The following is a 57,671-nucleotide window of genomic DNA, read 5'->3' as shown; positions in this document are numbered from 1 at the left end:
GTGGTAACACTGCCTGCATAATAACTTTAAGATCCGTCGTAGCGGCTTAATACAGGAAGTTGCGGCGGATCTTTGAATACAATCCTTCTTCACTTCTTGCTATCATGCCCTCGCTGCTCAGGTATTGTAATACTTCCAGCAAATGATGCCTTGAAACGCCTGGCAGCTTTGCCTGCAACCCCGATAGCAGCAAAGCCTGGTCGGCCAGCGCAGCCACCACCGCATCCGCTAACTTCCTGAAATCTGCGGGCGTAAAAGGAGCCTGGCTTTTCTGGATACAGACATCACAAACACCGCATGGCTTGCTCTCCTGCTCCCCGAAATAGTTCACCAGTTCCGTTGTCCGGCAGGTCGATTTATTCCTGGTGTAAGCGATCATTGCATCCAGCCGTTCAATGTACGCCTGCTTGCGGATCTCTACGCGGGCCATGTTGATCCGTAAATTCATGGCAGAAACACGCTCCTGCAAAAAGCAAAGCTGTGGCTTATCCCGACGGGGAGAATACCTGATGATGCCCGCCTGGTTCAACTGATTCAGCAGGGCAACTATTTCATCTTCTTCAATGTAAAGTATGCGGCTCATCTGCCGTTCGTATACCGGCACCTCGTTATCGTATATTCCTTCGTAAGTCCTTAACAGCGTTTTGGTAATTTCTTCCAGCGCGGGGTAGGCCGTTTCGAAGTTATACAGGGTTTCTTTATCTACTAAAAAAGTGGCTTTTGAAGGCAGCAATACGCTTTCGCTAAGCTGTACGATCCCTTCCTGCTCCATGAGTTTTACGGCGCTGTAAACAAGGGTGAGATTGAGATGGAAAGTCCGGGCAAAATCGTTGATGTCAAAATCAAAATATTCGCCTTCTGCACTGCCAACGGGGATCTGCAGGTAGTTAACGATTGCCTGGTATACCTGCCTGACTTCCTCCAATGTAGGAAATTGCAGTGCAATCCTCTCCTGCATTTCAGCCAGTTCAACTTCATTATACAACAGCACAGCATACGCCTTCTCTTCATCCCGCCCTGCTCTTCCGGCTTCCTGGTAGTAAGCCTCCAGGCTGTCGGGCGCATCAAAGTGGATCACTACCCGGACATCAGGTTTATCGATGCCCATACCAAAGGCGTTGGTACAAACCATGACACGAACTTCGTTATTGATCCATGCTTCCTGGCGGAGATTCCTTTCTTCCTGTGGCAGCCCTGCATGATAAAAGCTGGCAGGTATGCCCTGCATGCGGAGCAGGTCTGCTATTTCTTTTGTACGCCTGCGGTTGCGGCAATATACAATGCCGCATCCCGGTACTTTTTGCAGGATATGCTGGATCTTGTTGATCTTGGTGTTTTCCTCCAATACGCTGTAGGAAAGGTTAGACCTGGCAAAGCTTTTTGTGAAGATACGGGGTTCCTTCATCAGCAGCTTGTCGCAGATGTCGGCCTGCACTTTTGGCGTAGCAGATGCGGTAAGCGCCAGCACCGGCACACCGGGGAAGTAGCTCCGGATATCGGCAATTTGCAGGTATGCGGGCCTGAAGTCATAACCCCATTGAGAAATACAATGCGCCTCATCTACCGCCAGCAAATTAACTGGCAAGCCATCGCAATAGGTCTGAAATAGTTTGCTTTGCAAACGTTCGGGCGATACATACAGGAACTTGCAACGCCCTCTCCTGGCAGCTTCCATCACTCTTTCCACTTCCTGGAAAGGCATCCCTGCATAGATAGCGTAAGCGGTAATGTTTTTACGTTTGAGGTTTGCAACCTGGTCTTTCATCAGGGCGATGAGCGGCGTTATCACCAGGCAAAGCCCCCGGCGCATTAACGCAGGCACCTGGAAACAGATGGATTTTCCGCCGCCTGTAGGCAACAACGCCAATGTATCCCGGCCCTGCAGAACGGAATTGACGATATCTTCCTGCAAGGGCCTGAATTGTTGGTATCCCCAATACTGTTGTAATATGGCGACGGGCGAGTTCAAAGCTGTTCAATGGTTACGCGCGAAGATAAGATATTCGGTCTTACCTGTCTACCCTCTTGTATCTTAACCTTACAGAATTAACAGCCAGTACAACGTCGGAAAGTCCCATCACTCCTGCTCCAACGATAGGATTCAGCAATCCCAGCGCTGCAACGGGTATGGCGACCACATTGTAAATAAAGGCCCAGAAAAGGTTTTGTTTGATCGTGAGATAAGTATGTTTACCAAGGCCTAATGCCAGCGGCAAGGCTCCGAGGTTATTGTTCAGCAATAATACATTGGCGCTTTGCATGGCTACCTGCGTTGCATCGCTCAGCGATACGCCAATCGTTGCTTTTGCCAATGCCGGCGCATCATTGATCCCATCGCCTACCATTACGGTAGGAGCGGTTTGCATCAATGCGGCGATCTGTTGCAGTTTTTGCTCAGGCGATTGCTCGGCATATACTTCCGTAATACCCAGTTTTCCTGCCAGTTCCATGCATTTGCGTTTGGTATCGCCACTCAGGAGAACAGACTTGATACCGGCTTGTGAAAGTACGCTTATCACAGTTGCAGCTTCAGGTCTTATTTCGTCTGTAAGATCGATCCATCCGGCCAATACGCCGTTCTTCAGCAGGTAAAGATTATGGCTATCGTCGGAGGCCGCACCTGCCGCCATTTTAAAGGAGCCAAGCTGCCATTCGTTTCCATCCTTATCCTGCGCTTTCATGCCAAGCCCTTTATGCTCCCTTATCTGCTGCAGGGGAACAGTTTCCGTTGTTTTCCATTCTTTCACGATAGACCTGGCGATAGGATGGGAAGAAAATTTTTCGAGACTGTATACCAGTTGCTTGAAATAGGCTTCAGACATATCGTTGTATTCCCAGGCATGCAGCCTGAGTTTGCCGGTAGTAAGCGTGCCTGTTTTATCAAAAACCACCTGCTTTATTCCCTTGAACATTTCGAGCGTATGACCGCCTTTGATGAGGATGCCATTCCTGGCAGCCCTTCCCAGGCCTACCATTACAGCGGCGGGAGTAGCCAGGCCCATGGCGCAGGGGCAGGAAATAACCAGGACTGCAACGCTTCTCATCATGGCATCAGCAAACGGAATATTGCCGATAAAATACCAGCCGATAAAAGTGATCAGTGAAATACCCAGAACCAGTGGCACAAATACGGCGCTGATCTTATCAGCCAGTTTCTGCATGGGCGGCTTCTCTGTCTGCGCCTGTTTTACCAGGTCAATGATATAAGAAAGTACGGTATCTTTTCCTGTGGCGGTAACAAACATCTTGATATTACCTTCTTCCAGTACGGTGCCGCCGATCACCTTATCGTTCACTTGTTTGGCAACGGGGCTGCTTTCGCCGGAGATCATAGATTCATTCACATGGCCGGCGCCCCAGTAAACAGTACCATCCATGGGGATCTTGTCGCCGCTGTTCACCAGCACGCAATCGCCCGATTTCAGTATGCGGTTGTCAACTTCCGAGATATGTTCATGCCCGTGATCTGTATTGATCAGTTTAGCAGTAGTGACCTGCATTTTAGCCAGTTCTGTAATAGCGGAAGTAGTTTGCTTCACAGATTTTTCTTCCAGTAAATTCCCCAGGAATACCAGGGTAATAATAGCTGCTGTGGTTTCGAAGAACAGGTATTCCGGGTTTTTGAAAACCAGCGTACCTACAAGGCTATAGATGAATGCAGCAGTAGATCCAAGGGTCACCAGCACATCCATGTTGGTCATGCGGTTGAATAGCGCTTTTACGGCGCTTTTGCCGAAATGCAGCATTCCAACGATATATACCGGCAAGGTAAGCGCTAATTGTACCCAGGGATTATGCAGCCAGGCCCAGTGTACCCACATATGCAATAACAGTGGCAGGGTAAAAACGGCGCAAAAGATGAATTTAAATGTTAACGAACGGGTAAAAGGTTGCTTCACCGGTTTATCTTCAGGCAATACAACCCGGTAGCCCATTTGGGCAATTCCTTCCAAAACCTCGGCTGAATCTGCGCCTGCCGGCGCTACAAAACTGACTTCGTCTGTGGCAAAGCTCACATTAACCTGCTGCATGCCTTTTTTCTCCAGGTATTTGGATACGTTCAGAGCGCAGCTGGTACAATGCATGCCTTCTACTTTACAATTTATGGCTGTCATTTTACCATTTCCTCCGTGTTTACAAAGTTATTTGTTGAAGGATGAATCAGGTAAAATATTAATGCAACATCGAAGCATTTGCCAGCTGGTTCTAATTATATGCAAATCATTCTACAACACATTATCAATTTAAGCGTCGCAACACCTATTCTACTTATAACCAATTAATTATCCTTATTTTCATTTCTCCTTTTAAACTACCTCTGCATGAGAGAAATAATTAAATTCGCACATGCAATGGACATTTACGTTGGATCAATTAGCTGGAATAGCTAAAGATTTCTGGTCAAAATATCCGGATAAAAGGGTTTTCACTTTAACTGGTGTAATGGGTGCTGGTAAAACTACGTTAGTCAAATCTCTCTGCGCCGCCAAAGGAGTGGCCGACACAACCGCCAGCCCGACTTTTTCAATTATCAATGAATATGGCTATCGCGATGCGTCCGGGCAGCGGCATCAGATCTTTCACCTGGATCTGTACAGGTTAAAGGATGAAGATGACGCTATCAGCGCAGGCGTGGAGGATACGCTTTACCAGGATGCCATTTGTTTCGTGGAGTGGCCCGACCTGGTAGAACATATGCTGCCGGAAGACACGGTACATCTCCAGTTGACGGTAGAACCAGACCAAAAAAGGACATTACGTGAAATAACATCATCTTCTAAATGATGTATCTTTGAATTCTACGATATTAAAACAACAAACCGTTTTATGGAGCAGAGGCAAAAACCTGTAGTAAGTGCCGGCTTTACCTATTCAACACTGGAAGAAACGCTGGATATCCCGCAGAAGAATTCCCGTTTGTACATAGGTATACCCAAGGAAACCTCTTTTCAGGAAAACCGGATTGCCCTTACCCCCGATGCAGTAAGCATACTGGCCGCCCACGGACATCATATAGTTGTAGAGCATAAAGCAGGCGATGGTTCGCATTATTACGATACAGACTATTCTGAGGCAGGCGCTGAGATCCTGTATGATAAAAAGGAAGTTTTCAAAGCAGAGATCATTGTCAAATCGGCCCCGCTGAACGACGAAGAAATAGAGCTGCTCCATCCGCACCAGATCATTATCTCCCCTATTCACCTGGCTGCGCTGAAAGCCCACCAGGTACAAAAGATGATGGACAAACGCATTACCCTCCTTTCTTTCGAGAACCTGAAAGATGACGCAGGCACTTACCCCATCGTAAGAGCGATGAGCGAAATTGCCGGCGGCGCCTGTATGTTGATTGCCGGTCAGTACCTGAGCAACGACAATAAGGGCAAAGGAATTTTGCTGGGAGGCATCACCGGCATCCCACCTACCAAAGTAGTGATCATTGGTGCAGGCATCGTAGGTGAATTTGCAGCCAGAACTGCGCTGGCGCTGGGTTCTTCCGTTAAAGTATTCGACAATAACATCTATAAACTGAAAAGACTGCAGAATAACATCGGCGTACGTGTATTCACCAGTGTTATCCAGCCTAAAGTGCTGGCCGAACAACTGCGGAATGCCGATGTAGCTGTTGGCGCCTTATCATCCCAAAGCGGGCGTACGCCTGTTGTGGTAACCGAAGCGATGGTCAGCAACATGAAAGCCGGCTCCGTTATCGTAGATGTAAGCATCGACAGGGGCGGATGTTTTGAAACTTCTGAGATTACCACCCACGAAAACCCTGTCTTCAAAAAATATGATGTAGTTCACTACTGTGTTCCAAATATCCCGTCCGGCTTCGCCCGTACAGCATCAGAAGCTATCAGCAATGTGCTGATGCCTTTATTGGTAGAAGCAGCCGACGACGGCGGCTTCGAAAACCTGGTGTGGATCAAGCGTGGTGTACGCAACGGCATTTATCTTTACAAGGGAGCGCTAACCAATTACCACCTGAGCGAAAGATTCAAGCTGAAATATACAGACCTCGAATTGCTGCTCGCAGTAAAAGGGTGATTTCACGCAAAGACGCAGAGGGGAGCAAAGGGCGCAAAGGATTTTTTTAAGGAAAATAAGAAAGCAAAGAGAGCGAAGAATGATGTTATATAACACAATCTTCGCTCTCTTTGCTTTCTTATTTTCCTTAATAATCTTATTTTCCTTAAAAAATCCTTTGCGCCCTTTGCCTTCTTCCGCGTCTTTGCGTGCAACTAGACTTCGAGGTTGTAGCCGGTTAGGATGGCGATAATGATGATGAGGCCTACTATGATGCGGTAGTATCCCCACATTTTGAAGCCGAAGCGTTTAACGGTGCCTATAAAGAAACGGATGGCCAGCAAGGCTACCACGAAAGCTACAATGTTGCCTATCAGCAGTATTTTCAGGTTCTCAGGATGTGCAAGCAGCAGGTCTTTCCCTTTCAGGAGTTTGTAGCCGGTAGCTGCGGCCATGGTTGGAACTGCCAGGAAGAAAGAGAATTCGGCTGCAACATTGCGGGTGAGTTTCTGCTGCATTCCCCCGATGATAGAAGCAGCGCTGCGGCTGGTACCGGGGATCATGGCAAGGCATTGATAAAAACCTATCCTTAAAGCAGTGAAAATATCAATCTTCTCTTCTGTATCGATCTTCGGATGCTGGAACCAGTTATCAACAAACAGCAATATGATACCGCCAAGCAACAGCGTAATACCTACGGTAAGCGGGCTTTCCAGCAGCTGATCGATCTTATCGCTGAACAGGTATCCTAAGATCAACGCGGGGATGACGGCAACCACCAGCTTCAGGTAAAATACAAACCTGTTTTTGTCAAATACAAAGAATTTGCGCCAGTAAAGCACTACTACCGCTAAAATGGCTCCAAGCTGGATAACTACTTCAAAAAGTTTGGTAAACTCGTCTTTACCAATTCCTAACAGGGCGCTAACAATGATCATATGCCCGGTAGAGGAAATAGGCAGGAACTCCGTCAACCCCTCCACGATAGCAATGATAATAGCCTGAAAAACATTCATTGAATCCAATATGGTTAAAAGTGAAAAAAAAAGCGATGAGAGTTCATCGCTAGTAATATCGTGTCAGACAGCTTTATCAGGCCTTCGTTTTAGGACGGTGCATGATAGCGTATACCTCGATCAGCAGGCCCAATACAATAACGATCGGCGCTAAAGTGATACGACGGAAACTGTATACTTCTGATGGTTTAAAGCTGTTTGGATCTGAAGAATCGCCTCCAGTCATCAACAAAAACCCAATGATGATCACAACAATTCCAATAAGCATGAATTTGTAATTCTCTTTAGGGAAAATAGGCTTACCTTCTGGTGACACCTGGTTAGTTGACTTAGCCATAAGTTTTGATGTTATTATTTTCAGAATAATTTTTTAATAAAGATCATCCAGTTTTAAACGAAGATATTTCATCACAGCGCGATGGGTGCTTACCAGGGAAATGCAAATGCCTATGAGGATCATTCCCACGAACAGCAATCCTATCATCACATTGTCTCTCAACCCGGCCAGCTCCGGCAACACCTTATCCGCAGCCGACATTAAACCCAGCAAACAGGCGATCGCAATCACCGCACTGATAGCGCCGTTCACAATACTACGCATATCAAACGGTTTGGCAATGAACCAGCGGGTTGCCCCTACCATTTGCATGGTTTTGATGAGGAAACGGTTACTGAACATTGCAAGACGGATAGTATTGTCTATCAGGAAGATAACAGCCAGGCACAATAAAGCGCTTATCAGCAGGATCACTAATCCTATCTTATTCACATTCTCATTCAGTTTGCTAACCAGCGAACGCTGGTAGGAAACCTCTCTTACTATATTCTGTTGCAGCAGGTTGTTCTCAATGATCTTCAGGCTATCGTTATTCACATACCTGGCGTTTGCCCGGATATTGATGCTGCTGTAAAGCGGGTTATACTGCAATAAGGTCAGGAAGTCTTCCCTGAACTCTTTCTTAAATCTTTCAGCCGCCATATCCTTCGACACATACTCAATAGATTTAATATATGGTTTATGGGAGATGGAATCCCTTAACGTCAATGCCTGTTGTTCTTTGACATTGTCTCTCAGGATCACCTGTATTTCAATACTTTCTTTAAAATACATGCTCAGTTTATTGGCATGAATGACCACCAGACCCAATGTGCCCAGTAAAAACAGTACCAGTGCTACACCAACGATGGAGTACAGGTAGGATGGTTTAGACTTCTTTGCTGATGATTTCCCGGATTGCGCCATTAATCTTGCAGTTTATCGGCGAAAATAATAAAAAATAGTAGTTATGTGTTTAATTTTGCCCCTCTGATAGTTAATATCCCCCAACCAAGGGCATTGCAATAGCAAGATATAGACTTGTGAGTGATTGACATTGGAGTATTAATGAATTTAACATTATTTTGCCGAACAGGATTTTAATTTTCTAAATGATAACGCCTGGATGACCTGATGTATTGTTATCGACGGTCGATTCCAGGCAGCTACAACCGATATGGAGTACAATTTCAGGGCAATCGAAAAAAAGTGGCAGAAACAATGGGAAGATTCCCATATTTACCACGTAAGTAATGACAGTCCCAAGCCTAAATGCTATGTGCTGGATATGTTCCCTTACCCTTCGGGGGCGGGACTGCACGTGGGACACCCGTTAGGGTACATTGCAACAGACATTTATGCACGCTATAAAAGGCTAAAAGGATTTAATGTGCTCCATACCATGGGGTACGACGCCTTCGGTCTGCCAACCGAACAATATGCCCTCGAAACAGGGCAACACCCTGTGGTAACTACCGAGCAAAATATCAATGCATTCCGCCAGCAGCTCAATAATATCGGCTTCTGTTACGACTGGAGCAGGGAAGTGAATACCAGCGACCCATCTTATTACAAATGGACACAGTGGATATTCCTGCAACTTTTCGAGAGCTGGTACGACAGGAACCTGCAAAAAGCCCTGCCGATCAAAACCCTGGAAGGCGTCTTCGAACAGGAAGGCAACAAAAACCATGTATGCCCCGGCGACCGCTCCATCCAGTTTACGGCAGAAGAATGGAAACAATACGATGAAGTGACCCGCCGCGACATCCTGATGCAATACCGCCTGGCTTACCTGGCTTATGCAGAAGTAAACTGGTGCGAGGCCCTGGGTACCGTATTAGCAAACGACGAAGTGATCAACGGGGTGAGCGAAAGAGGCGGATACCCTGTAGTGAAAAAGAAAATGCGGCAGTGGTTCCTGAGGATCACCGAATATGCCAACCGCCTGCTGGAAGGACTGGAAACCGTGAACTTCAGCGATGCAATGAAAGAAATGCAACGCAACTGGATCGGTAAAAGCCAGGGAGCCGAGATCAAATTCAACCTGAAAAATAACGACGGGCAGATAGAAGTTTACACTACCCGCCCGGATACCATCTTCGGGGTAGACTTCATGGTACTGGCTCCTGAACACGAACTGGTTTCCAGCATTACCACTCCTGAACAGAAAGAAGCGGTAGAAAAATACCTGGATTACGTTCAAAGCCGCTCCGAAAGAGAGCGTATGGCGGAAGTAAAACAGATCACCGGTTGCTTTACAGGCGCATACGCCATCAACCCGTTCAATGGCCGCGAAATTCCTGTATGGATAGCGGAGTATGTACTGGCCGGATATGGCACCGGCGCTATCATGGCAGTTCCATGCGGCGACCAGCGCGACTTCGGCTTTGCCAGGCATTTCAATATTCCTATCACCAATATCATTGGCGATGCATTCAATGGTACGGAAGCCAATCCGACCAAAGACGCCAAACTGCAGAACAGCGGGTTCCTGGATGGCATGGAAATGAGGCCCGCCATGGATGTAGTGATCAACAAGCTGGAAGAAATGGGTATTGGCCGCCGCCAGATCAATTACAAAATGAGAGATGCGGGCTTCAGCCGGCAGCGGTACTGGGGAGAACCTTTCCCTATCGTATACAGGAACGGCGTACCGTATGCAATGGACGAAAAAGACCTGCCTGTTGAACTGCCGTATGTAGAAAACTACAAACCCGGACCGGACGGAGAAGGACCATTGGCAAACATTACCGATTGGGTGAATATTGCCCCGGATGTAAAACGCGAAACGAACACCATGCCAGGGTATGCCGGCAGCAGCTGGTATTTCCTGAGGTATATGGACCCTCATAACAAGAACACGTTTGCAGACCGCAAGGCTACCGACTACTGGAACCAGGTAGATGTATACGTGGGAGGTACCGAACATGCAGTGGGTCACCTGCTGTATTCAAGGCTGTGGACAAAAGTATTGTATGACCTCGGCTACCTGGGCTTTGACGAGCCTTTCAAATCGCTGATCAACCAGGGAATGATCGGGGGAAGCTCCCGCCTTGTTTATCGCATTCACGGCACTAACCAGTACGTTTCCCATGGCCTGAAAGACCAGTACCAGACAGACGCGCTGCACGTAGACGTGAACATCGTAGACGGCGTGGAACTGGATATTGAAGCACTGAAGAAATGGAAACCTGAATTTGCCGACGCTACCTTTATCCTGGAAGACGGCAAATACATCTGCGGTGTGCAGCTGGAGAAAATGAGCAAGCGTTTATTCAACACCGTTAATCCTAACGACCTGGTGAATAAATATGGCGCAGATACCTTCCGCATGTACGAAATGTTCCTGGGGCCTGTGGAACAATCCAAACCCTGGGATACCAAGGGGATCGAAGGAGTTCACCGCTTCCTGAAAAAGCTGTGGCGCCTCTTTGCTGATGAACAGAAAGGTATTATTGTAAATGAACAGGCTCCTACCCCGGAAGAGCTGAAGATCCTGCATAAGACCATTCAGAAGATCGATCACGATACCAATAACTTCTCGTTCAATACAGCGGTTAGTTCCTTCATGATCTGCGTTAACGAACTGGCTTCCCTGAATTGCCATAAACGCGCGATCCTGGAACCGTTGCTGGTATTGCTGACTCCATATGCTCCGCATCTTTGCGAAGAACTGTGGCAATACCTGGGGCATAACGAAAGCATCCTGAATGCCATCTACCCGGTATATGAAGAAAAGTATACCGCAGAAACAGCATTCACATACCCTATAGCTATCAACGGTAAAACCCGTACAGAAATGAGCTTCGACCTGAACCTGGCAACAGAGGAAATCGAAAAAGCTGTACTGGCCAACCCGGTTGTAGAGAAATGGATGGAAGGAAAAAGCCTCAAACGGATGATCATCATCAAAGGAAAAATGATCAACGTAGTAATATAATTCAAACAGAAAACGGCGAAGATGATCTTCGCCGTTTTACTTTCTATTTTTCTGAAAAGATCTTTAACTCATACCCAGCATTATCCCGCAGGTCGATAACCCTATCAACAGTATAATACCCGCAGATAATAAAAGCGCCTTCCCGGCATCGCGATGGTCGAGAATAAAACAGATCAGCGCCGCAACAAGATAAACCACTAACAGGAAGCCGGCGAAGATCAGGGCTTCCAGCATACCCTCCAATCCCGCCAATAATCCCCCGATTAAAATAACAACTATGGGGATAGCCACAAAGATCAAAAGCAGTCTGGTAAAGGAACTCATAATACGCTATTTAAATAATGTGAGAAAACTCGCGTTCTTTCTGTAATTCTTTCAGGTATTCTTCCTTATCATCCCTGTAAAAAAGGTTCATTGTTTCGAAAGGGATAATACGTCCATCTTTATGTACAATGTGTACACAGGACTTTTTTATCGCCCTTACATCAAAGTCGTATGCATCGAGGAAACGCATGATAACGATCCTGAACAGGTTCTTATAGCTTAACCCTGGCGCCTGTACCTGCGGCAGGCAACAGAGCAGCGACTGCATATCGTTCACCGCCGCATCCGTAGAGATACCCGTGCTGAAGATCTTCAACACGTGCTGATGCAACCGTTCGTCCTGTTCATACACGATGGTGTTTTTCCCGTTATTCAGTAAAACCGCCGGGTCCACATACCGGGTCAGCGGGAACACCTGTCCGTCTATCTTCAGGGCGTAAGCCATAGCTAAGGCATCGGGGTTGCAGGGAACGGGAATGATATCGTTAGCCGTCCAGACAGGCGATTGGGCCAGTATCTGCTGCCGTACTTCCGTTAATGGCATACGGTCTGTCGACGGGTCGAATTCGTCTGTTCTACCTGCTGCCTGCACCGGCTGGAAAGTCACGCCCCGTACGCAGGGTTGTTTCAGCGCGTAATCAATGATCTGGCCTATTTCATCGTCATTCATTCCTTTCTGCAAGGTAACTACCAGGGTAGTGCTGAGTCCCGCCTCGTTCAGGTTTTCAATTGCCTGTTGCCGGGTATCTGTAAGATCCTTTCCCCTCATTTTTTCCAGCACCGATGGTCTGAAAGAATCGAACTGTAGGTATACCTCGAAATCGGGCATATAAGTAGCCAGCCTGGCTGTAAACTCTTTGTCCTTCGCGATCCTGATCCCGTTCGTGTTGATCATCAGGTGACGGATAGGTTTGGTTTTGGCGATATCCAGTATTTCGAAGAATTGCGGATGTATAGTAGGTTCGCCGCCGCTTATCTGCACCACGTCCGGCTGTCCTTCATTTGCCACGATGATGTCCAGCATGGCCTCTATCTCTTCCAGGGTCCTGTGACGGCCGTAATGGGGCGACGACATGGCATAACAGGTCGGGCAGGTAAGATTACAGCGGTCTGTTACTTCTATTACGCTCAAACAGGAATGCTGTTCATGATCGTGGCAGAGGCCACAGTCGTAGGGGCATCCATAATGCGTTTTAGTATTTGTTTTAAGCGGCGCCTCAGAAGGCTTGTTATAGTTGCGGGTATTCTTGTAATAGTCAATATCCGTAGCTATCAACACCTTTTCCATTCCGTGTTGCTGGCAGTGTTTGACCATAAACACCTTCCCTTCTTCAAATATGATCTTTGCATCTACCCTGCGCAGGCAGGTGCTGCAGATGCTCAGGGTGAAATCGTAATACGTGTAATTCTTTTCAGGCATATTGCTTCTTTATCAGTCGTGACGGAAAAATAATAGATGGGGCATAATATATCAGTCCTGCCAGGCAGGCCAGCTGTATGGAACCCAGGCCGGCAAAATACCTGTACCCTGGTTTTATGAAATCTAACAGGAGCCTGAAAGCCAGGTAACCTATCATAAACATTTTAAAACGTGCCCCGTTCTCTAAGCTGTAACTCTTCTGCAAAAAAGCTATAGTCGCCCATAAAGCAACCAGGAAAAGGATCTCGTACAAGGCCACAGGGTGCCTCGAAACGCCGTCTCCCAGGTTCAGGCCCCAGGGCAGGGTTGTGGCAATACCGTAGGTTTCTTCATATACCCCCATCGAAAAACAGCCTATTCGCCCAATGATCATGGCAAGGATAAGGGGGGAAACGAAAAGATCGCCGCTGGAGGTTTTCTCTCCTATGACTTTCTTCGTGAGCTCTACTCCGATCAATCCTCCCAGCAAGCCGCCAACAATGGTTTTGTTGAGATACAGGTAAAGAAGCGGATTGCCGGCATGAAAAAAGGCAGGCGGGTTTTCCAGCGCCCCCAGCAGGCGGCTGCCGGCTAAAGCCCCGAAAATAGCGCCTATAATGATCCAGATGCGGTTATTACTATTGATGTAATCGCCCTGCTTCCGCCTCAGGTAAAGGAAATACCGGAAGCCGATAAACATTCCCAGGGTTTCTGTTGCTGCATGCAGCGGCAGATGTAGCGATAAAAAGTTGATATATACAGGAAACTGCAAGGGGTCCGATTATTTTATACACAAATTAATATTTATATTTAGATGAACGATAAGCACCATTAAAAATGTTACAGGAGGTACTAAAGAAACATCAGTCAAAATTCCGGCCGGTGGTACCGCTCCTCAGCGAGCATGAAAGCCTGTTGGTAATGGACTTTACAGCTAACAACACCACGCTTACCAAAGCCATCCTGCAGGATATAAATAAATTCAGCAGGTATATCCAGTCAACCCTGGAATCGGCTGGCTGCAGGCTGGGAATAGGCGGCTATGCTGAGCACCGGACCATCTACGCGGTAAGCCCGCATTTCGATGCAGGCGATGAACCCCGGCGGCTGCACCTGGGCACCGACATCTGGGGCGAAGCCGGCACTGAGATCTTTACGCCATTGAACGGCCATGTACACAGCTTCCGGTTCAATGATCACTTCGGCGATTATGGCGCCACCATCATCCTGCAACATCACCTGGACGGGCATTCTTTCTATACCCTGTATGGACACCTAAGCATCTCCAACCTGCAAGGGCTATACGAACACATGCCTGTAAAGGCGGGCGAACTGCTGGCTAATTTTGGTACGCCGGCAGAAAACGGCGGATGGCCGCCTCATTTACACTTCCAGATCATAGAAGACATGCAGGGTATGAGAGGCGATTACCCCGGCGTTTGCAAATACAGCGAAAAAGAAAAATACCTGCGAAACTGTCCTGACCCTGAACTGATCTTGCAACTTAACCAGTATACGCATTAAAGCCATTGCTATAGCTTCGCGATTAAATATTTTTTTGGGAAGAAGGGATTGTGGAGAGAGAAACAGGTGCGGGATAGATAAAATGCAGATGCACCGCTGGCAAGGAACGATGCACCTGCAAAAAGTTATTAATCGTGACGATGCTCAACTGACATACTGTTTTCCAGCGCGCCTTTTACCTTATCGTGCAGGTTACCATTCACATCAATGCTGATAAACAATTTACCGTTGGCAAAAGACCCGGTGAAATCTCCTATCTGGAGTTTCGTCAATACCAGGTCCATAGATACTTTCAGGCTTCCTTTCCAGTCAACCCCGGTGTCTGTGATCACTACATCCTTACCGTGAGCAGCCAGTTCAATTTTGCCTGCTAACTGGATCTCCATCGGGATCTTTTTGCCGTCCCAGGTCAGGAATCCTTTGAATCTTACAGCCGGAGATTTTTTATCTCCTTCTGCTTTTGCATATACTTTGACTTGCTGATAAGTTCCTTTCGGAATAATGATTGAGCCAAGTACAGCCGGAGCTTGCTTCAGGTCTATGATCCTGTCTGTTTTCAGTTTAAATTCTACTTCGTCTTTTCCGCGTCTGGCTTCAAAACGAAGTTCTTTCAGTCTTGCAGTGGCAGTATCCCAGGTTACATCAAAGCCTGCAGATGCTTTAGCCAAAGAAGCATCGCCGGTAATGGCGCTGAGCCTTCCGGTTGCATCAGGGGTAAGCGTGTACGAAGGATTGACGATTGAGATTTCGTAGTTAACACTGGCTCCGTCAGTGTTATCGATTGGTTGATCAGGTTTCGCCATTTCCTGCGAGCAGGATACAAGGAAACTGGCGGCAATGCCAATGGCAAAGCATCGTTTCAAGATTCCGGTTTTCATATATTGATATGGTTTTAAATGACTATGGGGAAAAGTCTTCAGGGATAAATTTAATAAACATATTTCGAATATGCAGCAACGTTATATTAATTAAATAAAAAATGATCCGGTTGAGCACACTTCAACCGGATCATTGTATGTAAAAGAAAATGTTTATTGGTTCGATTTCTCTATTCGTGTAGGCGTATCCGTTCCCTTGATGATAGATGATGCGCTTACAGCGATCGCGTTGATAATACTGGTGATATTTTCTGTATCCAGGGTTTCTGTTTCATCATCAACTGTATGATAGAACTGGTCTTTATCTATCTGCGTTGTTGAAATACTGTGAGCCGGTACGCCTTTCTTTGCCAGCGTTGCATTGTCTGAACGATAGAACAGGTCCTGCTCCGGGTAAGGATCAGGATAGAATTTAAATTCAGATCCCTGCAGGTTGCGTTGCAGGATAGGTCCAAAGTCGGAGCGTTCAAACCCGGTGATGAATGCGCTGTTCTTCCCAAACTTCGATTCCTTCCCGATCATCTCTATATTGAACATCGCTACTACTTTATCAGGGTCCAGTTGTTCGGAGAAATAACGCGAACCATAACCGCCGCTTTCTTCGGCAGTGAAAGCAACAAAGATCACTGATCTTTCAGGTTGTTGCTGGCTGAAATATTTTGAAAGCATGATAACGGCAGTGGTGCCCGATGCGTCGTCGTCCGCGCCATTGGCGATTGAATCGCCCGCCACTGCAGGAAGAATACCGAGATGATCATAATGTGCACTGAATACCACATACTCATCAGGTTTGCTTTTGCCTTTAATCATGCCGGCAACGTTAGCATATTCTTTTGTTTTGGCGCTCCTGTTGATATGGATCTCCCAGGGCGTACCATCAGCAACCGGTGATTGCTCTACCACCAACACGGTTTGCTTCCCTTTCTTTGCATTTTCGGCAGCCGTGTTCAATGCATCTTCCGACTCATATACCCCTTCGGAATAATAAGCGACCAGGCCGCTGAGATAGCCAGCCATGGAAGGGTCGAGCCATATCAACCTGTTTTTGTCTGACGTTCTGCGCAATGCTTTCAACAACTCCGTTTTATCTTTGATATGCAAAATGATATAATCATCTTCATTATACACCCAGTCGTATCGCAGGCTGTTGCCTATGGGTACTACTACCCAGTTTTTCTTCTTCCCGTTCACTTTGAAAGAAATATTATCAACCCCTATGTAGTATTTATTGAACTTTTGGAGGAAAGAGCTTTCCCCGGGAAGTGGTGATAAGCCGGCCTGTTTGAACTCATCGCTGATAAAGGAAGCGGCTTTTTCGATACCGGGGGTGCCGGGATACCGGCCTTCCATATCGTCGGCGGCCAATGTACTCACTAGTCGCCTTACTTCCTTTTCTTTGATCTCCTGCGCCGGTGTAACAAGTGACAGGCTTAATGCAGCCCCTAATAGCCATACTGCTTTTTTCATACTTTACTAATCGTTATTCAGGTTGTTGACTTTGGTTGCGGTACAGGATTTTGTTTCAGACATTTAGCTGGTAAGATGCTGGCATCACCCTGGCCAGGGGCAGCTATAATCTTTTGCCCCAGGCGAATCTAAAACTTTTGCAGGATAACCCGAAACTTTCAACTTGCCTGTAAGCCCTCCACCCGGGTAATGTATTTTACAACCTAATCTGCTGTCTTGATTATTTGCGTATTTTTGAGCGAATTCAGTTATGTCCAATCAGCCTTTAAGACCAGAAGAAAATAAACTCAGCAATGCTGAGAAAGAGTTCGAGAACAGTATACGTCCTCGGGAGATCCTTGAATTTTCCGGGCAGGAGCAGATCATCGAAAACCTGAAGATATTTATTAAGGCTGCCAAAATGCGTGGCGAAGCGCTTGATCATATCCTGTTTCATGGTCCTCCGGGCTTGGGTAAAACCACGTTGTCGAGGATCATTGCCAACGAATTGGGAGTGAATATCAAGGAAACTTCGGGGCCGGTGATCGAGAAGCCGGGCGACCTGGCTGGTTTGCTGACCAATCTTGAAGAAAAGGACGTATTGTTTATCGATGAGATACACCGGTTAAGCACTGTGGTGGAAGAATACCTGTATTCGGCCATGGAAGACTACCGTATCGATATTATGATAGAAAGCGGTCCCAGTGCCAGGTCTATACAACTAAACCTCCTGCCGTTCACCCTGGTGGGCGCTACTACGAGGTCGGGGTTACTGACTGCCCCCCTGTTATCGCGTTTCGGCATTAAATCGCGGCTGGAATATTACAATGCAGCTACCTTGCAGAAGATCATCTGGAGAGCGGCCGGGTTATTGGGTACCAAGATCACTTCGGATGCCGCGCATGAAATTGCCCGCAGATCGAGAGGTACGCCCCGTATTGCCAACGGGTTGTTGCGCAGGGTGAGGGATTTTGCACAAGTTGTGGGTAATGGGGTGATAGATATGGAAATAGCCCAGCTAAGCCTGAAAGCGTTGAATGTAGATGAATATGGGTTGGATGAGATGGATAACCGTATCCTGAACACCATCATCGAAAACTTTAAGGGAGGCCCTGTAGGGATCACCACAATCGCCACCGCTGTAGGCGAGGAAGCCGGCACCCTGGAAGAAGTGTATGAGCCATTCCTCATCCAGGAAGGGTTTATCAAACGTACTCCCCGGGGCAGGGAAGTAACGGAAAAAGCGTACATACACCTCGGCAAAACGCCTTTCAGGGGTGGAAGCAACCTCCTCTTCTAGTTTCACGCAAAGGCGCTAAGGAGGCAAAGGAACATAAGAAGTTTTTTAAGATAAAATAAGAAAGCAAAGGAAGCGAAGATCGTGTTATATAACATAATCTTCGCTCCCTTTGCTTTCTTAATTATTCTTACAAAATCCTTTGCCTCTTAAAAAACTTCTTATGTTCCTTTGCCTCCTTAGCGCCTTTGCGTGAAATCAATCTTTCACGACGAGGCGGAAGCCGTTACCGTGGATGTTCACGATTTCGATGTTTGGATCGTCTTTAAGGTATTTGCGGAGTTTGGCGATATAAACGTCCATACTGCGGCCATTGAAGTAGGTATCGCTGCCCCAGATCTTTTTAAGGGCCAGTTCGCGTGGCAGCAGGTCGTTCTTATGTTCGCAGAGCATATGGAGCAGTTCATTTTCCTTAGGAGACAGCGTATGTGTTTCCCCGTTATGGGCCAGGGTACGCAGGCGGGAGTTGAAGGTATAAGAGCCTATTACGAACTCGTGTACTTCTTCTTCCTTGTTGTTCAGTTCCTGGTTCCGTTTCAGGATAGCTTTGATCTTCAGGAGTAATAATTCGCTGTCGAAAGGTTTGGAGATATAGTCGTCCGCCCCCAGTTTGTATCCCTGGATAATGTCTTCTTTCATAGTTTTGGCAGAGAGGAAGAAAAGCGGGATATCGGGGTCCACGTCTCTGATTTCTTCGGCCAGTTTAAACCCGTCCATATTGGGCATCATGATGTCCAGCAGGCAGATATCGAATTTCTCGCGTCGGAAGGCGGCCAAAGCCAAAATACCGTCCCTGCATAATTCCACATCGTAATCATTCAGTTCCAGGTAATTTTTAAGTACCATGCCCAGGTTGGTATCATCCTCGGCCAGTAATATTTTGGGTTTACGTTCTTCCATGGTCATAATGAATTGATTATAATCAAATATAAAGTTTTTATACGGTATGTAAGGTCGGGAAATTTCAGCGGAGCCAGGCCCAATGAATTGTTAAAACTGCTGAGATCACTTTTTGTTCAGCAACGACGAGAAGGGGTAGCGGAGATTGCTGTAATTCACCATATCCACAACGATATTTCCAACTGAAATGGGGCTTTCTACCCGGAGGGGCACCTTATTGTTATCGTCGCTCACCCAAACCGTCATCTTTTCTCCTCCTTCAAAAATGGTTCCTTTAATCAGGAGGGGCTTAAATTTAATGGCCCTGAACTTCCCGAATTTTGTATTTACCTCTTCAGTGCCCAGGTAACGGATATAGATGTTATAGACCTGGTCGTCGAGGAACATGGCGAACGGGATCTTGTCGCCTGCGTTGTATTTGGAGAAATCTATGTTCCTGGCGTAATAGATGGCGCTGATCACATCCTGCACGCAAGGGGGAACCGGGAAAGTACCGTTGGTACTGACGGCCTGGTGGCCTGCCTGGTTGAATACAACGTTATTGTAGATTTTATACCCACCTTCGTTCACATTTCGTATAAATTTCAGGGGTTGCAGGGTAGCGGTATCTACATAGCTTTCGTACCGGTCGCGAACTTTGAAGATCCAGTCGTATGCTCTGAAGGTTTTTCCGTCGCCAACGATGTGGTATACATCCCTGCCGGCGTATTTTTCGAGGCTAACGTTAAAAACGGCTTCACCGGCGCCAACGTACATTTTGCCGAGGTTATAATAAACTTTGAAGGTGATGCTTTCTCCGGCCTGGAAACTGAAATTACGGATAGAGCAAAAGTCACTTTGCGCATCGGCGGTTAGAAAACAGGAAAGCCATAAAATTATGAGTAATAAATACTTCATCGGTGGAAGCTATTTTTCCTTAAAAATTTTAACACCCAGTAACAGCACACTTCCAAATAGAGCCGGCAATACGAGGTTGATCAACCAGATGCCTACAGTAGCGGCAATGATAGCCATTGTATTGGTGCTTAGTAGTCCCAGAAAGAAGATACTCACTTTACCTCTTACACCTAATTCTGCTATCGCCAGGGTGGGAACTCCAGCCATTACCAGGTAAATGACGCTGTTCAGCAAAAATCCCTGCCACCATAAGAATTCCATTCCCAGTGCGTCCAACAAAATCAAATACTGTGCCGAGAAGACGATGTACCGGAGCGCTGAAAGCAGCAACAGATAACGTAATTCGCGGGGTGGATACTGTACGATTATTTCAACAAATGCCTTCGCTTTCCGAAGAAATGGAATCTTTTCGAAGATAGAAAGAATGATCGTTAACCGAAAATATAACAAAACGGTCAGCAGACAAATAACTACCAGGACAGTTAACAGTAATTTATGCCAGAGCCCAGGGTCCAGGAAGCTGCTTTCGACTGCTGGCGGGTAATTGTTGACATAATAAAGCAAACCAATTAACCCAAAAATAATAGTGATGATAAGCTGGCTGAAACTTCCTACGATAGTGGCTGCGATGGCTTTCAGCTTGTTTTCGTTCCGCAGGTAAAGGATACGGCCCCCGTATTCGCCTATACGATTAGGGGTGTTGATGGAGAACGAAACTCCTGAAAGGATAGCGCTGAACGCTTTTATAAATGAGACCTCTTCAAGCAAATGGACTAACTTCTGCCATTTACGGGCTTCCAATCCCCAATTAAAGAACATCAGTATAAACACCAGGGTTATGCCTGTCCATCCTTTGCGCTGCAGCGACTCTCCCATATGCAGCAACGACTCGTGCAGGTTATCCCTTTTGAGCAATTGCCGGTATATTGAGTAGGTTAACAAGGCAAAAAGCGCTGTCCCTAATAAGTAATTGAGAATTATTTTGGTACTTTTGTTCAGATAGTCAATTTTTTGGCAAAAATAACGGGTGGTTGGCAAACAAGTCAAAAATAATTCTCGGGATAGACCCAGGCACGCTTGTGATGGGGTATGGTCTTATTTCGATAACCGGAAAAAAGGTTAGCCTGCTGGATATGAATGTGGAGAAGTTATCGAAATACAAGGATCACTATGAAAGACTGCAACAGATACACAACTGTGTAAATTCACTTATCAGGCAATATAAACCTACAAGTTTTGCTATTGAAGCCCCATTTTACGGGAAAAACGTACAAAGTATGTTGAAACTGGGCCGGGCGCAGGGCGTTGCTATTGCGGCGGCTATCCATAACGGCTTAACTGTTACAGAATATTCTCCAAAGAAAGTAAAGCAATCCGTAACCGGCAATGGGAACGCTGATAAAGAACAGGTTTGGCTGATGTTGCAACGCATACTGCAGATAACCGGCAAACCTGATTACTTTGATGCCACAGATGCCCTGGCGGTAGCAGTTTGCCATCATTACCAGGAATGTAATCCTCTCGCCGGCATCAGTAAATCAAAAGGTTGGGAACAATTCATTCAGCAGCACCCTGAAAGGATAGTCAGATAATTAACCGGATGTATCAGGTTATTTTATAAATCCGTAAATTGTAGTTACTTTGGTTTAAATTCATAACCCGACAAAACTATAACAAAGGATAAGCTCAATGCTTAACTATGAAAAGTGACCATCATTTGTTCTATGAACAGACTATAACAAGCTTTTTTACATTAATCAGCATCAGGCAGATATGAAAGCAAGAATCCTATTGGTGGAAGATGATCAGAATATTGGTGCGGTTACAAAGAAACGGTTAGAAGAAGCAGGCTACGATGTAGTGCACAGTGTTGATGGCCAGGCAGCATGGGAGCAATTTCAATTACGTTCATTTGATATTTGCTTATTGGATGTAGTAATGCCCAAAAAAGACGGCCTGGAACTGGCACAACAAATACGCGCTAGCAACGACCATGTTCCTATATTGTTTCTCACTTCCAAAAATGAAAAAGAAGATCGGATAGCAGGTTTACAGATCGGGGCCGACGATTATATCAGCAAGCCTTTCAGCATGCAAGAACTGATCTTACGGATCGAAGTATTCCTGAAACGCTCCAGAACTCCCGCCAAACCCAAATCCACCCAATATGCCATTGGCTTATTAACCTTCGATTACGAAGACTTACGACTATACACTGCAAACGGAGATGTATCAATTTCCCTTACCCAAAAGGAAGCGGATCTGCTAAAATATTTCTGTAATAATCCTAATAAAACACTTAAACGGGAAGATATCCTTTCTCATGTATGGGGAAAAGACGACTATTTCCTGGGTAGAAGTATGGATGTTTTTATTACGAAACTCCGGAAACATTTTAAATCAGATCCGCAAATAAAATTAGAAACCGTGCATGGCGTTGGTTTCAGGTTCAATATCCCAAATCCAAAAAATAATAAGGATAATAATAAAGAGCACTAAGAGAATTAAAGAACTCCCAAACAGCTATAACGCCGCAATGATCTGCGATTGGATCTCTTTAAATTCATCCGGCGTCAGTTCCAGTTTACTACGAGAAAAATTCATATCGTCTGCCGAGTTAATAGGAATCAGGTGCATATGCGCATGCGGAACTTCCAGTCCTACTACGCATACCCCTACACGATTACATGGTATTACCTGCTCGATCGCCCTGGCAATCGGTTTGGCAAATAATAACCACTCTCCCATTAATTCATCCGCAACATCAAAGAATTTATCAGTTTCCACTTTAGGAACCACCAACGTATGGCCCTTGACTAATGGGAAGGCATCCAGGAAGGCGCAGAAATGCTCATTTTCGGCAATCTTATAGCCTGGGATCTCTCCATTAATAATCTTCGTAAATATGGTCATAACACTCAATTTATGGCAGTAAAAAAGGGTTGCAATACCGCAACCCCTGCAAATATCCTAAAAAGACAAGTACAATTATACTGTAATCTTATCAACCTTAAACTTAATCAGGCCATTAGGAGCCTGGATCTCCGCAATCTCTCCTACCTGCTTACCTAACAAACCTTTGCCAATAGGCGATGTAATAGAGATCTTTCCTGCCTTCAGGTCCGCTTCCGTTTCTGACACGATCTGGTAAGTAACTGATTTCTTATTGGCCATATTGGTGATCGTTACCTTACATAAAATAGAGACTTTAGACGTATCTATCGCCTCGGCACTCACAATACGGGAAGTAGCTATCGCCGCTTCCAATGTAGCAATCTTAGCTTCATGCAGGCCCTGTGCTTCCTTCGCAGCATCATATTCGGCATTCTCCTTTAAGTCACCCTTTTCCCTGGCTTCCTGTATTGCGCGTGCAATCTCTGCCCTTCCCTTTGTTTTAAGGTAGGTCAGCTCATTCATCATTTGATCAAGGGTTTCTTTAGTAATGTAATTTACGCCAGACATAACCTGTTGCTGTTTTTTTTGGTTATAAGAAAAAAAAATCAACGCCTCCATTTGCACAGAAGCGTTGTTTACTGGTATTACCGCAAATATAATGAAAATAATATAAAGAAAAAACATCCTCACCCCTGATTTTAATCGATTGTAAATCAATTATTTAATCAAGGGATTGTTATTCTCCGGGCGAATTTATAATATATTCAACTTCTCCAATGTTATCCTGGCCATCTTAATACTAGCCTCATGCGAATACCCCGCAATATGCGGCGTCACAATCACGTTCGGCGACTTCAAAAACCAGGCTAACTGCGCTTTCTCTTCCTCGTTATATGTAGGAAGTTTTTCATTCTCCAGAACATCCAGGCAAGCTCCCGCTACCACGCCCTTTTCAATAGCCTCAATCAGGTCGCGGTTCTTCACCAGCTTTCCCCTGGCCGTGTTCATGAAATACACAGGTTTCGCAAATGAAGAAAAGAACTGTGCATTCGCGATATGACGGGTTTCCTCCGTCAGCGGCAAATGCAGGCTCACTACATCCGCATCCCTGAATATCTCTTCCATCGTAGCTTCCCTCACATCCTCATTCCCAAATCCCTGCTTATACTTATCATAAGCCAGGATATTCACATCAAAACCTTTCAGCTTATGGGCAAAAGTATTACCGGTATTTCCATAACCAATAATACCTACCGTTTTACCATTCAATTCCGTACCCCGGTTGCCATCTCTCTCCCATATTCCTTCTTTCAACTCCAGGTTGCTTTTCAGGATATTGTTCATCAAACACAACAACATCCCTACTGCCTGCTCTCCTACCGCATCCCTGTTTCCTTCAGGACTGCTGACACAATGAATGCCCTTGCTCTGCGCGTAAGCAACATCTATCAACTCCATGCCTGACCCCAAACGTCCTATCCATTCCAGCTGCCGGGCATTGTCCAGGATATACTTGTCTACCTTTATACGGGTAGTTACGATCATCCCTACACAATCGGCGATCTGCTGATACACTTCATCATAGGTAATGGAAGGCATGTAAACCACTTCGAAGCCTTTGTTCTTTAACTGATCTACTAAATAAGGATGCGTTTTTGCCGTTACTAATACTTTCCTGCTCATATCATCTTATGCGATAATGCTGCAAAATCAGCTACTGTTAATTCTTCCGCCCTTTTCGAAAAGATCGGGTCTGATGCCAGCAATTCTTTACTAAACATAGTTTTTAATGGGTTGCGCAATTGCTTCCTGCGTTGCCCGAATGCAGTTTTTACCAATACGAAGAACTTGCGTTCGGAAGCAATATCCGCCGGCTGTTCCAGGCGGGTAAGCCGGATAACGGCCGACTTCACCTTGGGAGGCGGGTTGAAACAATTTTCATGCACCTCGAACAGGTATTCAATTTTATAGAACGCCTGCAGCAATACACTCAGAATGCCATAATCCTTATTCCCATGCGGAGAAGCGATCCGTTGCGCTACTTCCTTCTGGAACATTCCTACCACAATATCCACCTGCGGGCGCCATTCCAGCACCTTAAACATGATCTGGGTAGAGATATTATAAGGGAAATTGCCTATAATCCTGAAAGGCCCTTCAAATGGCAGGGCTGTGTCCAATATACTCTCGTTGATCAGCTTCCCCTGGATAGCTGGATAAGTTTTTTCGAGGTAAGTGACCTTTTCCGTGTCCAGCTCCACCGCCTTGAAATGAATGCCGGGGATCTGCAACAGGTATTTGGTTATGGCTCCCGCGCCCGGACCTACTTCCAGCACCTGCTGGCCATCTGATACAGGTAACGATTCCACGATCTTCCTGCTGATATTCTCATCAGTCAGAAAATGCTGTCCGAGTGATTTTTTTAATGTATACATGTTGTCTGGCAAAGATAGCAACATTTCACCCAAAAAGGTTTCACGCAAAGGAGCTAAAGGAAGTAAAGAGCGCAAAGGATTTTTTAAGGAAGGATAAGAAAGCAAAGAGGACGAAGATTATGTTATATAATACAATTAATACAATCTTTCCCTTCTTTGTTTTCTTATCTTTCCTTATTAGTCTTAATTCCCTTAAAAAAATCCTTTGCGCTCTTTACTTCCTTTAGCTCCTTTGCGTGAAACCTGGGAAATACCTTATCTTCGCAGGATCATTGAGGCAAAAGCATGAGTAACATCCAGATAAATAAACCAGTTATAGGTATCACCATTGGCGATATCAATAGTATTGGTGCAGAAATCATCATCAAAACCTTCCTGGACAACAGGATGATGGAATTTTGTACCCCTGTTATCTTCGCATCCAACAAAACCATCAACTTCTACAGGAAGCTGATGAACGAAAATAACTTTAACTACCAGAGTATCAAAGACTTCTCTCGCCTGAACCACAAACAGGTGAACGTGTATAACTGCTGGGAAGAAGAAGTGCAGATCACCCCGGGCGTACTCAATGAAACCGGCGGCAAATACGCTGCTAAAGCGCTGGATGCTGCCATTAAATGCATTAAAGAAGGGTTTATAGACGGGCTGGTAACCGCTCCTATTCATAAGAACAATATCCAGAGCGCCAATTTCAATTACACAGGCCATACCCCCTTCCTGAGAGATGCTTTCGGCGCCGATGATGTGCTGATGTTCATGACTGCCGACAATATGAGAGTAGGCCTGCTTACTGAACATGTGCCGATTGCCGAAGTGGCCAAATATGTAACAAAAGAGAACATCCTTGATAAGCTGTATCTCATGAACGACAGCCTGGTAAAGGATTTCGGAATAGATAATCCCCGTATTGCCGTATTGGGCCTGAATCCTCATGCCGGCGACGAAGGGCTGATCGGTCGCGAAGAGATCACCCAGATCATTCCAGCCATCAATCATGCAAAAGCTAATGGCATCCTGTGCTTTGGCCCATACAGCGCCGATGCATTCTTTGCCCGCCATATGTACGAACAGTTCGATGGCGTACTGGCCATGTACCACGACCAGGGCCTTATCCCATTCAAATCCCTGGCTATCGGCAACGGTATTAACTACACAGCCGGTCTGGATATCGTTCGCACCTCCCCGGATCATGGAACCGCATTCGATATCGCCGGTAAAAACCTGGCAGATCCGGATTCCTTCCGCCAGGCTATCTTTACCTGCCTCGATATCCTGGAACAAAGGATCAGGTATGCCGAGAATACAGCCAATCCGCTGAAGAAAACAGTGCTGGATTCAGAATAATCCGGTATTTGATAAAAATATAAACGAGAAAGGGCGTCTACCGGTAGATGCCCTTTCTCGTTTTGTATCAGCAGCAACGGCTACTTCTTCCCCGTATTTAAATAGGATTGAATAGACGCCACGTAATTTTCGAATGCTTTCCTGCCAACAGGCGTGATCTTGCAAACCGTTTGCGGATAGTTGTCTTTAAACTGCTTTACCACGGTGATATAACCTGCATCCCTCAATTTATTGATCTGGACACTGAGGTTTCCTGCAGTCGCATTCGTTTTCTCTTTCAGAAACGTGAATTCTGCTTCTTCTTCTCTCAACAGCAACGACATCACTGCCAGCCTGAGTTGCGAATGTAATACCGGGTCCAGGTCTTTAAAATCCATACTTTCCAAGGTTTATTGATAACTGTCTGTCAACAAAATAGATCATTTAGACGCATTTTGCAAAAGCTGGCGGGCATAAGCCTCTCCCCACTTCGGCGCTATATCAGATTCGGGCTTAAAGGCAGCGAATTTGGAAAGCGCCAGTTCCAGCGTTTCCTTAGCTTTTGTTTTACTTCCGCCCCATTGTTCAGGGGTAAACAGCAAAGCCTGACCTTCCAGCAGGTAAACACGCGGATTTTCAGGGTTAAAGCTTTTTGCAGCAGCCAGCTGGGCTCCGGCTTCAGGCCCGAACTTCGCGCCGCGGGTCATTGGATCTACCGACAGGCGCGCTGTAGCTACCAGTGAGCGCAAACAGGCTATCTCGCTGTTCTTTGGGCTTAACGCTTCCGCCTTATCCAGGTTGGCAGAGGCTTTGTCGGCCAACGGGTCAACCTGCGACTTATCTTTCAATATGAAAGTTTGCATGATCTGCGTATAGGCGGCATAGTAATAAGGCAGCCATTGATTCTTCTCGGCATCCGCGATGCGTTCAAATGTGTTGCCTTTCTGCTGAAGCGCTTCAGGGGTAAAGGTACCTGCGCTGTCGAGGTCGGAGGTTTGCTTGGTCATAGCGGCAATATAACGCTCGCTCTGCGCAGATACGGTTGCCATATTGCCCAATAATAAAAGGGCCAGGAGGATCTGTTTCATATTATGTGTTGATTAAAGGTTATTAATAACATCCTGCCGCCTGTCTATTCCAAAGTTCATGAACATACCCAGGTAGATGAATCTTGGCACATTTGGCACTATTTCGCTGCGCCTCAATCCATCGGTGGAATAGCGGTAACCAAACACCTGTTTGTTGCCGATCACATTGGTTACTGATAGTACAAAGATGGTAAAGGCTTTATGAATATTGGTAAGATAGCTGGCGCTTAAGCCCAGCGAATTATAAGAAATTGTTTTCTCGGACATAAACTTATCCGGCGGCAGGTTAGGATTGTAATAAGGCCGGCCGGTAGCAAATGAATAAGTTGCTCCCAGGTTTGTCTTGATCTTTGAAATAAAGTGTTTGTAAACAACGCTGGCAGTATGTGTGGCGGCAAAGTCGGGTTGTACCCTGAACGGGTAGTTCAGGTAATTCCGCTTGGTATCGAGGTAGGAATAAGAAATCCAGTAATCTGCGTTTTTGATGGTCTTGCGATCCCGCCAGAATATTTCAACGCCTTGCGCATATCCGTCGCCGTTATTGCTGTAAGAAGGCGTCGTCTTAACAAGGTTATTATACTTCTTATAAAACACTTCCGTTCTGAAGGTGTAATCGCTGGCCACCCGCTGGAAGCTAACAATATAGTGGGTTGCCTTCATGTAATCCAGGCCCCTGTCGACCCGCAGGTACTGCGGCTCCGGCTTCTGGTAATAATCGCCGTAGGCAACGGAAAACTGGCTGTAATTGCTCACTTTATAGGCCAGTGATACGCGGGGCGCCAGGTTCCACTTTTCGATCACTGAGCTGTGCTCCAGCCGGCCGCCTACGCGGCCTACCAGGCTTGGCGTGATATAGATATCTCCTTCGATGAAGCCTGCGTTGTAATTATCCGTGTAATTAGCAGAATAGCTATTGAATGCAGAGCGTTCCACAGCATATTGGTATTCGGTTCCCATTCGCAATACCGAGAACTGCCCCAGGTTGCGGGAAATCATGACCCGCCCCTGGCTGAGTTCAGATCTTACCTTGATAAGCGTAGGCGCCGGGTTTTTCTGCAGGGTATCCGTATGGATATTGTCGTTGTTCACACTGTAGGATGCGCCGATGTATAAGTGCCAGCCATCGCCGATCTTTTCCTTGTAGGTAAGGTTCGTATATACGTTATTGTTACGCAGCTTAAACGATTCGGTATTGCCGGGATATTCGATACTGTTATTATCGAAACCCATTTTGCTCCAGTTGCCGTAGCCGTAGAATTTAAGTATCCCTGTTGAGGAGGTTTTGATCCTGAAGTTGGCGGAGGTACCTATGATCTCAGGGCCCAGCGAAAGGGTTTGAGTGGGCTTTACCACGCCGAAGTAAGGGGAAAGATTTGTATAGTCAGCTTCCACGCCGTAGGATGCTTTCTTGTCTTTTGCCAGGTGTTCAAGTCCTCCGCTGACGCCGATCACCGACAGGCCCAGGGAAGAAGAAGAGCGGTCGGGCAGGTCAGTGGATTCGAGTATCAGGGCAGACGAAAGACCTTGACCGTATTGTGCCGAATAGCCTCCGCTGCTAAAGGTAGTGCCTTTGAAAAGGAAGGGGGAAAACCTACCCCGGCCGGGCACATCGGGCAGGCTGCTGAAGAAAGGATTCCTTACCAGCATGCCGTCGATCAGGGTTTGGGTTTCGTAACCTGTTCCGCCGCGAACGAAGAGGCCTTCCCTGTCGTTTGTTTGTTGGGCGCCGGGCAGGGTTTTGATGGCATTTACTATATCTGCGCCTGCGCCGGCTGTGGTAACGATATCGAGAGGTTTCAGTACGGTTCCTTTTTTATCGTCGCTGGCTTCAAAGCTGCCGGCCGAGATGGTAACAACCCGGAGGGCGCTGGCCGATTCTTTCAGGACGATGTTCAGTTGTTGGCCAGCGCCGGTGTTGACTTTCATTTCCAGCGTCTGGAAGTTCATCAATGCGGCTACCAGTATTACCTCTCCTTTTTCGGATGTAGTAAAGGAAAAAGTGCCGTCTGGTTTGGAGGTAGCGCCGTCGTATGAATCTTTGACGGAGATATTCACACCTGGTAGCGGATGTTTTTTAGCATCTGTTACCTTTCCGCTGATAACATATTGAGCTATGGAGAGCAGGGGACAACAAATAAAGATAAAAAGCGGGGTAAAGACTTTGGTCATGTTCTGGAATTGTTAACCAAAAATAAACTAGTTTACATTATAAACCAAAACAAATTTAAATATAAAAGCCACTGCCAGAAGACAGCGGCTTTTATATTATATTAAGCGATGTAATTACATTACTTATGCGAAGCGAGGCTTCAGTTCATTTGCCAGGGTAACCATTTTCTTGATACCATCTTCAGGCAAATTACCTTTTTTGAATTCGGCCAGTACATCAGGCAGACGAACGCTCATTTCGTTCAGGAAAGCTTCTTCGAAAGCGCGTACTTGTTTAACCGGAACGTCGCGTAACAGACCGTTAGTTCCCAGGTAGATGATAGCGATTTGCTTTTCTACGGTATATGGAGAGAACTGAGGTTGTTTCAGGATTTCCACGTTACGCTGACCTTTGTCGATAACGGCTTTGGTAGCAGCATCGAGGTCACCGCCGAATTTGGAGAACGCTTCCATTTCGCGGTATTGGGCCTGATCGAGTTTCAGGGTACCGGATACTTTTTTCATGGATTTGATCTGCGCGTTACCACCTACACGACTTACGGAGATACCTACGTTGATCGCCGGGCGGATACCTGCGTTGAACAGGTTACTTTCCAGGAAGATCTGACCATCGGTGATGGAGATTACGTTGGTAGGGATGTAAGCGGATACGTCACCAGCCTGTGTTTCGATGATAGGCAAAGCTGTCAGGGAACCGCCGCCTTTTACCAGGTGTTTGATAGATTCAGGCAGGTCGTTCATCTGGCGTGCGATCTCATCTTTGTTGATGATCTTTGCAGCGCGCTCGAGCAAACGGCTATGCAGGTAGAATACGTCACCAGGATAAGCTTCACGGCCAGGAGGGCGTTTCAGCAGCAGGGATACCTCGCGGTAAGCAACTGCCTGTTTAGACAGGTCATCATATACGATGAGGGCAGGGCGACCGCTGTCACGGAAGAATTCACCGATTGCAGCACCAGCGAAAGGAGCGTAGAACTGTAACGGAGCCGGATCAGCAGCGCTAGCAGCAACGATGGTAGTATAAGCCATTGCACCTGCTTCCTGTAATGTTTTCATTACGCCGGCAACAGTAGAGGCTTTCTGACCAATTGCAACATATATACAATAAACAGGTTTACCTGCTTCGTAGAATTCTTTCTGGTTGATGATGGTATCGATACAGATGGCAGTTTTACCGGTCTGACGGTCACCGATCACCAATTCACGTTGACCACGGCCAATAGGGATCATCGCGTCGATCGCTTTCACACCTGTTTGCATTGGTTCTTTAACCGGCTCACGGAACAATACGCCAGGAGCTTTACGCTCTAATGGCATTTCGTACGTTTCACCTTTGATAGGGCCTTTACCATCGATAGGTTCGCCCAGGGTATTAACAACGCGGCCAATCATTCCTTCACCTACATTGATAGATGCGATTTTCTTGGTACGACGTACTTTATCACCTTCTTTAATACCTGCTGATTCACCCATTAATACCACACCTACGTTATCTTCTTCCAGGTTCAGTGCAATTGCTTTAACGCCATTGCCGAATTCAACAAGTTCACCGTAGGCTACATTTCCTAAACCGTAGATACGGGCAATACCATCGCCCACCTGCAATACGGTACCTACCTCTTCGAGGTCGGCAGAAGCATTGAAGTTGCTTAACTGCTGGCGTAATATCGCCGAAATTTCATCTGGTTTAATGTCAACCATAGTTATGTGTTTAAAAAAAAGTCGTTAAAAAATTTAGAATAACGACAACAGCTTTGCGTGTACGCAGCGGCTGCTGTATTGATTAACGTAAATCTGATACGTAAACGTTCTTAGAGAATTGTTGTTTGATATCCTTCAGATCGCGGAGTACAGAAGCGTCGATCAGCTGATCGTTTGTTTCCAGTACGAAACCGCCGATCAGGTCAGGATTAACGGCTGATTCCAGCACGATCTCCTGTGAGCTCTGAGCGGCCACTTTCTGGCGGATAACTTCCAGCGTAGCAGCATCCAAAGGAATAGCAGTAGTGATCTTTACTTTACCGATGTTTTTCAGTGCCATGTACTGGCGGTTAAATTCACCGGTTATTTCATACAGATCGCCTTCACGGCCTTTGTTTACCAGCAGGTTGATGAAAGAGCTGGTAGTGTTGCCCAGTTTGCCATTGAATACAGCCGCCAGGATCTTTTGCTTTTTATCAGCCTTAATGATAGGGCTTTTCAGCAAACTCGCCAGGTCGGCACTGCTTTTCAGTACCTGATGTAAGTACAGCATATCGGTATTCACCGCTTCCAGCTGGTTCAGTTCCTGAGCCAGATCTATCAATGCCTTTGCATACCTGGATGCTAAACGGGGATTCTGCATATAAAAAAGCTTTTAGCTAACGCTGATTCTTAGTTCAATTTGATTTCTTCTGCCAGTTGTTTCACGTAACCTTCCTGAGCTGCTTTGTCGGACAGTTCTTTTCTCAGCACTTTTTCTGCTACTTCGATTACGAGGGTACCAACCTGGTTTTTAACGTCTGTCAATGCAGCCATCTTCTGGTTTTCGATAGCGGCATATGCTTCACTGATGATCTTTTTAGCTTCAGCCTGAGCCTGAGTTTTAGCTTCGCTGATGATCATATCTTTCGCCTCTTTTGCCTCTTTCAGGATCTTGCTTCTTTCTGCCTTTGCTTCTGCAAGAACATGTTCGTGTTCTGCTTTCATTTGAGCCATTTCTTCTTTCACTCTTTCAGCCGTAGCAATAGAGTCGGCAATTGAACCTTCTCTTTCTTTCAGTGTAGAAAGGATGGGAGTCCAGGCAAATTTTTTCAGGATCAGGAATACGATGATGAAAATGATCAATGAAATAAGAAACAAGCCTAAAGCGGGTTGTAACAGATCCATATTATTTGAATTTTGATAGTTGTTTGATTGCTTGATTTTTTGAATGGTCGAGACTCCCGGAACTTTTTGATATCGATTATCTCTTCATCAAAAAATCATCAAATCTCTCCTAGGTATTACTGCATCCATTGCCCTGTGCGCCGGATGCAGTAAAGAGTTTGGCTTACATTACAACCGCCAACAGACCAGCGATTACACCGAAGAGGGCAACACCCTCAACCAGCGCAGCAGCCAGGATCATGTTTGCACGGATGTCGTTTGCAGCTTCTGGTTGACGAGCGATAGATTCCAGAGCGCTCTTACCGATGTTACCTACACCGATACCTGCAGCGATAGCAGCGATACCAGCACCAACAGCACCACCAGCTTTAGCTAAACCAGATGCAGCAGCAGCCTGCAATAAAATAGACAAAAGTGCCATAATGAATATATGTTTGTGTTTAAATAATTACGATTTCATTAGTGGTGGTGTGCCTCATCGTGCGCACCTTCCATAGATTGACCAATAAATACTGCAGTCAGGTTGGCAAAGATAAATGCCTGGATGAATGCTACCAGTAATTCCAGCATCATCATCACGATGTTGAAACCAATTGTTACAGGCAGGAACAGGTAACCAGTTACCGCGTTTATTGCTCCAAATATGAAAACAAGGGAAATAATACTTAAGATGATGATGTGACCCGCCATGATGTTGGCAAACAACCGGATCATCAATGATACCGGCTTGGTGAACACCCCGATCAGCTCCACTGGCGCCAGGATGAATTTCATCAGGAACGGAACCGGCGGATTCAGGATGTGAGCCCAGAAATGTTTGTTGGTAGATAACATTGTCACAATAAAGCTGATCAGCGCCAATGCAAATGTTACAGCCAGGTTACCGGTTACGTTAGCTGAACCCGGTAATAAGCCCAACAGGTTGTTTATCAGGATAAAGAAGAAAACAGTCAGGATAAATGGAGTGAATTTTTCAGCCTTTTTACCAGGGATGTTAGGCTTTACCACTTCATCACGGATAAAGATGATCACCGGCTCCAGCAGGCTTTGCAAGCCTTTAGGCGCTTTCTTGGAACCACGGGTCTTGTAAGCTTTTGCCACACTCAACATGATCACAAGCAGCAAAACAGCCGCAATGATCATAGAAGTGATGTTCTTTGTCATAGAGAAATCGTAGAATTTCTCTTCAACCGGGTTGTTATTCTCGTCTACCGCGATAATAGTACCGGTTGGGTATTTGGCAGGATCTAATCCTTTTTCATGTACATAATGCTGATCAACCAAACGGTAACCATCATGCGATTCATGACCATGATGGAATTTGGAAGATGAAAACACAGAAAGACCACGGGTAGGACTATACAAGATTACCGGCAACGGAATGGTTACGTGGGTATCGCCCATACTGAAAAAGTGCCAGTCATGGGCATCTTTAACGTGACCGAGAATAACTTCTTTTGCATCAAAACCCTTCTTCGGCTCTTCTCCCGCATGCTGCTCATGAGCTTCCTCAGTTGCTGCCGCCGGATGCGCTTCCTCTGCAAAGGAAAAATTACTAATACCGTGAAGGCCTATTACCATCACAAGTGCTACCATTCTATGTTTTAACCAATTGAAAGAAATCACCGTTTTCTGAAATTTTGCGCAAAGATACTCGTTTTTAGTTTTAAAAATAGGCGACTACGAAAAAAAAGAAAGATATATTGTAACAGATTTGATAATCAGTGTATTATAGGCCAAAAATTGTTGGCTTTTTTTCGAAATTTTAACCCCGATTTTTAGGCTCGCCAAAAAGTCTGTTATATATGTTTTTTCTATATACCTTATTATCCTCAGAAAAAGAAAAGGGCCCGTTTGTACAGGCCCTTCTATTCAATAAAATTATAATGTTTATTTAAACGATATATACTTCTGCTCTGCTTTGATAATCCCTGTAAAGAAATCTTCCAGCCCCTTAAAATCCTTCGCCTCTATATCCTTACTGCTATTGGTCGTAAACTTCCGGCTTACCACCAGGCTATGGTCAGACTCCTTACTGAAATTCAACTCGTATTTCATATCGCCCATCGAAAGCGTTGTATTGCCGGGTATCTGCTCAAACTGCCTGTCGGCAGGTAATTTAATATGCAGCCTGGTCAGGTAATCGTCCGTATTTTCATAATCCCAGTACTGGAACGGGTATCTCCTCGCCTCCGGCTTGAAGATATTGGCCGTCGCAACCTGGTCTATCAACGCAGGCTTGATCATATTGAAATCTCCCACATTGATCACATCGTTCTTCACAGTAAAGGAAATAGAAAACTTTACCGTGTCTTCCAGGTTGTCAAGATTTGTAAACCTGAAATCATCCACTACCACCTGGTTCTTGAATTTCTTCCCTATATACTCCTGCACAGCGTCTTTCAATTCGTCGTGGTTCTTATGCTGGTAATCGTGCCTTACTTCACTCGCCAGTTCCCCTGTATATACGCTGTTGGAAGTAACCTTAAGGTCGCTGCCCACTACCTCCATATCCAGGTCTCTCGACAACAGCTTTCTCACTGCATTACCGCCTGCCAATACTTCTATTTTCTCACCCGGCTTGTAATTGTAAGGGATATTCAACACCTGCGCACCTGCAAGGCCGGTAGCAATCGCATTGAACGGCAGCGCATTATCTGTCAGCTCCAGGTAATAATACTTTCCGCCCGCTTTGTATTTCACGATACAGTGATTGAAATCCATAGACGGCAAGCGCATGTTCTGGCGCCCGTAATCATTTGTACTTACCAGCATCAGGTTGGCTTCGAGACCGGCCTTCTTTGCAAAGGCCAGGAACAGGGTCGACAGGTCTTTACAATCTCCCAGTTTGGTACCCAGCGTTTTAGCCGCCCGCTGCGGCACATAGGCCCCCTGGCGGAACGATACAGAACTATAGGCGATGTTCTTCACGATATACTCGTAGATGGTTCTCGCTTTAGTTAGGTCATCTAACTTATCGGTTCCTTTAGGAAACAGCTCATTGAACACCTGGCTGATCTCGAAGTTATCTTTCGATTGAGACCTGGTCAGATCGCTGTACCATTCAGCTATCACGTCCCAGCTTTTAACGGTCGACAAGTGCAGCACCTTGCCCACATCATTGAGCGTAGGCATGTAAACCTCATCCTTCACGGCAGGAATATCCTCTTCCCTCCAGCTATACAGTTTAAATTGTTCGTGCTGGCTTACCTTCGGCCTGGTAGTACCGTTCACATAGTCGTACTGCAGCGGGATGGTATCTGCGATCAGCAAATTGTAGCTGGCTATATGCGTTGGTACAAAAGCCGAGAAATAGAACCTGTCCCAGAACTCCCTGCCTAAACGCCCCCGGCCAAAACTGTTGATCTTATAGTTATAATAAACAACGTCTCCTTCTTCCAGTTTGGTAAATACAACCTGGTTATCGTTCGTTTCTGCCGGTATCCTGGCGCCGTTAGGCTTGATAACTTCCGCTTTAATAATGATCACATCCTGGTAAGCGGTGTTATAAGGGATCGATATTTCCTTCCACTGGTTGATCCCCTTCTTGTTATTCACCGCCACAGCCGTGCTGATGAACTGCTCCACCGCTCCTTCGGGGTATACTATCACGTTCTTTTCATCAAACACAAAGGAGTATGACTGGGCAGAATCTTTTGCCTGTTTAAAAGCCTGGTTGATCTCTTTGTAATAGTCCAACGTTGGGAAATACTTATCCATCGGCTGTTTCTTTTCCAGCATTCTCAGTTTCTCTCTATATCCAAAGCCGCCGGCATACATGGTCAGGGCATTCTTGTAATATTGATAAGCAGAATCTGTTTTTTGCTGCTGCAGGAACACGCTGGCCATGTCTCCATACGGGAGGTGGTTGTAAGGGCTGATCTGGTGACTGATACGCAGGTAATGCAATGCTGAATCATATTGCTGTTTACCATAGTAGTGTTTTATCAATTGGGTGTATGAAGATACATCTCCCGGCGCGCGACTCTGCCAGGTTTTTAACAGGGCAACCGCATCTGCGCTCTTTCCCTGTTTGAGGTATTCTTCTACCAGCATCGACTCTATTTCATAATCAGATCGTCTGTTGCTGAAATCTGTCAGTACTTTTAATGCCTTTGCCGGGTCGTTGTTCAGTTTAGACTCATACAAATACATCATTTTTACCACTTCCACAGAGTTTGGATACTTTTCATAACAATATTTGATCAACTGCACCATACTGTCAATCTTCTCCTGTTCGGCATACAGCTGCAGTTTTTTCAGGGTCGTGATCTGCTGTTCCCCTTTCTGCGCAATCATACGATCCAGCAGCTCCATGGCCTCTGTGTAGTTCTTTTCTTCTTCCAGTTTAACCAGCTTGTTATAAAGTATCCAGTAATTATCCGGCGCCAGCGTTTTCAATGCTTCCACTATCTCCATGTACTCTGTTCTGTCGGTTTCATTCGAAAGACATGTCGAATACAGATGCTGGATAAATGCATCTTTTGGCCAGGCCTTATACCATTTATACATGGCGGCTTTTGCCTGGTCGTATTCCTCGTTGCGGATGTATACTTTGCTTAGCAGGATGGCAAAGATAGGGTCATCGGGAAATGCCGCCACCTGCTTTTTAAAATAGTCTTCTGCAAAATGGCTGATGGGTACAGGTTCGTCCTTGCTCTGATCCGCTTTGTAGGGTTGCGCTGCGGCTTCGGCGGTCAATCCCTTAATGACGTTAAAATTCTGATCGGTTAACCTCAGCAGGAAGTTCGGACGCTGGTTATCTCCTGTAAAGCCTATCTGCACCAATATCCTGTTATAACCGCTGTTCAGGTGCGCTTTTGCTTTCCAGCGATCCAGCTCTGTTACTCTTTCTTCTTCCTGGCTTATTAGCAGTTTATCATTGATCCAGACTTTCATGGCGCCTCTTCCTCCTAAAGCAAGGATCACATCCTGGTCCACAGGCGACTTTACGAACGTCTGCATATACCCTACTGCATCTGTTGCCGGGAAAACAGATCCTACAAAGCTCCATCCCTGTTTGGTTGCATACAGCGGCACAAACCAGTTTACCGGGTTATTGTTGCTGGAGATAAAATTCTTGCCCGTTGGTTGGGTAACCGGTCCATAGTCTTTATCGAAACCGCTACCCATGATATTGTCAAACGGGCCTACAAACGCCCAGTTATCAAACGCCCCAATCTGCGGGTACATTTCACTGCATTTATCCCATTGATTGCTAGTGCGGTAATGGATAGCCTTGAAGTATGCCGCGGCGGCTCTCAGTGAGCCGTTGAAGTTTACAGAGTCCGACAGGATACGATCCAAATTTTCCAGCTGTTTACCTTCTTTGGCTGTATATGTGCCCAGTACGGCGCCGTTGAACCATAACGCATATACGTAAGGCGCGGGGTCGGTAAGCGTGGCAACCGGGTTGGCGCCAGGATAGGTATCAAGATAATTAGCTTCATAGTCGAAGGCCGCATGCAATAATACTAACGTGCTAATAGCACTGTTCTTCTTTGGCCCGCCTGTCTTGATAACTTTCTGCAATAAAGTGGTGGCTTGTTTGAAGTCATTTTTGTGAATAGCTTCCCAGGCCTTTTCGTAGTCGCCCGCCCTGGTTAACATGGGGCATAACAAAAACAATAGTAGAGCGTTAACAATTCGATTCATAAATATAGGATTTAACGGTGCAAAATTAATAATAATTATCACCGTTGTATATCCTACTTATGATGTAGCTTTTTCTGTCTTGAATTGCATGCTGTGTAACTTGTAATAGAAGCCTTCCAGTTTCAGCAGCTCTTCATGGGTTCCCATTTCCTTTATCTCGCCTTTGTCCAGCACAATGATAGTATCTGCCTTGCTGATGGTAGATAACCGGTGTGCGATAATTATTGAAGTACGGTCGGCGATCAATTTATCAATAGCCCCCTGGATCATCATTTCCGATTCTGTATCCACAGAAGATGTCGCTTCATCGAGCACCAGTATGGCCGGGTTATAGAGCAGGGCTCTAACGAAAGATATGAGCTGGCGCTGGCCCAGCGATAAAGTGCTGCCACGTTCCATTACGTTGTAGTCGTACCCCCCGGGCAATTGCATAATGAAATCGTGTATGCCTATCAGTTTGGCGGCATCCTCTACCTGTTGCCGGGTGATGGCGCTGTTATGCAGGGTGATATTATCATATATCGAACCTGCAAAGAGGAAAACATCCTGCAATACCACTCCTATCTTGCTTCTCAACGCTTCCAGGGAATAATCCGGCAGGTTGACGCCATCTATTTTGATGCTGCCTTTCTGTATTTCGTATAACCTGTTCAGGATGCTGATAATGGTAGTTTTACCGGAGCCTGTATGTCCTACGATTGCTACGGTATCGCCTGGTTTTGCATGGAAGCTGATATCTTTCAGCACATAATGTTCGTTCACATAGGCGAAGTGTACATGCTCAAAGCGTATATCCCCTTTCATGTTTTCGGCGGTCTGCCGGCCATGATCAGGTATATAATCCTGGTTGTCAAGCACTTTGAACACTCTTTCACTGGCTACCATTCCCATCTGCAGGGTATTGAATTTGTCGGCCAGCATACGCAGGGGCCTGAACAGCATATTCAGGTACATGATAAACGCGATCATTACTCCCTGGGTCACTTCGTAGTTCAATACTTTATTGGAGCCCCACCAAACCATAAGTCCCAGCGAAATAGCGAGTATGATTTCCACCACCGGGAAAAACACTGAATATGCAAATATTGCTTCAATATTGGCCTTTCTATGCGCTTTATTGATATTTTTAAAACGGGCGTATTCTCTTTTTTCGCTTGTGAATGCCTGCACCACAACCATACCGGTGAGGTGTTCCTGGACAAATGCATTGAGTGCGGAAACGGCATTCCTCACGGCGTAAAACGACTTATTTACGCTTTCCTTGAAAATATAGGTGGCAAATATCAGTATCGGGAAAGGAGATAAACTTATCAGCGTCAGCCGCCAATCTTCCATGAACATCACTACCAGGATGGCAATGATCATCAGCAGATCCGCTACAATGGAAATGATGCCCTCTGAGAACACGTCATTAATTGCTTCTATGTCGTTGATGGTTCTCGTGGTAAGTGTTCCTATCGGGGTTTTATCAAAAAAGGCCAGGTTCAGGTGAACGATCTTTTTATACACCGTAACCCTGAGATCCTTGATCACAGACTGTCCTAACCAGTTTGTCAGGTAAGAGAAAAAGAAACGGACAATGGTTTCCAGGATGAGGAGTCCTATCTGTATCACCGTTACCAGTACCAGCATCTGCATCAGCTGGTTGCTGATATATTTATCGACCGTTACCTGGATCAGGTACGGGCGTAACGGGGAGATGGCAGCCAGCACCACCGTCAATATCATGGAGATGTAGAAGGAGCCTTTATAAGGAGCCGCAAATGAGAATATACGGCGCAATAAGCTGAAATCGAATACTTTCTTTACCGCGAGATTTTCCAATGTGCCAGGTTTAAACTAGACAACAAACCTACGGTGTTTCACGCAAAGGAGCAAAGAAAGCAAAGAGCGCAAAGAATTTTTTTTAAGTGAAATAAGAGCGCAAAGGATGGAAGATTATGTTATGTAACACAATCGCCGATTCCTTTGCTCTCTTATTTCACTTAAAAAAAATCCTTTGCGCTCTTTGCCTCCTTAGCTTCTCTGCGTGCAACCCCGCTATTTCATGACTTGTTTGTAGGCTTTGATGAAGATGGCGCCGAGGTTCTTGTGGGGTGGTACGTAGTCGCTGAACAGTTCGCGGTTTCTGGCGTCACCGGCGAATTTACGTGCCAGTTGGGCCCACATTACTACCCAGTCTACGTTTTTGCCGGCGCGGATCTGGTCTTCCAGGCTGTGGATGATAGGTTCATTCACGAAACGGGTACCTACCTGTTTGGAAGAAATGATATGCGCATCGGGCGATTTTTCCAGCACGGTTGCCAGGTTGTGGTAACCGCCGCAGGAACCCAGCACTACGATCTTGGCGCTGCTCTGGAGGTTGTCCAGGGTCGTGTTGATATGATAGCTGTGACCGCGGTGTATGAAAACAGATGGATGGATATCGTGTTCATCCAGGTAGTCAGACAGTTTGCCGATCGCTTCTTTATCGCCAGGCTCATCTATTGGCAGGTTGGCGAATATGGTAGTTTTACCTTTCAGGGCAGAAATGGTTACCCAATACTTGTTTTTGGACACTCTCCATTCTGAGGACGGGAAGTTGGTCATAAAGCTGGAGAACGATTCCTGTCCGTCTTTATCGCCATAGAAGAATACCTGCTGATAAACGTGTCCGCTGTCGCTTAACAGGTCGGAATAGCTGACGTGGTTGATCGGAGGCAGGGAGAAGCGGGCCGACATATCGGTTGCCTTAGAGGAGTCGTTGCCGCCTTCCACTTCTGTTTCGAACAGGCTGCTGAGCAGCTGGTAGATAACAGTCCCGCGTTTGTCGCTCTGCTTTTTAACGTAAGCGAGGTTCTTGCGAACTTCCTGGCGTAAGAAGTCGAGCAGTTTAGGATCCCTGATACTGCCGAATGAATTGGCCACATCTACGGCATCTTCCAGGTCATCTGTTTTCTCCAGGTTCTGAACATATTTCTGCATCAGGTAATTGGAGTTTTCAGGCGCCATAGATTTCAGGAAGTTGTCCAGGGTGTTGAACCCGGCGGCCATGGCGATAAATTTCTTAAACCTGTCGAAGTTCACCATCATCAGCAGGCTATCGCCGCGCGGAGGTTTCATTCTCAACATCATCTGGTCGTACAGGCCCGCGTTGTTGTGGTTGGTATAGCTGGAAGTATACAGTTCTTCCTGCCCGTTAATGATCAGGTAGTATAGTTCTTCCGGCGTGAAGTTCCTAACAATAGCGAAGCGGACATTGGCCGGTTCTTCGTGCAGGTCGTTCACCGTGCGGATATAAAGCAGTGATTTCGCCTGCATGTTTTCCATCATCGCTTTCAAGCCGAAAGGCTGTTGCCCTTCATTCTTCATTTTCTGCAGTGCAATGGTGGATTTCACCATTTGTTTATAGTACTGGTAATCGTTATCCGCGATGCTTTCCAGCTTATCTACGGTGGTAGTACCGTTCAGCAGCTCATCTATAAAAGGCAGGATCTTCGTGCTCTGAGGCGATTGCCCGATACGCACAATGGTTTGTACGATCGGGTCCTGGTTCCTTTTAATGATATTAGCCATTTGAGTATAAGAAGTTGCATAGGTAAGTATCTGGTTAGGATATTTACGGGCAACGGCGGCGATGATAGAGTCGGTACCGGGAAAATCTGAGTATTCACTCAGTTTGGGCATAATGTTTTCCAGGTTATTGAAAGCGAATTTGGAGAAAACCGTCCCTTTTGCTTCCTTATATCCCGGGTTATCTTTAAAGTTCTCTATCAGCTTTTCAGCAGCTTCGTAAGAGAGGTTTTTTACGAACGGGGCAATGCTCTGCCCTTTGATATCGGCATGCATCATATTCTGGTACGCCTGTATCATTGGCACAGCTTCTTCCGGTTCGATATTGTGGCGTGAACGTTTAAAGTTGTAATCTTTCAACACCACGTAGATGCCTGAAAGGTACTTTACTTTCAACCGGTGATCCAGTGAATCATTCGCTTCGATCTCCCGCTGCATTTCATCTACCTGTTTGATAAGGGCGTTTGTTACCTGCAGGTTAATGGTTTGATCGTCAGATACTTTTACAAGGTCGTCTGCTTTTCCATCAAAACGGAGGGCTGCAGATTGCTCTTTATCGATGTTATCGTGAAAGCCTTGTCGTGTGATCGGAATGGGATGAGAGCCCTGCGCCTGCACCATATTAGCCGCCATCACTGCCAGCAGCCAAATTGTAATAAATCTTCTCATACTTAAATACTTGTCCTGTGGACGAAATAGCAAATTTACAACCAAAATACAGAGTTTGTCTAAAGCCTGTTTAACCTATTGTTTTATAGCTAATAAAATATTACTTAATTCATACAACAATCCAACTGCGGGATCACATGACTCTAAAGGGATACATTTTGTTGTAAGAAACGAAAATGTTCAATAATTTAATAATCATTTGTGTACAGATACGCAAAAAGCAATATGTAGTATCCTTCAGGGGAATGGTTTAACTTTGCAAAAGTCGCGGAAATCCAGTCTCACATTGAATTTAACAATTTGATAATGTTATCTTTCCATTAATCACAGTTGCTGCGACATAATTTTGTGGCGTCTTTTTAAAAGCATTTAATATGGTAGACCAAGCGGTAGCAGGAAAAATACTGGTAGTAGACGACGAGTTGGATATTCTGGAAATTATCAGCTACAATCTCAAAACAGCGGGATACGATACAGTAACGGCAAAAGACGGTATCGAAGCTATTCAAAAAGCGAAAATATTCCGCCCCGATCTGATCATGTTAGACATTATGATGCCTAATAAGAATGGGATCGACACATGCCGCGAAATCAGGAGAATACCGGAATTTAAAGATACGATGGTATTGTTCCTTACAGCCCTGAACGATGAAAAATCAGAGGTAGACGGGTTGAACATGGGAGCAGACGATTACATTGCAAAACCGATCAAACCAAAGTTATTAGTCAGCAGGATAAATGCGCTTTTCCGCCGTATTCACAAGCCTGAAGAAACCAGCATCACCCTAGGCGACCTGATCATTGACCGCGAAAAGTTCACTGTTACCTATAAAGGCCAGGAGATCATTCTTGCCAAAAAAGAGTTTGAATTATTGCAATTACTGGCTTCCAAACCAGGCAGAGTGTTTTTGCGTAACGAAATCCTCAACCAGGTATGGGGCACCGAAGTGATCGTAGGAGATCGCACCATCGACGTACATATCAGGAAGATCCGTCAGAAGATCGGAATTGATCTGATCACTACTGTAAAGGGCGTGGGTTACAAATTCGAAATGTAATAAACCCGGCTAACCCACCCTCTCGCTATCCCTCCCAAAACAATTATTTATACCTGGTAGCCCGGCTTTTGCCAGGTTCTGCTCCTTTTTATGGCAAGTAAGAAATTTAAAGTAATTTCCCATTATTATTCTAATTACTCACTTTGGAGTATGTTTAAAGCTAAAAACCTATCCCCTCAGAAACTGGCGGGATTCACAGCGCTGATTATCTCTATTGTCATTGCCCTTGGCAGCTGGATAGTAGACGGTACATGGCAGGTAATTCTGGGTGCTTTTATCCTTACTTTCCTGGTTTCTTATTACCTGTATCTGTATACCCTTCAGAACTTCATCTACCGGAAGATCAAGCTGATATATAAATTCATCTACCAGACCAAAGCCTCCAAAAGAGAAGAATTCTTTCAGAAAAACATCCTTCCGCTCAAAACTATTGACGAGGTAAGTGAAGACGTTGAAAAATGGGCCAGCCAGAAAAAAGAAGAGCTGGAAAACCTCCGCCGGAACGAAGAATTCAGGAAAGAATTCCTGCTCAACCTCTCCCATGAACTGAAAACGCCCATTTTCGCCGTTCAGGGTTATATTCATACCCTCCTGGATGGGGCGCTGGATGATCCGAATGTGAACAAGATCTTCCTGAAAAATGCCACCAAGAACATCGACAGGCTTTGCCGCCTGATCGACGACCTGGATGAAATATCCAAGCTGGAAAGCGGTGAAATGACCGTTAATGCTGAGGTGTTCATTATCCAGGACCTGATCAAGGATGTTTTTGACACCCTTTCCCTGAAAGCCAACAGCAAAGGCATCAAATTCAGTTTCAAAAAAGGCTGCGAAGCCCCGCAACCGGTGTATGCCGATAAAGAAAAGATCAGGCAGGTGCTGATCAACCTGGTAGATAACTCCATCAAATACGGAAAACAAGACGGACACACCATTGCCAGCATCTACAGCATGGATGGCAAACGGGTGCTTGTCGAAATATCTGACGATGGCATTGGTATGGCCGAAGAACATCTCCCCCGCGTATTCGAACGTTTTTACAGGACAGACAGGGCCAGGAGCCGCGATATTGGCGGTACCGGCTTAGGCCTGGCGATCGTAAAACACATCGTGGAAGCGCATGACCAATCCATCACCGTACGGAGCAAACCTGAGATCGGAAGTACTTTCGGGTTTACAATGGAATCGGGCAGGGAATAATTAAAACCTGTACTGCATCCGCGCCGTGAAAATATCATCTTTTAAATCATCTGTATAGCCGGAAAGCCGGGTAGATTCGTTCTTTACCATATCGTAGTAGAGCGTGAATTTCAGGTGCTCGTTGGCATAATACAAATACCCGAAACCAAGGGTATTAAACCGTACATCGGCAGGCGTAAGCCCCTCTCCCGGCGCTCCTATCTCCATGCCTTTCACTTTCTTATTAGGATCGTACCAGTCGTAACGCACTACTACCTGGTGTTTGTCGCTGCCCAGGTGCTGAATGAAATACAGGTAAGCGCCATCAAAAGGCCGCACGTACAAAGGCAGGTATTTCCCGTCGCTGCCCACCGGTATTATGCCGGGCGTTTCGCTGGTTGCAGCCGTAGCGGTCTGTTCTCCGCGTATATATTCCGCCCTGAACTGGGTATATCCCCTTCCCTTTCCATTAGGGATCTTCAATTGAAAATCGGCTCCATAATAGTGCCTGGGGGCTATCTTTCCCGCGTTGCTCAACGAAGAATCTGTGATAAAGCCCGGATGCCCGTTTACAGTTCCCATGCGGTTAACATAATTGGTGAACTGCTGCATGCCGCCGTACAATACAGATACGCCGCCGGATAATATAATTCCTGACCGCTTCAGTTTCTGAGGTTTAATGCCAGCACGCCCGATAATATCTTTATGGCTGTCGAAATCGGTAGTTGATGTCAGCCCCTGGCCATTGAATGCGCCAATATCGATCTTCAGGAACCGGAGCGGATGGTCGGGGCGTCTAGGCTCAAAAGAGATCATTGCTCCAAGGTCTCTCTCCGTTTTCATGAGGATCTGCGACATCCGCCCACGTTCCGGGGTTTCGCGATCGGCTGACGAAAGGTTCACCTCATACCCGAATGGACGGGCAAACATACCACCGGCAAGCGAAAAGAGGTTAAACTTTGTTTCAAGGAAACGTCCGTAGAAATCCCTGATAAACACCCCTCTTTCCGTTCCATCAAACTGGAACGCGAACTGCACCACAGGCATCCCTTCCTTGTTATATCGTTCATAATCAACACGGATCCTTCCCCTGCGTAAAGTAAACCTGTTATTCACGGCAGCCCCGAAGTCGCCTCCTGCATAGCTGGACGCTCCTTTGCTCCCCGCCAGCTGCCATTGAGGCTGTATATAACCGCTAAACCTTAAAGCATCGTATTTCTCGTACATCGATATCATCCCTTTACCCAACTCTGTTGTGGTATCGATCATGTCCATCAGGAACTGTGCACTCGCAGAAACAGAAGAAAAAACAATAAAAGATATGATAACCAGGACTTTGGCTGCACGCATCACGGAGAATTTTGCGCAAATGTATAGAAAATACGATGATTCTTCATTTGTTATACGGTTGTTATTCCGATCATTCAGGGTAATCTATTTTCAAGTTGAACGACGAATTTTTACTATATTAGTCAACGCAAGCAACTATTGTATGAAACCTTCTACCCTGATCCACTGGAAGCATCGAATTGAACATGCAATTGCTATATCTCATGATGATCCCTATGGGTCGCTCGACCTCAGAAAAGTAGCTAACATGTTGAATGAATCGCCTGACAATTTCTCGCATAAGTTTGCAGAGATTTACGGGGATACTTTCATCGCTTTTAATAAAAGAAGAAGACTGGAAGCAGGAGCGGGAGAATTAAGGCATAGCGGCTACAGTATTGCTGATATAGCCGAAAGGTGCGGCTACACGTTATCTTCCTTTTCGAGAGGTTTCAGGGAATTATACGGCGAGTCGCCAACCAGCTTCCGCGACAGAAGATTTTTAGATAACGAGGATAATACATTAACCAGGACAAAGATCATCACTTCTCCACGCCAGGATCCGCACAGTCTTATTTTTAATCCCGACAGAACGGTAGACGTCAAGTTGCCCGACTTTGTGCTGTACTACAATATCCTTCCTGGACAAAATGATCCGATACAGGAATTGATGTACTTCCATTCGCTTTACCACCAGCAGTTGCAGGGATTAAGAGATAGCCTGTTGCTGTTTGATGCCATGGTGGTATTAGGTACGCTGGATGTAGTTCCTGTAACTCCTTATCACCGGATGAAAATGTACCTGGGTATACTTGTTCCAAAACTATCACCTTATAATATTGCTCACCTGCAGATCCAGCGCAACTTCCAGCAACCTTTCAGGTTATATACCAAGCAGATGGAAGGCGGCAATTTCAAGAAACTTACAATGCCGATGAATTATGCAGAAGCAGGATTGCCAATGTACCAGTTCATCAACAATTCATGCAGGGAAGGTTATTTTAAAATGAGGAATAATCATTTCTTCATTTCCCTCCTTGGCGATAGCGCCTGTGAGGTCTATATTCCCTGGCTGAAACTACATTAACAACAGTTCTCAATAAAGCAAGAAGGCTGGTCCGGGTTGCGGACCAGCCTTCTTGCTTTATTGCTGATTTGTTTAGAATTGGAAATAGATCGGGATCATCGGCTGGGTGCTTTTTACCTGCACAAGAAGCCATACAAATATTACCAGCACGGCGATGCTGCCTGCAACCGGCAAACGGCCAAGGATGGTTTCCATGGAAAATTCCGCTTTGGAAGGCAGGAAGTGCAAAATGAAGCCCATGATCATCACCCAGAACACTGCCGTATAACCGTTGTACAGGTCCATAGCTATTTCAGGCTGGAAGTCGTATGCGATCTGGTGCAACAGCGACCAGGCATCGTGGAAGGTGCTGGCTTTAAAGAACACCCAGCAGAAACATACGAAGTGGAAGGTGATCAATATACCGATCACTTTAAAAAGAGCGGCTTTCCATCCTGCAAATACCGCTTTGCGTTTCTTCAGCGCGTCGATCCTTACTTTATCCAGGGCCAGCGCGCCTCCGTGCATGGCTCCCCAGAAAATGAAGTTCCAGCTTGCGCCATGCCAGAAACCACCTATCAGCATCGTCAGCGCCAGGTTAATATACTGTCTTACCTTCCCTTTACGGTTACCGCCTAACGGAATATAGAGGTAGTCCCTCAACCAGCTGGATAATGAAATATGCCAGCGGCGCCAGAACTCAGTGATATTGGAGCTTTGATAAGGCGAGTCGAAGTTCGGCGGAATCTTGAAACCTGTCCACCTGGCAATACCCAACGCCATATCCGAATACCCTGAGAAATCGCAATAGATCACCAGCGCGTATCCATAAACGCCTACAAGGCATTCCAGCCCCGTATGTTTACTTGGGTCGTCGAAAATATATTGAACGAAGTTCTGGTAAATGAAGTCAGAGATAACGATCTTTTTAAACAACCCTGCAATGATCAGGTACATTCCCTTACCTATATCTTCCGAGCTAAGGCGGTAGGGCTGCGAGATCTGGGGAATGAAGTCGGCTGCCCTTACAATTGGTCCCATCATCAGTTTAGGGAAGAAGGAAAGGAAGAACAGGTAATCCATGAAATCATTCACCGGTTCAATTTCTTCCCTGTATACGTCGATAGTGTAACTGAGGTTCTCGAACGTATAGAAGGAGATACCTATCGGCAATATCAGGTTGAGAAAAGGAATATGCCCGGCTGTAAGATCGTTGACGATACCAATGAAGAAGTTGGTATACTTGAAATAGAATAACAGTCCTATGTTGAGGATGATACTCGTGACAAGGAGTGTTTTCTTAGTGCTTTTGCTGGGGGTACGATGTATCCAGTGCGAGAGATTGTAGTCTACTATCGCGGAAAGGATCACCAGTCCGACATAGTATCCGCATGCCTTGTAAAAGAAGTACAGCGAAAAGACCGTATAGATAATTACCCTGGCTCTCTTGTTATTGCTGGCTAAGAGATAGCACAGAATAAAAAGGGCGAAAAAATAAAAAAAGAAACCGCTGTTAAACAGCACCGGGTTGGCCGGGTCATACAAAAGCTCGGATAAAAGCTTATCAATGTTGAACATTCGATGTCAGTGAGTTTTTCTTTACTTGCTGCAAATAGTGCGTGTAAGACTGCTCCAGGGCCTGGTATAACAACTGTCCCTGCAATTGATACCCTTTCACGTTAAAATGAATATGGTCTGGCGCCCATCCGTCCGCAAATCTATCTTTTTGTGATTTATTAACCGCATTAAAATTCCAGCATGCAATCCCGTGTTCTCTCGCATATCCCATGATCTGTTGAGTGACCATAGAGATATAAGGGTTGGGGTAATACCTGGTGGTATAATAAGTTCTCCACCGTTTGCCTACTTTTCTCCTGTGAGGGGTTTTAACTGCCCGCATGCAATCAGGAGGTGTTGTAAGCAGTATGTTTACGTTGGGATTGCGTTCCCTGATCAGTGTCACTGCTTTATCTATTTCGTTCCTGAAGGCCAGGGGGTCGAGTTTCCCGTATGCTTCATTGGTGCCTAGAGAGATGATCACCAACTGGGGTTGCAGCACCGCCATCTGGGTGAGCAGCGTGTTGCTGATCTCGTTGTATTGCTGATACATGGCGCCATTGATGCCGATGCTATTGTAAAGTATCCCATTGTTACCATTTTCCATTACAGCGCCATAAAACCTGAAAGGACCACTTCCGGTGCCTTCCCAGCGTGCCTGGAATGTTTGTTCAGTTTGGGGGAATTCGAGTGTTGCTACGTTGAGGGTTGGCGATCCGGCGCCATCGACAGGCGAGATCGTTACGTTGGCATCGGGGGCGATCAGCGAGTTGTTGGAATTTCCTGCATCATAAAGCAGCTTTACCCTGCGGAAGTTATTATCCATCGGGGCATCCGGCTTTGCGGTAACTGAAATCGTCGGTGCATCGTTCTGCGAGATCAGGGCAATTCCTCCGGGGCCCAGGTAAGGCGATTTATAGCGATCTACTACCCTTTCGGTTTGCCACCGGCTGGTTGTATTCCATTTAAAGTCTTCAGGGCCGTTGGTACCGGCCAGGTTATATGGGAAAACGTAGCCCCTTCCTGCGGAGCCAAATTCCTGTTGTAATAAGGAAGCAGTTGCTAACGGGAAATAGCCTGCCTGCACATGGGAATCTCCCAGGTGAACAATGGAAATCACTTTGCTGTCGGCAACTGTAAAAGAATCGAAAACATTGTATAAGGCGGTATCCTGTTCAATGTTATTTACTTTTTGTTGTGCATAGGTTGCAGTTCCAGCAAGCAACAGTAACGAGAGCACTGCTGCCAATTTCCATTTAAGGTTGTTGTGCCAGCCTGTATTCATTCATCAAAGCTTTGTAAAGCAGCGCCCCAACTTTGGCTGCTCCGGTTCTGTTAAAGTGTGTATAATCCTTGTTGGCCATCACTGTATCACCCTCTACCCACTTTACCATGGACCCTTCTCCACCCATTGCTGCGTAGAGGTTCCAGTAAGCAGTACCATGATCTGCTGCCAGGTCGTGCTGCACTTTCAGCAAGGCTTCTACGCCTGGTGCGGTTACATATTTATCCGCTTTTCTATAAGATTTATCTGCTGTTCCTACTATTAAAAATGATGTTCCCGGAAGATCCTGGCGCAATGAGTCCAGCACTTTGGTCATTGGCTTCTGGTACCAGCTGTAATCGGTCAATTCAGGCCTGAATAATACGTTGGCGCCGTAATGCATGATCACCAGGTCATAATGTCTTTCTTCCTGCATCTGGCGGACCATGGCTGCCGATAACCGTCCTAATTCCACTCCGCTGATCCCTCTGAAGGAATAGTTATCAACATAAATCCCATTCTCACTCTCAAAACAAACGCCATACAATGGTACTGCATTGCCGGAATTGACAAGCGTTATTGACTGTGCGCCTGTATCCTGTCTCAGATCCAGTCTATTAACGGTTCGACTGCCTGTCAGCGTATATGGTTTATCGTTAATGGTTACCATACCGTTGCCTGCAGGTCCGTAAAGCACTGATACTTCTTCAAATTTATCCAGTAAAGGTTTCTTTACCGGAGAATATTTCGCCCAGGAGCTTCCTCCGGGGTAAAAGGTATGTCCTGATAATCCTAGCAGGACATTTGAGGGTGGAGAGTTTTTATAATGATAGTCCTTCCAGTCTTTAGAAAAGGTATGGGTGATCGTAGTTCTGAAAGATGCGACTACAGATGTTATGGGTACGAATCCTACTCCTGCGCCGCCAAAAAAATGTTGCAGACTGTCTCTCAGGTCTGCTGTGATCAGGTCACCTTCTATCATGGAATCCCCGAAATAGGCAATACGAACTTTGCTTCTTTTGCCTGCTTTCAGGTCGTTCAATGCTGCCAGGAATCTTCTTAAGCCCGGGTTATCGGCAGCTTCAGGGGAAGCGTATTCGAGAATGCCGGTATAAGAAAGATAGTCGTATCGACTATCCGGGTTGGCAGCTGCCAGAGAATCTGATCCGCCGGTACTTACACTGTCGCCCGGCGATAAATGCTTACTGCCGCCGGTTTTATTGGCAGCAGTAAAAGATTTTTGATCCGGCAATTTATTTTCAGATGTTCGAAGGTCTGACAGCAGATCCAGTTTTCGAAATTGAAAGTCTTTAAAAGAAAAATTGAGATTGAGCTGTGAGAGACCCACCAGACATGCCAAAGTTCCGAAGACAATATAGAACGGATAGGCAGACTTATTTTTGCCGGACATAGTATTTTTCAGTTAGCAGCACCCTGTTCGCTAGCTCCTGGCATCCCGATGCTAAGCCATTTGGCTGATTCGGCTGATATACTGTCCATGCTAGCGTCCAGCTTATACAATTTATATCGGTTAATAATGGCTGTTACTCTTCTGATCCATTCATGACCAGCAGAGGAATAGCCGCTATGATTCATTTTTTTCAGCCAGTCAGAGAATTGAGGATTTCCTTTCATTTCTCCGAACCATTTTTTCTTGGTCAGCAAGGCAACAAAATGTTCGTAAGAAGCAACGTCGTTAGCATATTGTTTATATACCGAACGTTTGCCTGGTTGCATCTTATGTAAGTCGTTTTTCCCCACAATCCCGAAGTGATTGTGCAGCAGCTTGGCGTTTCTGCTGGTGCCCGTACCTGATTCCAGCATTGCAACTCCTAAGATCACACTGGCTGGTATACCGGTTTCCTGCATCAGGTTTATTGAGACAGGTTTGAATTTTTCTACGTAATTCTTAGTTGACTGTTGTGCAAACCCAACATTGCCGAGCATCAGCATAATTAACACCACAAATGACCATACCGTCCTCTTGAAGAATGTAAAAATTCTCATGGTAGTATTTTTTTCAGGTGATAGTTCCTTTGTTTTCAGCATCATTTTCTTACTTCACATATCAACGATGATCACAACCGATCACACCGCAATATTACTTTAAAAAATTAAATAATAAGTTTAAGCTTCTTTCTCTCTACTCGATAATCGTACGTTAATCGCTTGTTAAAAAAATTGTTTCAATATTTTATGTCAATCCCCTTTGATGCGGCAAAAAGCCATCTCAAAGGGGATTTTTTGCTACGAAAAGCCCTTTACTTGCAAAGACTATGCCGGCAAGCGGCAAAAGTCGAAAAAGGCAGTTATCGGTAAGTTAATAAAGCGGGCTCTATTCTCTTACCAGCTTGATTCTCAATTCGTCCAGCTGTTTTTGATCGATCTCACTCGGCGCATCCAGCATCACATCGCGACCGGAATTGTTCTTAGGGAAAGCGATAAAATCACGGATGCTTTCACTTCCACCCAACAGCGAACACAAGCGATCGAATCCGAAAGCAATACCTCCATGCGGCGGTGCGCCATATTCAAATGCCCCCATCAAAAATCCGAATTTATGTTCAGCTTCCTCTTTACTCATTCCCAACGCCGCAAACATCTTCTGCTGCAGATCCCGCTGGAAAATACGGATGGAGCCTCCCCCTATTTCAGTACCATTTAAAACTATATCGTAAGCGTTTGCTTTGATCTTGGCATATTGAGAAACATCATCCATTAAGGCTATATGCTCAGGCTTCGGCGACGTGAACGGATGGTGACGGGCCACCCAACGGTTATCTTCTTCCGAATACTCAAATAAAGGAAAGTCTATTACCCACAACGGTTTAAACTCGTTTTTGTTGCGTAAACCGAGGCGTTCTCCCATTTCAAGGCGGAGTTCGCTGGCCGCTTTCCTGGTGCGCTCTTCCTTGCCAGCCAGCACCAGCATTAGATCTCCTGGTTCTGCCTTACAAGCCTGTGCCCATAATTTTAATTGTTCTTCATCAAAAAACTTATCCACAGAGCTCTTAATGGAGCCATCCGTGTTGTAACGCGCATAGATAAGGCCACTCATGCCAATTTGCGGGCGTTTTACCCAGTCTGTCAGCTCATCGAGCTGCTTGCGGGTATATTCGCTACATCCTTTTGCATTGATAGCCACTACCAATTCAGCTTCGTCAAACACTTTGAAGCCTTTTCCCTGAACCGTACCGGTCAGGTTAACCAGCTTCATATCAAAACGGATATCCGGTTTGTCGTTTCCATAAAACTCCATGGCATCGTCGAACGTCATCCTTGGGAATGGCTCATTAAACTCTATTCCCTTGATCTCCTTAAAAATATGCTTCAGCATATCTTCAAACGTGTTCAGGATATCTTCCTGCTCCACGAAGCTCATCTCGCAGTCGATCTGCGTGAACTCCGGCTGGCGGTCTGCCCTCAGATCCTCATCCCTGAAACATTTCACGATCTGGTAGTAACGATCGTAACCGCTCACCATCAGCAACTGCTTGAAAGTTTGCGGCGACTGCGGCAAACCATAGAACTGGTTAGGGTTCATACGGCTTGGTACCAGGAAGTCTCTGGCTCCTTCCGGCGTAGAATTGATCAGAAACGGCGTTTCTACATCCAGGAAGCCGGCAGTATGTAAATAGTTGCGCGCTGCCCGTCCCACCTGGTAACGCAATTCCAGGTTTTTCCTCACCGAATTCCGGCGCAGGTCCAGGAAGCGGTATTTCATCCTTAATTCGTCTCCACCGTCTGTATCATCCTGGATAGTGAAAGGAGGCGTTTTAGCCGCGTTTAAGATCTTAAAGTCAGAAACCGTGATCTCAATATCGCCGGTTGGTATATTTTTATTCTTGCTGGAACGCTCTGTTACAACACCTGTTGCCTGGATAACGAATTCGCGGCCTAATGGCTGCTCATCTAACCGGGCATTCAGGCTCTCGCTGAATAATAACTGCGTAATCCCGTACCGATCTCGAAGGTCCACGAAATTGATACTTCCAAATTTTCTTACTGTCTGAATCCATCCGGCCAATGTTACTTCCTGGCCTACCTGTTCTATTCGTAATTCTCCGCAAGTGTGCGTCCTATACATGCGTAAATAGTTGATTTTGTTTAATTTATGGATGACCTACGGGATCAATTGCCTGCAGTTGGCGACCACTATCCACTTGTTCAATTATGCCCATAAAGTGGGCAAAGATAAGATTTGGATCGGGCATTTCCTGCCAGCGGCATGTTAAAAATATCGTATTAAATCAACCTCCGGCATCAGATCTGCCTTTTTAGCCAACACATCTTTAAAGTGATTTGCCATATAAGGCGCTAAGGAACAACCTTTTGTGCCCAGGCCATTAAAGATGCCTATAGCAGGGTGAGCCGGGTGAAACCCGATTATCGGTCTTCTGTCATTTCCGCTTGGCCTCACTGCCGCCAATTGCCCTTTTACTGCATACGGCACTTTCAGCAACTGGTTCAGGCTTTTTTCCAGGGCTTCCCGCTGCGCTGCAGTAGGTTGATCGTCGGGATAGTCCCACACAAAGGAAGAACCTGCCCAAAACAGACCGTTATCCTGAGGCACCAGGGTTATACTTTTCTTAATGATATCCTGCGTTTCCAGGCCTGGTATCTCCACTAATAATACTTCCCCCTTGTTTGGCAGGAATTTTACCCGCTCAAAATAAGGGTTCCGGGTAGTGGCCACTCCATCACAGAAAATGATCTTATCTGCCTGCAGGTCGCCATATTTCACTCCCTGCTCCGATACTTCCAGTTTCGTAAGTTCAAAATGTTCGGGCAGCATCGCCGACAACGATTGCAAATAATTCCGGTATGCCGGGAGTAAAGATCCCAGGTTAACTGTAGCCCCTTCGATAATGGCTGCGCCAAAAGGCTGATCTAAAAATGTTTCGTAGCGTAAGGAGGAAGGAACCTGGGTATAAACGCTATTGGTGGTTTTTTGGAGGAAAGCAGCCTGAAGCTGGGCCGATGGGAATACGGACCATATCTGGCGGGTCGTAAAAACCGGCACCTGCAGCAAAGCCGAAAGCTGCAGGTAAGTAGCTTTTGCATACGGATAAATAGTATCGTACATCCAGGCAGGTTCAAACCGGCGACCAGATACAGGATTTATGATCCCTGCCGCCACCCGGGATGCACTATTTGGCTTCGCGTCATCAATCACGATCACCTCCTTACCTTCCTGTAGTAAGAACCAGCTCAACATGGTTCCCGCAATTCCCTGCCCTATAATTAGGTAATCTACTTTCCTCATGATCACGCGAAGATAAAAGAGTATGCTGAAAATCCTAATCAATTTTCAGCATACTCTTTCACACCGGGAGTATATTATTACTCTATCACTTTTACATTTATTCCTTCGCTGTGCGACGAAAACTCAGGCGCATACATACATTCAGCTATACTTACGCCATTTGAATATTTGCCTGTATGCGTAACAAACATCGTGTATTCGAAAACGTGAGTACCCTTGTCGAGGCTATTGAAGAAGAAATCCATAGATGCATCTTTGGTGCTCTGGTAATACCCCAGCCCGTCCTGCCACCTCGCAGCGCTGATCACATCTACAGGTTCAAAGCACGCCGCTCTCATATCCCTCAAATGTATGTACTCCATTGGCCTGTCTGCCCGCAATACGATCCTTACCTTCACCTTATCTCCCACTTTCAGTTCATTATGCTCATCAATCCTGGTAAGCTCCGCTCCTTTTGCTGTGTTCTCCACTTTATAAAGTGTTTTCTCTATGGCCAAAGGAGTTTTGGCAAAACTGATCTTATCCAACTCCTCAAAATATTGCCAGTAAACAGCGCCCCAGGAAGGCTGACCATTACTGCCAGATACCGCTACTTCAATATTACCCATTTCAGGTTTTACATCTTTTGCGGCTACCTGTTGCCTGATGTATCCTGTTCCGGCCTCCTGCCGGTCTGCCTTCACTGCGGTATTACCCAGTTTGATATTAACCGTTGCATTTGTCGATAACCAGTTATCTCCTTTCAACAGCAAAGCATACACGGCATCCGCAGTTGCCTTGGTTGTTTTCCAGTTGCTTGTTTGTTTATTCTTCAACAACCAGGTTTTCAGGCCGGTTACTTCTGCATCATTTTTACCAATCTCAGAGAAGGCCTCCACCATCAACGCTCCTGTTTCTATAGGCGCCTGGTACCAGCTGTACCCGGATTCTACTTCTTTCCAGTACATCCCTCTTTCAGCATTATTGATAGCTCTTTCTTTCAGCGACCTGATGATATCAGCCGCGGTTTTCGTATCTCCCTTCCTGTTCAGCAACAATGCCAGCATGCCCTGTGAATATATACCCTGACGGGTCCAGTATTTGGCGGCCTGGCCATAGTAATAATCAAAGGTCTTGTTCATGTCTGCTGGCGCCGGTACATTAAAGAAACTCCTGGCGTATAAATAATGCACCTGGTAATTGGTTATCTGTGCGTCCGTCATTTTAGCTTTCGATTTCAGCAGCTGGTGATAGTCCTTATCCAGCTGTTTATCGAGGTATTCAATAGCTTTAACCGCTATTTCATTGGCTTTTGCATCCGTTCTGCCGGTTATTTTCTGCATATGACCTATACCCGCTACAATGTACTGGGTAATGAAACGATCGGTATACAGACCTGCGAACCAAGGGAAAGATCCGTCTGCCAGTTGTTTTTCGGCCAGTTCGCTGATGGCTTTATCCAGGCTGGCCGACATTTTCTTCAGGTCAAACAGCAAGGCGATATTTCGTTTCTGTTCAGCTTCCGATTTAGCTTCCAGCACCCATGGCGTTTGTTCAAGCAGTACAGATTTCAGTTCCTCATTTTTCTGGAGGTTACTCATTAATGCTGCCGTATCAGTGGTTTTCCATTTATCGAACACCGCTTTGATGCCCGGCGCATTATTCACAATATGCCCTGCAATGGCATTTGCGTAATAACGGTTAAACACCTGTTCCGCGCATTGGTATGGGTATTCCATCAGGTAAGGCAAGGCTTGCACTGCATACCAGGCGGGATTGCTTGTATATTCTACCGTAATACCTTTTTGTTGTAAGGTAGATGAAGAATCGCTATGCAACAGCTTTTCAAATTTATAGGCCTGGTTGCCGTCACCTTTGCTTTGCAATGGTAAAGCCTCTGTCACCAACATGGAGTTGGATAGAACAGGGAGGGCGTTTTCTTCTCCATCGCTGAAGTTGCCTGCCTGTGCAACGACCCTGTAAAGCAGCGCGCTTTTAAAGCCGCGAGGTACCTGCAACGGGAAGCTTACAACCGTGCTTTGCCCTGCTTGTGCGGTAAAGTGTTGTACAGGGAAAAGATTCTGGAACCAGCCATCTACAGGCTGCATAGTTGCCGCGTCCAGCAGCTCCAGCCTGGCCTGGCCTATGAGCATAGAATCCGCCAGGTTGGAAACTTTAGCGGTAAAGTTGATCTTGTCACCTTCTCTTACAAAGCGGGGCGCATTTGGAGCCACCATCAAAGTTTTCTGAGTAACAATACTGGTATTGATCGTGCCGTACGCCAGTTCCTTTGTATGAGCCGCTGCCATGAAATTCCATTTGGTAAGGGATTCCGGCATGGTGAATTCAAAA

General features: G+C 45.9%; 48 protein-coding genes (2 of these 48 cut by a window edge). 12 read left to right on the top strand and 36 right to left on the bottom strand.

All coding sequences use genetic code 11. From position 1 onward, the window contains the following. On the top strand, positions 1 to 21 hold the end of the coding sequence (locus BLV62_RS03540; RefSeq protein ID WP_089758761.1) for a Gfo/Idh/MocA family oxidoreductase. It extends 1,032 nt beyond the left edge of the window; the window shows 21 of its 1,053 coding nt (coding positions 1,033–1,053); its start codon lies beyond the left edge, outside the window; its stop codon occupies positions 19 to 21. 25 nt (positions 22 to 46) lie between these two features. On the opposite strand, the gene BLV62_RS03535 is transcribed toward BLV62_RS03540, so the two are convergent. Beyond that, positions 47 to 1,969, bottom strand: a complete 1,923-nt coding sequence (locus BLV62_RS03535; protein ID WP_089758759.1) for a RecQ family ATP-dependent DNA helicase — start codon at positions 1,967 to 1,969, stop codon at positions 47 to 49. Positions 1,970 to 2,009: 40 nt separating this feature from the next. Beyond that, the gene (locus BLV62_RS03530; protein ID WP_258522407.1) at positions 2,010 to 4,085 is read right to left on the bottom strand and encodes a heavy metal translocating P-type ATPase; all 2,076 of its coding nucleotides are present in this window, start codon (positions 4,083 to 4,085) and stop codon (positions 2,010 to 2,012) included. 262 nt (positions 4,086 to 4,347) lie between these two features. Between BLV62_RS03530 and tsaE the strand changes: the two genes are divergently transcribed. Both tsaE and BLV62_RS03520 read left to right on the top strand, forming a co-directional pair. Further along, positions 4,348 to 4,785: a tRNA (adenosine(37)-N6)-threonylcarbamoyltransferase complex ATPase subunit type 1 TsaE gene (tsaE, locus tag BLV62_RS03525; RefSeq protein ID WP_089758755.1), complete on the top strand. Its 438-nt coding sequence runs from the start codon at positions 4,348 to 4,350 to the stop codon at positions 4,783 to 4,785. Positions 4,786 to 4,827: 42 nt separating this feature from the next. Further along, positions 4,828 to 6,045, top strand: coding sequence for an alanine dehydrogenase (locus BLV62_RS03520; RefSeq protein WP_089758753.1), 1,218 nt, complete (start codon positions 4,828 to 4,830; stop codon positions 6,043 to 6,045). A gap of 194 nt (positions 6,046 to 6,239) precedes the next feature. Here BLV62_RS03520 and BLV62_RS03515 read toward each other — a convergent pair whose 3' ends face one another. From BLV62_RS03515 to BLV62_RS03505, 3 genes are all read right to left on the bottom strand, one after another. Continuing rightward, positions 6,240 to 7,040 (bottom strand): undecaprenyl-diphosphate phosphatase, encoded by an 801-nt coding sequence (locus BLV62_RS03515; protein ID WP_089758752.1) that lies wholly within the window; start codon positions 7,038 to 7,040, stop codon positions 6,240 to 6,242. Positions 7,041 to 7,116: 76 nt separating this feature from the next. Continuing rightward, a complete protein-coding gene (locus tag BLV62_RS03510; protein ID WP_089758750.1) occupies positions 7,117 to 7,377 on the bottom strand; it encodes a DUF3098 domain-containing protein in 261 nt (86 codons plus the stop codon). A 33-nt stretch (positions 7,378 to 7,410) separates the two neighbouring features. Then, positions 7,411 to 8,283 (bottom strand): cell division protein FtsX, encoded by an 873-nt coding sequence (locus BLV62_RS03505; protein WP_089758748.1) that lies wholly within the window; start codon positions 8,281 to 8,283, stop codon positions 7,411 to 7,413. Positions 8,284 to 8,533: 250 nt separating this feature from the next. Between BLV62_RS03505 and leuS the strand changes: the two genes are divergently transcribed. Then, entirely contained in the window at positions 8,534 to 11,299 is a 2,766-nt protein-coding gene (leuS, locus tag BLV62_RS03500; protein ID WP_089758747.1) for a leucine--tRNA ligase, read from the top strand. 63 nt (positions 11,300 to 11,362) lie between these two features. Here the strand turns inward: leuS and BLV62_RS03495 are convergent, their stop codons facing one another. Genes BLV62_RS03495 through BLV62_RS03485 form a run of 3 tightly spaced genes read right to left on the bottom strand, consistent with a single transcriptional unit; the run spans position 11,363 to position 13,794 of the window. After that, entirely contained in the window at positions 11,363 to 11,623 is a 261-nt protein-coding gene (locus BLV62_RS03495) for a hypothetical protein (RefSeq protein WP_089758744.1), read from the bottom strand. Between the two features lie 10 nt (positions 11,624 to 11,633). Further along, positions 11,634 to 13,043, bottom strand: a complete 1,410-nt coding sequence (locus tag BLV62_RS03490) for a radical SAM protein (RefSeq protein ID WP_089758742.1) — start codon at positions 13,041 to 13,043, stop codon at positions 11,634 to 11,636. Continuing rightward, the gene (locus BLV62_RS03485) at positions 13,036 to 13,794 is read right to left on the bottom strand and encodes a prolipoprotein diacylglyceryl transferase (RefSeq protein ID WP_089758739.1); all 759 of its coding nucleotides are present in this window, start codon (positions 13,792 to 13,794) and stop codon (positions 13,036 to 13,038) included. The genes BLV62_RS03490 and BLV62_RS03485 overlap by 8 nt, the downstream gene beginning before the upstream one ends. A 65-nt stretch (positions 13,795 to 13,859) precedes the next feature. Here BLV62_RS03485 and BLV62_RS03480 point away from each other — a divergent pair, with 65 nt between their 5' ends. Then, complete coding sequence (locus tag BLV62_RS03480) at positions 13,860 to 14,546, top strand: peptidoglycan DD-metalloendopeptidase family protein (RefSeq protein WP_089758737.1); 687 nt, start codon at positions 13,860 to 13,862, stop codon at positions 14,544 to 14,546. Between the two features lie 128 nt (positions 14,547 to 14,674). On the opposite strand, the gene BLV62_RS03475 is transcribed toward BLV62_RS03480, so the two are convergent. Then, the gene (locus tag BLV62_RS03475) at positions 14,675 to 15,424 is read right to left on the bottom strand and encodes a hypothetical protein (protein ID WP_089758735.1); all 750 of its coding nucleotides are present in this window, start codon (positions 15,422 to 15,424) and stop codon (positions 14,675 to 14,677) included. A 153-nt stretch (positions 15,425 to 15,577) separates the two neighbouring features. Next, positions 15,578 to 16,891 carry a M20/M25/M40 family metallo-hydrolase gene (locus BLV62_RS03470; RefSeq protein WP_089758733.1) on the bottom strand — a complete coding sequence of 438 codons (1,314 nt, stop codon included), beginning with the start codon at positions 16,889 to 16,891 and terminating at the stop codon, positions 15,578 to 15,580. A gap of 250 nt (positions 16,892 to 17,141) precedes the next feature. Here BLV62_RS03470 and ruvB point away from each other — a divergent pair, with 250 nt between their 5' ends. Beyond that, positions 17,142 to 18,170: a Holliday junction branch migration DNA helicase RuvB gene (ruvB, locus tag BLV62_RS03465; protein ID WP_089758731.1), complete on the top strand. Its 1,029-nt coding sequence runs from the start codon at positions 17,142 to 17,144 to the stop codon at positions 18,168 to 18,170. Between the two features lie 195 nt (positions 18,171 to 18,365). On the opposite strand, the gene BLV62_RS03460 is transcribed toward ruvB, so the two are convergent. The 3 genes from BLV62_RS03460 to BLV62_RS03450 all read right to left on the bottom strand — a co-directional run bounded on the left by BLV62_RS03460 (position 18,366) and on the right by BLV62_RS03450 (position 20,879). Further along, positions 18,366 to 19,067 (bottom strand): response regulator transcription factor, encoded by a 702-nt coding sequence (locus BLV62_RS03460; RefSeq protein ID WP_089758938.1) that lies wholly within the window; start codon positions 19,065 to 19,067, stop codon positions 18,366 to 18,368. 105 nt (positions 19,068 to 19,172) lie between these two features. Continuing rightward, entirely contained in the window at positions 19,173 to 19,964 is a 792-nt protein-coding gene (locus tag BLV62_RS03455; protein WP_089758729.1) for a DUF3108 domain-containing protein, read from the bottom strand. A 9-nt stretch (positions 19,965 to 19,973) separates the two neighbouring features. Continuing rightward, positions 19,974 to 20,879, bottom strand: a complete 906-nt coding sequence (locus BLV62_RS03450; RefSeq protein WP_089758727.1) for a lysylphosphatidylglycerol synthase domain-containing protein — start codon at positions 20,877 to 20,879, stop codon at positions 19,974 to 19,976. A 116-nt stretch (positions 20,880 to 20,995) separates the two neighbouring features. Here BLV62_RS03450 and ruvC point away from each other — a divergent pair, with 116 nt between their 5' ends. After that, positions 20,996 to 21,556, top strand: coding sequence for a crossover junction endodeoxyribonuclease RuvC (ruvC, locus tag BLV62_RS03445; protein ID WP_089758726.1), 561 nt, complete (start codon positions 20,996 to 20,998; stop codon positions 21,554 to 21,556). Between the two features lie 181 nt (positions 21,557 to 21,737). Beyond that, the gene (locus BLV62_RS03440; protein ID WP_089758724.1) at positions 21,738 to 22,463 is read left to right on the top strand and encodes a response regulator transcription factor; all 726 of its coding nucleotides are present in this window, start codon (positions 21,738 to 21,740) and stop codon (positions 22,461 to 22,463) included. Between the two features lie 24 nt (positions 22,464 to 22,487). Here BLV62_RS03440 and BLV62_RS03435 read toward each other — a convergent pair whose 3' ends face one another. The 4 genes from BLV62_RS03435 to rsmA all read right to left on the bottom strand — a co-directional run bounded on the left by BLV62_RS03435 (position 22,488) and on the right by rsmA (position 25,294). Then, positions 22,488 to 22,877 (bottom strand): HIT family protein, encoded by a 390-nt coding sequence (locus BLV62_RS03435; protein WP_089758722.1) that lies wholly within the window; start codon positions 22,875 to 22,877, stop codon positions 22,488 to 22,490. A 75-nt stretch (positions 22,878 to 22,952) separates the two neighbouring features. Beyond that, positions 22,953 to 23,426, bottom strand: coding sequence for a transcription elongation factor GreA (greA, locus tag BLV62_RS03430; RefSeq protein ID WP_089758936.1), 474 nt, complete (start codon positions 23,424 to 23,426; stop codon positions 22,953 to 22,955). Between the two features lie 186 nt (positions 23,427 to 23,612). Continuing rightward, the gene (locus BLV62_RS03425; protein WP_089758720.1) at positions 23,613 to 24,542 is read right to left on the bottom strand and encodes an NAD(P)-dependent oxidoreductase; all 930 of its coding nucleotides are present in this window, start codon (positions 24,540 to 24,542) and stop codon (positions 23,613 to 23,615) included. Continuing rightward, positions 24,539 to 25,294: a 16S rRNA (adenine(1518)-N(6)/adenine(1519)-N(6))-dimethyltransferase RsmA gene (rsmA, locus tag BLV62_RS03420; RefSeq protein WP_089758717.1), complete on the bottom strand. Its 756-nt coding sequence runs from the start codon at positions 25,292 to 25,294 to the stop codon at positions 24,539 to 24,541. The genes BLV62_RS03425 and rsmA overlap by 4 nt, the downstream gene beginning before the upstream one ends. A 285-nt stretch (positions 25,295 to 25,579) precedes the next feature. On the opposite strand from rsmA, the gene pdxA reads away from it, so the two are divergent. After that, positions 25,580 to 26,641 carry a 4-hydroxythreonine-4-phosphate dehydrogenase PdxA gene (gene pdxA / locus BLV62_RS03410; protein ID WP_089758713.1) on the top strand — a complete coding sequence of 354 codons (1,062 nt, stop codon included), beginning with the start codon at positions 25,580 to 25,582 and terminating at the stop codon, positions 26,639 to 26,641. An 80-nt stretch (positions 26,642 to 26,721) separates the two neighbouring features. Here the strand turns inward: pdxA and BLV62_RS03405 are convergent, their stop codons facing one another. From BLV62_RS03405 to BLV62_RS03355, 11 genes are all read right to left on the bottom strand, one after another. Further along, positions 26,722 to 27,018 carry a winged helix-turn-helix domain-containing protein gene (locus BLV62_RS03405; protein WP_089758711.1) on the bottom strand — a complete coding sequence of 99 codons (297 nt, stop codon included), beginning with the start codon at positions 27,016 to 27,018 and terminating at the stop codon, positions 26,722 to 26,724. Between the two features lie 42 nt (positions 27,019 to 27,060). Next, positions 27,061 to 27,708 carry a hypothetical protein gene (locus BLV62_RS03400; RefSeq protein ID WP_089758709.1) on the bottom strand — a complete coding sequence of 216 codons (648 nt, stop codon included), beginning with the start codon at positions 27,706 to 27,708 and terminating at the stop codon, positions 27,061 to 27,063. Between the two features lie 12 nt (positions 27,709 to 27,720). Further along, the gene (locus BLV62_RS03395) at positions 27,721 to 29,877 is read right to left on the bottom strand and encodes a TonB-dependent receptor (protein ID WP_089758707.1); all 2,157 of its coding nucleotides are present in this window, start codon (positions 29,875 to 29,877) and stop codon (positions 27,721 to 27,723) included. A gap of 123 nt (positions 29,878 to 30,000) precedes the next feature. Beyond that, the gene (atpA, locus tag BLV62_RS03390; protein ID WP_089758705.1) at positions 30,001 to 31,578 is read right to left on the bottom strand and encodes a F0F1 ATP synthase subunit alpha; all 1,578 of its coding nucleotides are present in this window, start codon (positions 31,576 to 31,578) and stop codon (positions 30,001 to 30,003) included. Positions 31,579 to 31,660: 82 nt separating this feature from the next. Next, on the bottom strand, positions 31,661 to 32,221 hold the full coding sequence (gene atpH, locus BLV62_RS03385; RefSeq protein WP_089758704.1) for an ATP synthase F1 subunit delta: 561 nt from the start codon (positions 32,219 to 32,221) through the stop codon (positions 31,661 to 31,663). Between the two features lie 29 nt (positions 32,222 to 32,250). Beyond that, entirely contained in the window at positions 32,251 to 32,745 is a 495-nt protein-coding gene (atpF, locus tag BLV62_RS03380; RefSeq protein ID WP_089758702.1) for a F0F1 ATP synthase subunit B, read from the bottom strand. Between the two features lie 163 nt (positions 32,746 to 32,908). Beyond that, entirely contained in the window at positions 32,909 to 33,166 is a 258-nt protein-coding gene (gene atpE / locus BLV62_RS03375; protein ID WP_089758700.1) for an ATP synthase F0 subunit C, read from the bottom strand. 38 nt (positions 33,167 to 33,204) lie between these two features. Beyond that, positions 33,205 to 34,341 carry a F0F1 ATP synthase subunit A gene (gene atpB, locus BLV62_RS03370; RefSeq protein ID WP_225889603.1) on the bottom strand — a complete coding sequence of 379 codons (1,137 nt, stop codon included), beginning with the start codon at positions 34,339 to 34,341 and terminating at the stop codon, positions 33,205 to 33,207. Between the two features lie 294 nt (positions 34,342 to 34,635). Continuing rightward, positions 34,636 to 38,400 carry a DUF3857 domain-containing protein gene (locus tag BLV62_RS03365; protein WP_089758696.1) on the bottom strand — a complete coding sequence of 1,255 codons (3,765 nt, stop codon included), beginning with the start codon at positions 38,398 to 38,400 and terminating at the stop codon, positions 34,636 to 34,638. Between the two features lie 57 nt (positions 38,401 to 38,457). Continuing rightward, positions 38,458 to 40,224, bottom strand: coding sequence for an ABC transporter ATP-binding protein (locus tag BLV62_RS03360; RefSeq protein WP_089758694.1), 1,767 nt, complete (start codon positions 40,222 to 40,224; stop codon positions 38,458 to 38,460). Positions 40,225 to 40,440: 216 nt separating this feature from the next. Beyond that, a complete protein-coding gene (locus BLV62_RS03355; protein WP_089758692.1) occupies positions 40,441 to 42,621 on the bottom strand; it encodes a hypothetical protein in 2,181 nt (726 codons plus the stop codon). A gap of 374 nt (positions 42,622 to 42,995) precedes the next feature. On the opposite strand from BLV62_RS03355, the gene BLV62_RS03350 reads away from it, so the two are divergent. Together BLV62_RS03350 and BLV62_RS03345 are read left to right on the top strand one after the other, a co-directional pair. Then, positions 42,996 to 43,679: a response regulator transcription factor gene (locus tag BLV62_RS03350; RefSeq protein WP_089758690.1), complete on the top strand. Its 684-nt coding sequence runs from the start codon at positions 42,996 to 42,998 to the stop codon at positions 43,677 to 43,679. Positions 43,680 to 43,829: 150 nt separating this feature from the next. Then, the gene (locus BLV62_RS03345) at positions 43,830 to 44,879 is read left to right on the top strand and encodes a sensor histidine kinase (protein WP_225889604.1); all 1,050 of its coding nucleotides are present in this window, start codon (positions 43,830 to 43,832) and stop codon (positions 44,877 to 44,879) included. Here BLV62_RS03345 and BLV62_RS03340 read toward each other — a convergent pair whose 3' ends face one another. Further along, complete coding sequence (locus BLV62_RS03340) at positions 44,880 to 46,208, bottom strand: porin (protein ID WP_220096684.1); 1,329 nt, start codon at positions 46,206 to 46,208, stop codon at positions 44,880 to 44,882. It abuts the gene before it with no gap. 142 nt (positions 46,209 to 46,350) lie between these two features. Between BLV62_RS03340 and BLV62_RS03335 the strand changes: the two genes are divergently transcribed. Next, a complete protein-coding gene (locus BLV62_RS03335) occupies positions 46,351 to 47,274 on the top strand; it encodes a helix-turn-helix transcriptional regulator (RefSeq protein WP_211117801.1) in 924 nt (307 codons plus the stop codon). A gap of 72 nt (positions 47,275 to 47,346) precedes the next feature. Here BLV62_RS03335 and BLV62_RS03330 read toward each other — a convergent pair whose 3' ends face one another. The 7 genes from BLV62_RS03330 to BLV62_RS03300 all read right to left on the bottom strand — a co-directional run. Further along, positions 47,347 to 48,831, bottom strand: a complete 1,485-nt coding sequence (locus tag BLV62_RS03330; protein ID WP_089758685.1) for an MBOAT family O-acyltransferase — start codon at positions 48,829 to 48,831, stop codon at positions 47,347 to 47,349. Then, on the bottom strand, positions 48,818 to 50,095 hold the full coding sequence (locus tag BLV62_RS03325; protein ID WP_089758683.1) for a GDSL-type esterase/lipase family protein: 1,278 nt from the start codon (positions 50,093 to 50,095) through the stop codon (positions 48,818 to 48,820). Before BLV62_RS03325 ends, BLV62_RS03330 begins: the two co-directional genes overlap by 14 nt. After that, positions 50,067 to 51,326: an SGNH/GDSL hydrolase family protein gene (locus BLV62_RS03320; RefSeq protein WP_139169903.1), complete on the bottom strand. Its 1,260-nt coding sequence runs from the start codon at positions 51,324 to 51,326 to the stop codon at positions 50,067 to 50,069. The genes BLV62_RS03325 and BLV62_RS03320 overlap by 29 nt, the downstream gene beginning before the upstream one ends. A 167-nt stretch (positions 51,327 to 51,493) precedes the next feature. Next, entirely contained in the window at positions 51,494 to 52,081 is a 588-nt protein-coding gene (locus tag BLV62_RS03315; RefSeq protein WP_168927871.1) for a glucosaminidase domain-containing protein, read from the bottom strand. Positions 52,082 to 52,409: 328 nt separating this feature from the next. Then, positions 52,410 to 54,161: an aspartate--tRNA ligase gene (gene aspS, locus BLV62_RS03310; protein ID WP_089758677.1), complete on the bottom strand. Its 1,752-nt coding sequence runs from the start codon at positions 54,159 to 54,161 to the stop codon at positions 52,410 to 52,412. 144 nt (positions 54,162 to 54,305) lie between these two features. After that, on the bottom strand, positions 54,306 to 55,340 hold the full coding sequence (locus BLV62_RS03305; protein ID WP_089758676.1) for an NAD(P)/FAD-dependent oxidoreductase: 1,035 nt from the start codon (positions 55,338 to 55,340) through the stop codon (positions 54,306 to 54,308). Positions 55,341 to 55,417: 77 nt separating this feature from the next. After that, positions 55,418 to 57,671, bottom strand: partial view of an alpha-2-macroglobulin family protein gene (locus BLV62_RS03300; protein ID WP_089758674.1) — the 3' portion only. The gene runs 3,749 nt beyond the window's last position; the window shows 2,254 of its 6,003 coding nt (coding positions 3,750–6,003); its start codon lies beyond the right edge, outside the window — the gene reads right to left on this strand; it ends in the stop codon at positions 55,418 to 55,420.

The sequence above is a fragment of the Chitinophaga terrae (ex Kim and Jung 2007) genome, assembly GCF_900107795.1.
Taxonomy (GTDB): domain Bacteria; phylum Bacteroidota; class Bacteroidia; order Chitinophagales; family Chitinophagaceae; genus Chitinophaga; species Chitinophaga terrae.
Note: the sequence above shows the minus strand (reverse complement) of the source record. Positions and strands in the feature narration are given on the sequence as shown.

Coding starts and splice junctions, on each gene's coding strand:
- atpF (WP_089758702.1), bottom strand. CDS start 32,745: ATGGATCTGTTACAACCCGCTTTAGGCTTGTTTCTTATTTCATTGATC.
- BLV62_RS03495 (WP_089758744.1), bottom strand. CDS start 11,623: ATGAGTTCCTTTACCAGACTGCTTTTGATCTTTGTGGCTATCCCCATA.
- BLV62_RS03470 (WP_089758733.1), bottom strand. CDS start 16,891: ATGAAAAAAGCAGTATGGCTATTAGGGGCTGCATTAAGCCTGTCACTT.
- atpA (WP_089758705.1), bottom strand. CDS start 31,578: ATGGTTGACATTAAACCAGATGAAATTTCGGCGATATTACGCCAGCAG.
- BLV62_RS03405 (WP_089758711.1), bottom strand. CDS start 27,018: ATGGATTTTAAAGACCTGGACCCGGTATTACATTCGCAACTCAGGCTG.
- BLV62_RS03305 (WP_089758676.1), bottom strand. CDS start 55,340: ATGAGGAAAGTAGATTACCTAATTATAGGGCAGGGAATTGCGGGAACC.
- BLV62_RS03505 (WP_089758748.1), bottom strand. CDS start 8,283: ATGGCGCAATCCGGGAAATCATCAGCAAAGAAGTCTAAACCATCCTAC.
- atpH (WP_089758704.1), bottom strand. CDS start 32,221: ATGCAGAATCCCCGTTTAGCATCCAGGTATGCAAAGGCATTGATAGAT.
- BLV62_RS03530 (WP_258522407.1), bottom strand. CDS start 4,085: ATGCATTGTACCAGCTGCGCTCTGAACGTATCCAAATACCTGGAGAAA.
- BLV62_RS03475 (WP_089758735.1), bottom strand. CDS start 15,424: ATGAAAACCGGAATCTTGAAACGATGCTTTGCCATTGGCATTGCCGCC.
- BLV62_RS03435 (WP_089758722.1), bottom strand. CDS start 22,877: ATGACCATATTTACGAAGATTATTAATGGAGAGATCCCAGGCTATAAG.
- BLV62_RS03440 (WP_089758724.1), top strand. CDS start 21,738: ATGAAAGCAAGAATCCTATTGGTGGAAGATGATCAGAATATTGGTGCG.
- BLV62_RS03350 (WP_089758690.1), top strand. CDS start 42,996: ATGGTAGACCAAGCGGTAGCAGGAAAAATACTGGTAGTAGACGACGAG.
- pdxA (WP_089758713.1), top strand. CDS start 25,580: ATGAGTAACATCCAGATAAATAAACCAGTTATAGGTATCACCATTGGC.
- tsaE (WP_089758755.1), top strand. CDS start 4,348: ATGCAATGGACATTTACGTTGGATCAATTAGCTGGAATAGCTAAAGAT.
- BLV62_RS03510 (WP_089758750.1), bottom strand. CDS start 7,377: ATGGCTAAGTCAACTAACCAGGTGTCACCAGAAGGTAAGCCTATTTTC.
- aspS (WP_089758677.1), bottom strand. CDS start 54,161: ATGTATAGGACGCACACTTGCGGAGAATTACGAATAGAACAGGTAGGC.
- rsmA (WP_089758717.1), bottom strand. CDS start 25,294: ATGTATACATTAAAAAAATCACTCGGACAGCATTTTCTGACTGATGAG.
- BLV62_RS03400 (WP_089758709.1), bottom strand. CDS start 27,708: ATGAAACAGATCCTCCTGGCCCTTTTATTATTGGGCAATATGGCAACC.
- atpE (WP_089758700.1), bottom strand. CDS start 33,166: ATGGCACTTTTGTCTATTTTATTGCAGGCTGCTGCTGCATCTGGTTTA.
- BLV62_RS03340 (WP_220096684.1), bottom strand. CDS start 46,208: ATGCGTGCAGCCAAAGTCCTGGTTATCATATCTTTTATTGTTTTTTCT.
- BLV62_RS03490 (WP_089758742.1), bottom strand. CDS start 13,043: ATGCCTGAAAAGAATTACACGTATTACGATTTCACCCTGAGCATCTGC.
- atpB (WP_225889603.1), bottom strand. CDS start 34,341: ATGGTAGCACTTGTGATGGTAATAGGCCTTCACGGTATTAGTAATTTT.
- BLV62_RS03365 (WP_089758696.1), bottom strand. CDS start 38,400: ATGAATCGAATTGTTAACGCTCTACTATTGTTTTTGTTATGCCCCATG.
- BLV62_RS03325 (WP_089758683.1), bottom strand. CDS start 50,095: ATGAATACAGGCTGGCACAACAACCTTAAATGGAAATTGGCAGCAGTG.
- greA (WP_089758936.1), bottom strand. CDS start 23,426: ATGTCTGGCGTAAATTACATTACTAAAGAAACCCTTGATCAAATGATG.
- BLV62_RS03515 (WP_089758752.1), bottom strand. CDS start 7,040: ATGAATGTTTTTCAGGCTATTATCATTGCTATCGTGGAGGGGTTGACG.
- BLV62_RS03330 (WP_089758685.1), bottom strand. CDS start 48,831: ATGTTCAACATTGATAAGCTTTTATCCGAGCTTTTGTATGACCCGGCC.
- BLV62_RS03460 (WP_089758938.1), bottom strand. CDS start 19,067: ATGGAAGAACGTAAACCCAAAATATTACTGGCCGAGGATGATACCAAC.
- leuS (WP_089758747.1), top strand. CDS start 8,534: ATGGAGTACAATTTCAGGGCAATCGAAAAAAAGTGGCAGAAACAATGG.
- BLV62_RS03335 (WP_211117801.1), top strand. CDS start 46,351: ATGAAACCTTCTACCCTGATCCACTGGAAGCATCGAATTGAACATGCA.
- BLV62_RS03345 (WP_225889604.1), top strand. CDS start 43,830: ATGTTTAAAGCTAAAAACCTATCCCCTCAGAAACTGGCGGGATTCACA.
- BLV62_RS03315 (WP_168927871.1), bottom strand. CDS start 52,081: ATGAGAATTTTTACATTCTTCAAGAGGACGGTATGGTCATTTGTGGTG.
- ruvB (WP_089758731.1), top strand. CDS start 17,142: ATGTCCAATCAGCCTTTAAGACCAGAAGAAAATAAACTCAGCAATGCT.
- BLV62_RS03395 (WP_089758707.1), bottom strand. CDS start 29,877: ATGACCAAAGTCTTTACCCCGCTTTTTATCTTTATTTGTTGTCCCCTG.
- BLV62_RS03480 (WP_089758737.1), top strand. CDS start 13,860: ATGTTACAGGAGGTACTAAAGAAACATCAGTCAAAATTCCGGCCGGTG.
- BLV62_RS03425 (WP_089758720.1), bottom strand. CDS start 24,542: ATGAGCAGGAAAGTATTAGTAACGGCAAAAACGCATCCTTATTTAGTA.
- BLV62_RS03455 (WP_089758729.1), bottom strand. CDS start 19,964: ATGAAGTATTTATTACTCATAATTTTATGGCTTTCCTGTTTTCTAACC.
- BLV62_RS03355 (WP_089758692.1), bottom strand. CDS start 42,621: ATGAGAAGATTTATTACAATTTGGCTGCTGGCAGTGATGGCGGCTAAT.
- BLV62_RS03520 (WP_089758753.1), top strand. CDS start 4,828: ATGGAGCAGAGGCAAAAACCTGTAGTAAGTGCCGGCTTTACCTATTCA.